The sequence below is a fragment of the Streptomyces sp. NPDC001292 genome (genome assembly GCF_042896465.1).
Taxonomy (GTDB): Bacteria; Actinomycetota; Actinomycetes; order Streptomycetales; family Streptomycetaceae; genus Streptomyces.
Genome location: NZ_JBIAXG010000019.1, coordinates 54991 through 110438 on the forward strand (window position 1 = coordinate 54991; position 55448 = coordinate 110438).

The 55448-nt window shown below is 73.0% G+C and carries 51 protein-coding genes, 2 pseudogenes and 1 riboswitch (2 of these 54 only partly in view); of the genes and pseudogenes, 36 read left to right on the forward strand and 17 right to left on the reverse strand.

Going from position 1 to position 55448, the window contains the following annotated elements; all coding sequences use genetic code 11:
- Nucleotides 1-112 carry the 3' end of a lysophospholipid acyltransferase family protein gene (locus ACFY4A_RS20960; RefSeq protein WP_390830878.1) on the forward strand. 611 nt of this gene lie to the left of the window's left edge, so 112 of the gene's 723 nt are visible here — the last part of the coding sequence; its start codon lies off the left edge, out of view; its stop codon occupies nucleotides 110-112.
- Between the two features lie 75 nt (nucleotides 113-187).
- Here the strand turns inward: ACFY4A_RS20960 and ACFY4A_RS20965 are convergent, their stop codons facing one another.
- From ACFY4A_RS20965 to ACFY4A_RS20975, 3 genes are all read right to left on the reverse strand, one after another.
- Nucleotides 188-1783 (reverse strand): alpha/beta hydrolase, encoded by a 1596-nt coding sequence (locus ACFY4A_RS20965; protein WP_390830879.1) that lies wholly within the window; start codon nucleotides 1781-1783, stop codon nucleotides 188-190.
- A 314-nt stretch (nucleotides 1784-2097) separates the two neighbouring features.
- Entirely contained in the window at nucleotides 2098-2376 is a 279-nt protein-coding gene (locus tag ACFY4A_RS20970; RefSeq protein ID WP_390830880.1) for a type II toxin-antitoxin system Phd/YefM family antitoxin, read from the reverse strand.
- A 31-nt stretch (nucleotides 2377-2407) separates the two neighbouring features.
- Nucleotides 2408-2767, reverse strand: a complete 360-nt coding sequence (locus ACFY4A_RS20975; RefSeq protein WP_390830881.1) for an ANTAR domain-containing protein — start codon at nucleotides 2765-2767, stop codon at nucleotides 2408-2410.
- A 180-nt stretch (nucleotides 2768-2947) separates the two neighbouring features.
- Here ACFY4A_RS20975 and ACFY4A_RS20980 point away from each other — a divergent pair, with 180 nt between their 5' ends.
- From ACFY4A_RS20980 to ACFY4A_RS20990, 3 genes are all read left to right on the forward strand, one after another.
- Nucleotides 2948-3583, forward strand: coding sequence for an ATP-dependent Clp protease proteolytic subunit (locus ACFY4A_RS20980; RefSeq protein WP_390830882.1), 636 nt, complete (start codon nucleotides 2948-2950; stop codon nucleotides 3581-3583).
- 7 nt (nucleotides 3584-3590) lie between these two features.
- Entirely contained in the window at nucleotides 3591-3899 is a 309-nt protein-coding gene (locus tag ACFY4A_RS20985) for a hypothetical protein (protein ID WP_390830883.1), read from the forward strand.
- 342 nt (nucleotides 3900-4241) lie between these two features.
- A riboswitch (cyclic di-AMP (ydaO/yuaA leader) is annotated at nucleotides 4242-4455 on the forward strand.
- 3 nt (nucleotides 4456-4458) lie between these two features.
- The gene (locus tag ACFY4A_RS20990) at nucleotides 4459-4932 is read left to right on the forward strand and encodes a C40 family peptidase (protein ID WP_390830884.1); all 474 of its coding nucleotides are present in this window, start codon (nucleotides 4459-4461) and stop codon (nucleotides 4930-4932) included.
- A 52-nt stretch (nucleotides 4933-4984) separates the two neighbouring features.
- On the opposite strand, the gene ACFY4A_RS20995 is transcribed toward ACFY4A_RS20990, so the two are convergent.
- Nucleotides 4985-5440, reverse strand: a complete 456-nt coding sequence (locus ACFY4A_RS20995; RefSeq protein WP_390830885.1) for an ATP-binding protein — start codon at nucleotides 5438-5440, stop codon at nucleotides 4985-4987.
- Nucleotides 5441-5667: 227 nt separating this feature from the next.
- On the opposite strand from ACFY4A_RS20995, the gene ACFY4A_RS21000 reads away from it, so the two are divergent.
- Both ACFY4A_RS21000 and ACFY4A_RS21005 read left to right on the forward strand, forming a co-directional pair.
- Nucleotides 5668-6528 carry a helix-turn-helix domain-containing protein gene (locus ACFY4A_RS21000; RefSeq protein ID WP_390830886.1) on the forward strand — a complete coding sequence of 287 codons (861 nt, stop codon included), beginning with the start codon at nucleotides 5668-5670 and terminating at the stop codon, nucleotides 6526-6528.
- A 34-nt stretch (nucleotides 6529-6562) separates the two neighbouring features.
- Nucleotides 6563-6793: a DUF397 domain-containing protein gene (locus tag ACFY4A_RS21005; RefSeq protein ID WP_390830887.1), complete on the forward strand. Its 231-nt coding sequence runs from the start codon at nucleotides 6563-6565 to the stop codon at nucleotides 6791-6793.
- A 53-nt stretch (nucleotides 6794-6846) separates the two neighbouring features.
- On the opposite strand, the gene ACFY4A_RS21010 is transcribed toward ACFY4A_RS21005, so the two are convergent.
- Entirely contained in the window at nucleotides 6847-7974 is a 1128-nt protein-coding gene (locus ACFY4A_RS21010; RefSeq protein ID WP_390830888.1) for an 8-amino-7-oxononanoate synthase, read from the reverse strand.
- A 148-nt stretch (nucleotides 7975-8122) separates the two neighbouring features.
- On the opposite strand from ACFY4A_RS21010, the gene bioB reads away from it, so the two are divergent.
- The 19 genes and pseudogenes from bioB (at nucleotide 8123) to mug (ending at nucleotide 29578) form a co-directional block, all read left to right on the forward strand.
- Nucleotides 8123-9376, forward strand: coding sequence for a biotin synthase BioB (bioB, locus tag ACFY4A_RS21015; protein ID WP_390830889.1), 1254 nt, complete (start codon nucleotides 8123-8125; stop codon nucleotides 9374-9376).
- Complete coding sequence (locus ACFY4A_RS21020; protein WP_390830890.1) at nucleotides 9369-10667, forward strand: adenosylmethionine--8-amino-7-oxononanoate transaminase; 1299 nt, start codon at nucleotides 9369-9371, stop codon at nucleotides 10665-10667. Before bioB ends, ACFY4A_RS21020 begins: the two co-directional genes overlap by 8 nt.
- 1 nt (nucleotide 10668) lies before the next feature.
- Nucleotides 10669-11406, forward strand: coding sequence for a dethiobiotin synthase (gene bioD / locus ACFY4A_RS21025; RefSeq protein ID WP_390830891.1), 738 nt, complete (start codon nucleotides 10669-10671; stop codon nucleotides 11404-11406).
- Nucleotides 11407-11577: 171 nt separating this feature from the next.
- Nucleotides 11578-12285, forward strand: coding sequence for a class I SAM-dependent methyltransferase (locus ACFY4A_RS21030; protein WP_390830892.1), 708 nt, complete (start codon nucleotides 11578-11580; stop codon nucleotides 12283-12285).
- 200 nt (nucleotides 12286-12485) lie between these two features.
- Nucleotides 12486-13328 carry an ABC transporter ATP-binding protein gene (locus ACFY4A_RS21035; RefSeq protein WP_390830893.1) on the forward strand — a complete coding sequence of 281 codons (843 nt, stop codon included), beginning with the start codon at nucleotides 12486-12488 and terminating at the stop codon, nucleotides 13326-13328.
- Nucleotides 13329-13332: 4 nt separating this feature from the next.
- The gene (locus ACFY4A_RS21040) at nucleotides 13333-15900 is read left to right on the forward strand and encodes an ABC transporter permease (RefSeq protein WP_390830894.1); all 2568 of its coding nucleotides are present in this window, start codon (nucleotides 13333-13335) and stop codon (nucleotides 15898-15900) included.
- Nucleotides 15901-15977: 77 nt separating this feature from the next.
- Nucleotides 15978-16178, forward strand: a pseudogene (locus tag ACFY4A_RS21045) (GNAT family N-acetyltransferase); the annotation flags it as partial.
- A 582-nt stretch (nucleotides 16179-16760) separates the two neighbouring features.
- Nucleotides 16761-18065, forward strand: coding sequence for a hypothetical protein (locus tag ACFY4A_RS21050; protein ID WP_390830895.1), 1305 nt, complete (start codon nucleotides 16761-16763; stop codon nucleotides 18063-18065).
- Nucleotides 18052-18669, forward strand: coding sequence for a hypothetical protein (locus ACFY4A_RS21055; protein WP_390830896.1), 618 nt, complete (start codon nucleotides 18052-18054; stop codon nucleotides 18667-18669). Before ACFY4A_RS21050 ends, ACFY4A_RS21055 begins: the two co-directional genes overlap by 14 nt.
- A complete protein-coding gene (locus ACFY4A_RS21060; protein WP_390830897.1) occupies nucleotides 18662-19318 on the forward strand; it encodes a hypothetical protein in 657 nt (218 codons plus the stop codon). Before ACFY4A_RS21055 ends, ACFY4A_RS21060 begins: the two co-directional genes overlap by 8 nt.
- A gap of 47 nt (nucleotides 19319-19365) precedes the next feature.
- Nucleotides 19366-22428 (forward strand): hypothetical protein, encoded by a 3063-nt coding sequence (locus ACFY4A_RS21065; RefSeq protein WP_390830898.1) that lies wholly within the window; start codon nucleotides 19366-19368, stop codon nucleotides 22426-22428.
- A gap of 267 nt (nucleotides 22429-22695) precedes the next feature.
- Entirely contained in the window at nucleotides 22696-23229 is a 534-nt protein-coding gene (locus ACFY4A_RS21070; protein ID WP_390830899.1) for a nucleoside-triphosphatase, read from the forward strand.
- A 159-nt stretch (nucleotides 23230-23388) separates the two neighbouring features.
- On the forward strand, nucleotides 23389-23808 hold the full coding sequence (locus tag ACFY4A_RS21075; protein WP_390830900.1) for a GNAT family N-acetyltransferase: 420 nt from the start codon (nucleotides 23389-23391) through the stop codon (nucleotides 23806-23808).
- A complete protein-coding gene (locus ACFY4A_RS21080; RefSeq protein ID WP_390830901.1) occupies nucleotides 23748-24062 on the forward strand; it encodes a GNAT family N-acetyltransferase in 315 nt (104 codons plus the stop codon). The genes ACFY4A_RS21075 and ACFY4A_RS21080 overlap by 61 nt, the downstream gene beginning before the upstream one ends.
- A 158-nt stretch (nucleotides 24063-24220) precedes the next feature.
- A complete protein-coding gene (locus ACFY4A_RS21085; RefSeq protein ID WP_390830902.1) occupies nucleotides 24221-25633 on the forward strand; it encodes a hemolysin family protein in 1413 nt (470 codons plus the stop codon).
- Nucleotides 25630-26658 carry a hemolysin family protein gene (locus tag ACFY4A_RS21090; protein ID WP_390830903.1) on the forward strand — a complete coding sequence of 343 codons (1029 nt, stop codon included), beginning with the start codon at nucleotides 25630-25632 and terminating at the stop codon, nucleotides 26656-26658. The genes ACFY4A_RS21085 and ACFY4A_RS21090 overlap by 4 nt, the downstream gene beginning before the upstream one ends.
- A gap of 60 nt (nucleotides 26659-26718) precedes the next feature.
- On the forward strand, nucleotides 26719-27531 hold the full coding sequence (locus tag ACFY4A_RS21095; protein WP_390830904.1) for an SGNH/GDSL hydrolase family protein: 813 nt from the start codon (nucleotides 26719-26721) through the stop codon (nucleotides 27529-27531).
- Nucleotides 27532-27590: 59 nt separating this feature from the next.
- On the forward strand, nucleotides 27591-29033 hold the full coding sequence (gene purB, locus ACFY4A_RS21100) for an adenylosuccinate lyase (protein ID WP_390830905.1): 1443 nt from the start codon (nucleotides 27591-27593) through the stop codon (nucleotides 29031-29033).
- On the forward strand, nucleotides 29030-29578 hold the full coding sequence (mug, locus tag ACFY4A_RS21105; RefSeq protein ID WP_390830960.1) for a G/U mismatch-specific DNA glycosylase: 549 nt from the start codon (nucleotides 29030-29032) through the stop codon (nucleotides 29576-29578). The genes purB and mug overlap by 4 nt, the downstream gene beginning before the upstream one ends.
- Nucleotides 29579-29806: 228 nt before the next feature.
- Here mug and ACFY4A_RS21110 read toward each other — a convergent pair whose 3' ends face one another.
- Nucleotides 29807-30256: a hypothetical protein gene (locus ACFY4A_RS21110; RefSeq protein WP_390830906.1), complete on the reverse strand. Its 450-nt coding sequence runs from the start codon at nucleotides 30254-30256 to the stop codon at nucleotides 29807-29809.
- Between the two features lie 167 nt (nucleotides 30257-30423).
- On the opposite strand from ACFY4A_RS21110, the gene ACFY4A_RS21115 reads away from it, so the two are divergent.
- Nucleotides 30424-31587, forward strand: coding sequence for an ROK family transcriptional regulator (locus ACFY4A_RS21115; RefSeq protein ID WP_390830907.1), 1164 nt, complete (start codon nucleotides 30424-30426; stop codon nucleotides 31585-31587).
- 49 nt (nucleotides 31588-31636) lie between these two features.
- Here the strand turns inward: ACFY4A_RS21115 and ACFY4A_RS21120 are convergent, their stop codons facing one another.
- Nucleotides 31637-32398 (reverse strand): GntR family transcriptional regulator, encoded by a 762-nt coding sequence (locus ACFY4A_RS21120; protein ID WP_390830908.1) that lies wholly within the window; start codon nucleotides 32396-32398, stop codon nucleotides 31637-31639.
- A 285-nt stretch (nucleotides 32399-32683) separates the two neighbouring features.
- A complete protein-coding gene (locus ACFY4A_RS21125; protein WP_390830909.1) occupies nucleotides 32684-33565 on the reverse strand; it encodes an RNA polymerase sigma-70 factor in 882 nt (293 codons plus the stop codon).
- Between the two features lie 310 nt (nucleotides 33566-33875).
- On the opposite strand from ACFY4A_RS21125, the gene ACFY4A_RS21130 reads away from it, so the two are divergent.
- The 5 genes and pseudogenes from ACFY4A_RS21130 (at nucleotide 33876) to ACFY4A_RS21150 (ending at nucleotide 41624) form a co-directional block, all read left to right on the forward strand.
- Nucleotides 33876-34619 carry a glucose 1-dehydrogenase gene (locus tag ACFY4A_RS21130; protein ID WP_390830910.1) on the forward strand — a complete coding sequence of 248 codons (744 nt, stop codon included), beginning with the start codon at nucleotides 33876-33878 and terminating at the stop codon, nucleotides 34617-34619.
- Nucleotides 34620-35285: 666 nt separating this feature from the next.
- Nucleotides 35286-36116: an alpha/beta fold hydrolase gene (locus tag ACFY4A_RS21135; RefSeq protein WP_390830911.1), complete on the forward strand. Its 831-nt coding sequence runs from the start codon at nucleotides 35286-35288 to the stop codon at nucleotides 36114-36116.
- 118 nt (nucleotides 36117-36234) lie between these two features.
- Nucleotides 36235-37206: pseudogene (locus tag ACFY4A_RS21140) on the forward strand (SWIM zinc finger family protein); the annotation flags it as partial.
- Nucleotides 37203-39857, forward strand: a complete 2655-nt coding sequence (locus ACFY4A_RS21145; protein WP_390830912.1) for a DUF6493 family protein — start codon at nucleotides 37203-37205, stop codon at nucleotides 39855-39857. The pseudogene ACFY4A_RS21140 and the gene ACFY4A_RS21145, both read left to right, overlap by 4 nt.
- A gap of 324 nt (nucleotides 39858-40181) precedes the next feature.
- On the forward strand, nucleotides 40182-41624 hold the full coding sequence (locus ACFY4A_RS21150; protein ID WP_390830913.1) for a GNAT family N-acetyltransferase: 1443 nt from the start codon (nucleotides 40182-40184) through the stop codon (nucleotides 41622-41624).
- A 61-nt stretch (nucleotides 41625-41685) separates the two neighbouring features.
- Here ACFY4A_RS21150 and ACFY4A_RS21155 read toward each other — a convergent pair whose 3' ends face one another.
- Nucleotides 41686-42903, reverse strand: coding sequence for a trans-sulfuration enzyme family protein (locus ACFY4A_RS21155; RefSeq protein WP_390830914.1), 1218 nt, complete (start codon nucleotides 42901-42903; stop codon nucleotides 41686-41688).
- Between the two features lie 59 nt (nucleotides 42904-42962).
- Between ACFY4A_RS21155 and ACFY4A_RS21160 the strand changes: the two genes are divergently transcribed.
- Together ACFY4A_RS21160 and ACFY4A_RS21165 are read left to right on the forward strand one after the other, a co-directional pair.
- Complete coding sequence (locus ACFY4A_RS21160) at nucleotides 42963-43469, forward strand: Lrp/AsnC family transcriptional regulator (RefSeq protein WP_141363100.1); 507 nt, start codon at nucleotides 42963-42965, stop codon at nucleotides 43467-43469.
- A gap of 64 nt (nucleotides 43470-43533) precedes the next feature.
- The gene (locus ACFY4A_RS21165; RefSeq protein WP_390830915.1) at nucleotides 43534-45225 is read left to right on the forward strand and encodes a DUF885 domain-containing protein; all 1692 of its coding nucleotides are present in this window, start codon (nucleotides 43534-43536) and stop codon (nucleotides 45223-45225) included.
- A 112-nt stretch (nucleotides 45226-45337) separates the two neighbouring features.
- On the opposite strand, the gene ACFY4A_RS21170 is transcribed toward ACFY4A_RS21165, so the two are convergent.
- The 5 genes from ACFY4A_RS21170 to ACFY4A_RS21190 form a co-directional block, all read right to left on the reverse strand.
- Complete coding sequence (locus ACFY4A_RS21170; protein WP_390830916.1) at nucleotides 45338-48331, reverse strand: AAA family ATPase; 2994 nt, start codon at nucleotides 48329-48331, stop codon at nucleotides 45338-45340.
- Complete coding sequence (locus tag ACFY4A_RS21175) at nucleotides 48328-49491, reverse strand: exonuclease SbcCD subunit D (protein WP_390830917.1); 1164 nt, start codon at nucleotides 49489-49491, stop codon at nucleotides 48328-48330. Before ACFY4A_RS21175 ends, ACFY4A_RS21170 begins: the two co-directional genes overlap by 4 nt.
- 106 nt (nucleotides 49492-49597) lie before the next feature.
- Nucleotides 49598-50224 carry a YigZ family protein gene (locus ACFY4A_RS21180; protein ID WP_390830918.1) on the reverse strand — a complete coding sequence of 209 codons (627 nt, stop codon included), beginning with the start codon at nucleotides 50222-50224 and terminating at the stop codon, nucleotides 49598-49600.
- Between the two features lie 89 nt (nucleotides 50225-50313).
- Complete coding sequence (locus ACFY4A_RS21185; protein ID WP_390830919.1) at nucleotides 50314-50862, reverse strand: SixA phosphatase family protein; 549 nt, start codon at nucleotides 50860-50862, stop codon at nucleotides 50314-50316.
- A complete protein-coding gene (locus ACFY4A_RS21190; RefSeq protein ID WP_390830920.1) occupies nucleotides 50859-51593 on the reverse strand; it encodes a hypothetical protein in 735 nt (244 codons plus the stop codon). The genes ACFY4A_RS21185 and ACFY4A_RS21190 overlap by 4 nt, the downstream gene beginning before the upstream one ends.
- A gap of 144 nt (nucleotides 51594-51737) precedes the next feature.
- Between ACFY4A_RS21190 and ACFY4A_RS21195 the strand changes: the two genes are divergently transcribed.
- On the forward strand, nucleotides 51738-52145 hold the full coding sequence (locus tag ACFY4A_RS21195) for a CoA-binding protein (protein ID WP_390830921.1): 408 nt from the start codon (nucleotides 51738-51740) through the stop codon (nucleotides 52143-52145).
- A 31-nt stretch (nucleotides 52146-52176) separates the two neighbouring features.
- Here the strand turns inward: ACFY4A_RS21195 and ACFY4A_RS21200 are convergent, their stop codons facing one another.
- On the reverse strand, nucleotides 52177-52536 hold the full coding sequence (locus tag ACFY4A_RS21200; RefSeq protein WP_390830922.1) for an ArsR/SmtB family transcription factor: 360 nt from the start codon (nucleotides 52534-52536) through the stop codon (nucleotides 52177-52179).
- A 61-nt stretch (nucleotides 52537-52597) separates the two neighbouring features.
- Between ACFY4A_RS21200 and ACFY4A_RS21205 the strand changes: the two genes are divergently transcribed.
- Nucleotides 52598-53620, forward strand: coding sequence for a cation diffusion facilitator family transporter (locus ACFY4A_RS21205; protein WP_390830923.1), 1023 nt, complete (start codon nucleotides 52598-52600; stop codon nucleotides 53618-53620).
- Between the two features lie 15 nt (nucleotides 53621-53635).
- On the opposite strand, the gene ACFY4A_RS21210 is transcribed toward ACFY4A_RS21205, so the two are convergent.
- Together ACFY4A_RS21210 and ACFY4A_RS21215 are read right to left on the reverse strand one after the other, a co-directional pair.
- A complete protein-coding gene (locus tag ACFY4A_RS21210; protein WP_390830924.1) occupies nucleotides 53636-54190 on the reverse strand; it encodes a YbaK/EbsC family protein in 555 nt (184 codons plus the stop codon).
- Nucleotides 54191-54233: 43 nt separating this feature from the next.
- Nucleotides 54234-54806 (reverse strand): helix-turn-helix domain-containing protein, encoded by a 573-nt coding sequence (locus ACFY4A_RS21215; protein WP_390830925.1) that lies wholly within the window; start codon nucleotides 54804-54806, stop codon nucleotides 54234-54236.
- Between the two features lie 93 nt (nucleotides 54807-54899).
- On the opposite strand from ACFY4A_RS21215, the gene ACFY4A_RS21220 reads away from it, so the two are divergent.
- A protein-coding gene (locus ACFY4A_RS21220) for a DMT family transporter (RefSeq protein WP_390830926.1) crosses the window boundary here: on the forward strand, nucleotides 54900-55448 show its 5' portion. Its footprint extends 309 nt past the window's final position; the window shows 549 of its 858 coding nt (coding positions 1-549); its start codon is at nucleotides 54900-54902; its stop codon lies off the right edge, out of view.

Consider the following 55448-nt stretch of genomic DNA (forward strand, 5'->3'; position numbering starts at 1 on the left):
CCTGTCGCTGTCCGAGCAGGAGTACGTCGACCAGTACGCGGCCGTGGCCAAGGCGGAGCAGGCCGAGGGGAAAGGTGACAAGCGCAGGTTCCCGCGCGCACCGCTCGGTTGACGCCGCTGGGCACGCCGTACGCGCGAGAGGGGCGGCCGGGCATCCCGGCCGCCCCTCGTCACCTGCTGCCGATCGCTAGGGCTTCGGCGTGGCGTGCGGTGCGCAGGTCACGTCCGCCGAGTCGACCTTGCCGGTGAGCAGGTAGGCGTCCACCCGGTCGTTGATGCACGGGTTGGCCAGGCCGGTGACGCCGTGGGAGCCCGCGTCCTTCTCGGTGATCAGACGGGAGTCCTTGAAGCGCTTGTGCAGCTCGACGGCGCCCGCGTACGGGGTGGCGGCGTCCCGCGTGGACTGCACGATCAGCACCGGCGGCAGGCCCTTGCCGGTCTTCACGTCGACCGGGTTCTGCTGCTTGACCGGCCACGTCGCGCACGGCAGGTTCATCCACGCGTTGGCCCACGTCATGAACGGGGCGGTCTTGTGGAGCCGCGTGTTGTCCCGGTCCCACGTCTGCCAGTTGGTGGGCCACTTGGCGTCAATGCACTCCACGGCGGTGTAGACGGCGTTGCCGTTCTCCGAGGAGATGTTGCCCGCGATGTCGGACATGTTCGGGGCGGCGGCGTCGATCAGCGCCTGGGTGTCACCGGCGACGTACTTGCTGAACACCCTCGCCACCAGCGCCCACGAGGAGTCGTAGTACGGGGCGCTCTGGAAGAAGGAGATCAGCTCGTTGGGGCCGACGACCCCTCCGATGGGGCTCTTCTTGGCGGTGGCGCGCAGCTTCAGCCACTTCTCCTGGACGGCGTCGCGGGTGGTGCCCAGGTGGTAGGTGGCGTCGTTGGCGGCGACCCAGTCCTGCCAGTCCTTCCAGCGGCCCTCGAAGGCGACGTCCTGGTTCAGGTTGGCCTGGTACCAGATGTTCTCGCGCGCCGGGTTGACGACGCTGTCGACGACCATCCGGCGGACGTGGCCCGGGAACATCGTGCCGTAGACGGCGCCGAGGTAGGTGCCGTAGGAGACGCCGAGGAAGTTGAGCTTCTGCTCGCCGAGCGCGGCGCGGATGACGTCGAGGTCGCGGACCGTGTTCGCGGTGGTCATCTGCTGGAGCATGGCCCGGCCGGTGCGCTCGTAGCAGCCCTGCGCGTACTCGCGGGCCAGCTTGCGCTGGATGCTCTTGTCGGCCTCGGAGTCGGGCACCGGGTCCATCTTGGGCCCCTGGGCGAAGTCCTGCGGGTCCGCGCAGGAGATGGGCGCCGAGTGGCCGACACCGCGCGGGTCGAAGCCGACGAAGTCGTAGGCCTTCGCGACGTTGGCCCAGACGGTCTTGTTGATGACCCGGGTCGGGAAGCGCAGACCCGAACCGCCGGGGCCGCCCGGGTTGTAGACGAGGGCGCCCTGGCGCTCCTGCTCGGTGCCGGTGTTGCCGATGCGGTCGACGGCCAGCTTGATCTGCTTGCCGTAGGGATCGGCGTAGTCGAGCGGCACCGAGACCCAGCCGCACCGGATGAGCTTGGACAGCCCCAAGTCGGCGGGGCAGTCCTGCCAGTCGATGCCGGCCTTCGCGGCACGCTCCGCGGCGATCGCCGCGCCGCGGGTCTCGCGGTCCTGGCCCTGTCCGTTGTTCGCGCCGGCTGCGGGCGTCGCCACGGCGCCGGCCATCAGGGTCGCCGTGACCAGCGCGCCGGCCGAACCGAGCGCCAGCACACGGCTCTTGGGTCTCATGTCCCTCAAGTGGGACCTCCCCGTACATCGTTGCGAATTGAGTACGGGGATCCTTGTGGCTGTGAGGTCCCTGAGAACAGGGGTCGTTGACCTTCTTTGCCAATCCGATAAGCGGCGCGAGGTGTCCCGCTGAGAGGAGTTCTGAGGGGGTTGGCAGGACCCAGGGGCGCAGGTGCTGCTCGGCACTCACTCGGCCGCCGGAGTGCGCCGCCTTGCGGCGTGATGGTGGCGCGGCGCCCCTGAGAGAGTTCAACTGCCCAGTCGGGCAGGGCGGTTCGGACCCGTCGGCGACACGGTCAGCATGCCGCCCCGGGCCTCACCCGCTAGCGGACCTCCGGCCCCCGGTGGTCCGCCGTGATGCCGAAGCGCTGCTGCTCACGAGGGGCGGACGGGATGTCGCGGACCTGCGAGACCGCGCCGGCCACCTGGTCCCCGGCAGGCTCCGCGAGCTGCTCGAGCCGTTCCAGATCGGCGGCGGAGACCAGGGCGACGAGCGGCTTTCCGTGCCGCGTGACGACCACGCGCTCACCGCCGTACACCACCCGGTTGATCAGGTCGGCGAGCTCAGCCCTGGCTTGCGTCACCGGAATCTCGTAGGCCATACCCCCACCTTACGGGGCCTTCGCGCCGCTCTCAGGGCTGCGAGCGCCCGCCGGGGAAGCGCGCGGAGTACCGCCCCAGCGCCCGCCTCAGCTGTTCCAGCTCGATGTCGGGCAGAGCACCGCCCTGGGCGAACTTCAGCACGTGTTCGGCCACCGTGCGCAGCTTGGTGTTGGACCGCTGGGAGACCTCCCGCAGGACGTGCCAGGCGTCCTCGGGCGGGATCTGCCCGAAGGCGACCACGACGCCGATCGCCTGGTCGATGACGGCGTGCGAGGTCAGGGCCCGCTGGAGCTGATCGATCTCCTGGTGCAGCCGCTCGCGCTCCAGCACCAGCTCGGTGGCGGAGAGCGGCGGGAGAGGGTGTCGCTTGGACATCGCGAAGAACACCATGGCCAGTCCCCTGGGTCGTCGAGCGCCCGTACTTCCAGCTTCACCCAGGAGGACGCCGTGCACGACCGGAAACCGCTCCCGACGCGACGGGAAAGACCTCCGCGATTTACGTACGTCCTGTACATTTTCTACAGAGGCCGCTCCGACCGGAGCGGGGCCCGCCGCATGGAGGGGTGTGCCATGACGCGACCGTCCGCCCGCTACGTCCTGCCGGAGTTCACCGAGATCACCAGCGCCGGCCGGCGGCCCCTGGATCCCTACGCGAAACTGCTCGAGGAGCGGATCGTCCTCCTCGGCACACCGGTCGACGACATCGCGGCGAACGACGTGATCGCGCAGTTCGTCCACCTGGAGCACCAGGCACCCGACCGGGACGTCTCGCTGTACATCAACTCCCCGGGCGGCTCGTTCAGCGCCATGCTGGCCGTCCACGACACGATGCGGTACGTGAGCTGCGACGTGGAGACGGTCTGCCTGGGTCAGGCCGTCGCGTCCGCAGCGGTGCTGCTGGCCGCGGGCACGCCGGGCAGGCGGTACGCTCTGCCGGGCGCCCGCGTGGTCCTGCGGCAGCCGTCGCTGCCCGAGCCGGTCGAGGGCCAGGCGTCCGACCTGGCCATCCAGGCGGAGGAGCTGGCACGGGTGCGCGCCCGCCTGGAGGAGTTGCTCGTACGGAGCACCGGGCGGTCCGCGCGGCAGGTGCGGGCGGACCTGGAGCGGGAGCGGGTGCTGGACGCGCGGGAAGCCTTGAATTATGGGCTGGTTGACCGGATCATCCCGAATCGCGGGGCCACGCGCACCGCGCCGGACGCGGGGTGAGCCGCCGATGCCGCCACCCGAGCTGCCGCCCCTGCCGGCGCTGACCCGTGCCGAGGCGGAGCTGATCGACCGTTACCTGGAGGCGGCCGACCTGCTGGGCCGCGCCAACCCGGGCCGGCCCGGGGACACCTACCGGGCCCTGAGAGCCGCTCAGGCGCTCGTCGGCAAGGCGGTGGTGCTGCGGGACACGCTGGCGCTGATGCACCAGCGGGGCGAGACCGAGCTGCACGCGGCCACCCTGGCTCGCGCGCTGCGGGTGCTGGACGGAGAGCGGCGCACGGCCCGCGTCACCCTGCCCCCGGACTGCGGAAGTTGACGTCCTCCACAACCAGGGGCACGGCGGGCGCGGAAGGCCGTCCGTCCGGACACGCGGCGCGGAATGTCCCCGAATGACCGACCGCCTTTCGGTGTAGGTTCGGCTCCCTTTTCGGGACCACCGCAGTTGCGCAACACGCCTCCCCGGATGGCGGAACCAGGTGTTCCGGTGCTGGTCCGGGGGTCGTCACGGGAAGGGGCGCCCGTTCGCTCGTGAGGGGTGTCCACCCGAACGGGCGCGTGGTGAGTAACAACACAAACACTCGGATCCGTTGGGATTTTCGGACATCCGTAGGTGAAGATCCCTGTCTGACGACAAGCCCCCGCCACAACGGCGGGGCGGTCCGGGCGGACGCCGAGTCCTGCCGCCGCCCGGATGACCGGTCGACAGGAGTGGATCGGCAGGAATGGAGGACCCAAGCACGACGGGTCGCCGGAACGGTCACGCCATGGCCGGACCGAGCATCCCTTGGGGTGAAGCCGCGGCAACGCGGCCGGGCAACTTCGCCAGCCCGAATCCGACAGGTCATCCTTCACAGGCGGCTGACGAAGGGTTGCGCATGACCGCGCTCAATCGTGTCCCGTCGCTGATGGCCCGGGCCGGCACGGCCTCGGCCCTGACTCTCGCCGCCGTGGGCGGCTCGATCGTGGTCCCGGGTGTGGCCTCCGAGGCCGCGGCCGTGACGACCGCCAGCAAGGCGCTGCGGATCGCGGCGTCCAAGAAGGGGTCGCCCTACCAGTGGGGCGCCACGGGGCCGCGGAGATTCGACTGCTCCGGGCTCACGCTGTACTCGTTCAAGAAGGCGGGCAAGAAGCTGCCCCGCACGGCCGCGCAGCAGTACAACAGGAGCCGGCACATCTCCGCGCGCAGCCGCCGAGCCGGGGACCTGGTGTTCTTCCACTCGGGCTCATACGTGTACCACGTGGGCATCTACGCCGGCGGGGGCAGGATCTGGCACGCCCCGAAGACCGGGGACGTGGTGAAGCTGCAGAAGATCTGGACGAAGAGCGTCTGGTACGGCCGGGTCAGCTGACCCGGCCGTAGTGCGGGCGGTGGCGGCGCTTCCACGTCGTCACCGTCCGTTCCTACGGTTCCTGGCCCGCGGCCGTCACAGGGCGGGCGGGAGCCGTCCACGGAAGTTCGATGCAGACCGTCTTGCCGCCCTCCCGGGTCGGCCGCACGCTCAGTCTGCCGCCGCACTCGGCGGTGAGCCACCGGATGATCACCATCCCCCGGCCGTTGTCCTGCTGGACGGCGGCCGGCAGTCGTTTCGGGAACCGGGGGTGGCTGTCGGTGACCCCGATGCGCAGTCGCTCGTCACGCACCAGGACGAGGTCCACCGTGAAGGTGGGTGACTGCCCGAAAGTGTGCTGTACGGCGTTGGTGGCGAGTTCGGAGACGATGAGCCGGACCGTCTCCGCGGTGTCCGTGGCCGGCGGCAGGCCCCACTCCGCGAGAGTGCCCGCCACATAGGCGCGGGCCGCACAGACCGAGGCGGGATCGCTCGGCAGAGTGACGGATGCTTCCAGATGGTCTGCCATGGCGACGTCGTCCCTTTCCCACGGGACCGGAGTCCGACACTGAGCGGATGATTCGAGTACGGTCCCGCACTGGTGCTTCGCCGTCAGACTGCCATCAGCACTCCGGTCTCGGTGGCGATCCACCGAGATATGCATATATCTGTCGCTCGATGCGGTGAACTCTGCGACGGCAGACCGTATGTGAAGCGGGTCGCGTGGAGCGTTCAGAGGGAGCGAGGGAGTAGCCCATGCAGCACGGTCCCGCGGTGCGCCGCCGGAAACTGGGCGCCGAACTGCGCGCGCTGCGCACCGGCGCGGGCCTCACGAGCGGTGAGGCGGCCCACCTGGTCGGCTGGCACCAGTCGAAGGTCAGCCGGATCGAAACCGGCACCAGTGGGGTGAAACCGGCCGATGTGCACTCACTCCTGGACGCGTACGCGGTCGACGACTCCCAGCTGCGCGAGCTGCTCCTGGCGCTCGCGGGACTGGACGACGGCGACGGCCGGCACCACTGGTGGCACGCCTATCGCGGTGTACTGCCGCCGACCTACCGGGACTTCATCAGCCTGGAGTCGCAGGCGAGCGGGATGCGCACCCTGGAGACCTCGGTCGTCCCCGGACTGCTGCAGACGCCCGAGTACGCCCGCGCGGTCACCCGGGCCGCCGTGGACGGCCTCGACGAGGACCGGCTGGACGCGCTGGTGGAGGTGCGGCTGGCCCGCCAGGACGTGCTGCGCTCGCGACCGCCGCTGGAGCTGGACGCGGTGCTGGACGAGGCGGTGCTGCGCCGGGAGGTGGGCGGACCCGAGGTCATGAGGCGGCAGCTGGAGCGGCTGACGGAGGCGGCCCGACTGCCCCAAGTACGGCTCCAGGTGTTGCCGTTCGCCGCCGGCGCGCACGTCGGCGTCACCGGGCCTTTCGTTATCTTCTCATTTTCGAACGCTGCTGATCTGAACGTGGTGGTTCTCGACCACTTGACGAGTAGCCTCCACCTCGAGCGGAAAGAAGACCTAGAGGCCTACAGCGAGGCCTTCGACACCCTGCGGATCCACGCCCTCTCGCCCGAGGACTCGTTGGACTTCATCGCCGGGATACGCCAGGACCACTGACGGCGCGCAACCGCATACCGCGTAAGGAGGCACCATGTCCGCTCTGCCTCGGCACGTACCTTCCAGCACCGATCTGCACGGCGTGCGCTGGCTGCGCAGCAGCTACAGCACGGGAGCCAACAACTGCGTCGAGACGGCCCGGCCCGCCACGGGACCGTGGGCCGGGCTGCTCGCCGTGCGCGACTCCAAGGCCCCGGCCGGGCCCGCGCTGCTCTTCTCCCCCGCGAGCTGGGCAGACTTCACGGCCGCGACGCACCGCATCTGACGAACGATCCGGTCATATCCGCACCCGGTGACGCTCGGCCGTGTCACGCCGACTCATGGTCGTGTTCCACCGATCACCCGTACAGCGCGTTCGATCTGCGCCCCGGAGAGGTCCGCGCGGGCGGTCAGCCTCAGCCGTGAGATGCCGTCGGGCACGGAGGGAGGACGGAAACAGCCCACGGCCAGGCCTGCCGCCCGGCAGTCGGCCGCCCACCGCACGGCCTGCTCCGGGGACGGCGCGCGCACCGAGACCACCGCGGCGTCCGGACGTACCGCTTCCAGACCCGCGGCGGTCAGGCGTGCGTGGAGTTCGGCCGCCACCGCACGCGCGCGTGCCGCCCGCTCCGGCTCGCGGCTCAGCAGTCGCAGCGCCGCCAGGGCGGCGCCCGCGGCCGCGGGGGCGAGGCCGGTGTCGAAGATGAACGTCCGGGCCGCGTTCACCAGGTGGTCGATCACGCGCGCGGGCCCGAGGACGACTCCGCCCTGGCTGCCGAGCGACTTCGACAGCGTGGCCGTGACGACCACGTCGTCGGCGCCCGCCAGTCCGGCCGCGTGCGCGGCGCCGCGGCCGCCGGTGCCCAGGACGCCCAGCCCGTGGGCGTCGTCGACGACGAGGCCTGCGCCGCGCTCCCGGCAGACCGCGGCGAACTCCGCCAGCGGGGCCGCGTCGCCGTCGACCGAGAAGACCGTGTCCGACACGAGCACGGCCGGGCCCTCGTGCGTGCCGAGCGCCTTGCGCACCGCGTCCGGGTCGGCGTGCGCGACGACCTGTGTCGTGCCCCGGGCCAGCCGGCAGCCGTCGATGAGCGAGGCGTGGTTGCCCGCGTCGGAGACGACGAGTGAGCCGCGCGGCGCCAGCGCGGTGACCGCGGCCAGGTTCGCGGCATATCCGGAGGAGAAGACCAGCGCCGCCTCGAAACCGCAGAAACCGGCCAGTTCGCGCTCCAGTTCCACGTGCAGTTCGGTGGTGCCGGTGACCAGCCGGGAGCCGGTCGAGCCGCCGCCCCAAGTGCGCGCCGCGGCCGCGGCCCCCTCGGTCACCTCCGGATGGCGGGCCAGCCCAAGGTAGTCGTTGCCCGCGAGGTCGAGCAGCGGCGAGTCGGCGGGGCGGGGCCGCAGGGTCCGTACGAGTCCGGCCCGGCGGCGTGCGTCCGCCCGCTCCTCGATCCAGCCGAACGCCATGGGTCCTCCGGGGCATTTGTAGGCAGTGGACAGACCCTAGCGGCAGGACCAGCCGCCCATGATGTGGCAATACCCACATGTCGATGGGGCCGTCGTTGTGCGGAGTCTCCTTGGCCGCGGACCGGACCGTAGGACAGGATCAGCTCTCATGGACCTGCTGAGGACGCTGGTGGACAAGGGGCTCCGGCGCGAGTCGCCGACCCGCGAGGAAGCTCTGGCCGTGCTGGCCACCTCCGACGACGAACTGCTCGATGTGGTGGCCGCGGCCGGGAAGGTGCGCCGCCACTGGTTCGGCCGGCGGGTGAAACTCAACTATCTCGTCAACCTCAAGTCGGGCCTGTGCCCCGAGGACTGCTCCTACTGCTCCCAGCGGCTCGGCTCGAAGGCCGACATCCTCAAGTACACCTGGCTCAAGCCCGACGACGCCTCCAAGGCCGCCGCGGCGGGGCTCGCGGGCGGCGCGAAGCGGGTCTGTCTGGTGGCCAGCGGGCGCGGTCCGACCGACCGTGACGTGGACCGGGTCTCCGACACCATCAAGGCGATCAAGGAGCAGAACGAGGGCGTCGAGGTGTGCGCCTGCCTCGGTCTGCTCTCCGACGGCCAGGCCGAACGGCTGCGCGAGGCGGGGGCCGACGCCTACAACCACAACCTCAACACCTCCGAGGCGACGTACGGCGACATCACCACCACCCACACCTACGCCGACCGGGTGGACACGGTGAACAAGGCGCACGCGGCCGGTCTGTCCGCCTGCTCCGGGCTCATCGCCGGGATGGGCGAGAGCGACGAGGACCTGGTCGACGTGGTCTTCTCGCTGCGCGAGCTGGACCCGGACTCCGTTCCGGTGAACTTCCTGATCCCGTTCGAGGGCACACCGCTCGCCAAGGAGTGGAACCTGACCCCGCAGCGCTGCCTGCGGATCCTGGCGATGGTCCGGTTCGTCTGCCCGGACGTGGAGGTGCGGATCGCGGGCGGCCGCGAGGTGCACCTGCGCACCATGCAGCCCCTCGCGCTGCACCTGGCCAACTCGATCTTCCTCGGCGACTACCTGACCAGCGAGGGCCAGGCCGGCAAGGCCGACCTGGAGATGATCGCGGACGCCGGGTTCGAGGTGGAGGGCGCCGACCAGGTGACGCTGCCCGAGCACCGGGGGGCGGCCGGGGGCGAGTGCGGGTCGCACGACCGCACGGGGTGCGGGTCCCACGAAGAATCGGGCTGCGATGCGCACGAGGGGCCGGGGTGCGGGTCGCACCAGGGTGACGGGATCTGCGGTTCCGCCGCGGCACCGGCGGCTGGACCGGCATCGGCATCGGTACCGGCCGCGGTCGGCAACGAGCCGCGTACGGACCTGGTCGCCGTGCGCCGCCGGGGCGCCGGAACGGACCTCGCGCCCAATGCCTGAACCGCACACCACGCCCGGCCGGAGCGTGCCGGAACTGCTGGAGCTCGACCGGCGGCACGTGTGGCACCCGTACGGACCCATGCCCGGCCGCCACGAACCGCTCGTCGTGGAGTCGGCGAGCGGGGTGCGGCTGAGGCTCGCGGACGGCTCGGGCGAACTGGTCGACGGCATGTCGTCGTGGTGGGCGGCGATCCACGGCTACAACCACCCGGTGCTCAACGGGGCCGCGCGGGAGCAGCTGGCGCGGATGAGCCACGTGATGTTCGGCGGGCTCACGCACGAGCCCGCCGTCCGGCTCACGAAGCTCCTTGTCGACATGTCACCAGAAGGTCTCGAGCATGTGTTCCTCGCCGACTCCGGTTCGGTGTCGGTCGAGGTCGCGGTCAAGATGTGCCTCCAGTACTGGCGCTCGCTCGGCCGCCCGGAGAAGCGGCGGCTGCTGACCTGGCGGGGCGGCTACCACGGGGACACCTGGCAGCCGATGTCCGTGTGCGACCCCGAGGGCGGGATGCACGAACTGTGGGCCGGTGTGCTGCCGCGTCAGGTCTTCGCGGACACGCCGCCCGCGGAGTACGAGGAGGCGTACGCCGACCATCTGCGGGAGACGGTCGAACGGCACGCCGGCGAACTGGCCGCCGTGATCGTCGAACCGGTGGTGCAGGGCGCGGGTGGGATGCGCTTCCACTCCCCCACCTATCTGCGGGTGCTGCGCGAGGTGTGCGACGCGCACGACGTGCTCCTGGTGTTCGACGAGATCGCGACCGGGTTCGGGCGCACCGGCGCCCTGTTCGCGGCGGAGCACGCCGCCGTGACACCGGACGTGATGTGCGTGGGCAAGGCGCTGACCGGCGGCTATCTGACGATGGCGGCGACGCTGTGCACCGGGCGGGTGGCCGAGGGGATCTCGCGCGGCGAGGTGCCGGTGCTCGCGCACGGCCCGACGTTCATGGGCAACCCGCTGGCGGCGGCCGTGGCCTGCGCGTCGATCGGGCTGCTGCTCGGCCAGGACTGGCGCGCGGAGGTCAAGCGGATCGAGGCGGGCCTGCGGGACGGGCTGGCTCCGGCGGCGGAGCTGCCGGGGGTGCGGGACGTACGCGTCCTGGGCGCCATCGGAGTGGTCCAGCTCGACCACGCGGTGGACATGGCGGCGGCCACCCGGGCGGCCGTGCGCGAGGGCGTGTGGCTGCGGCCGTTCCGGGACCTGGTGTACACGATGCCGCCGTACGTCACCGGTGACGCGGACGTGGCACGGATCGCGCGCGCGGTGTGCGCGGCGGCGCGGGAGGGTTGACATGCCGGTACTGGTGATCACGGGCACGGGCACCGAGGTCGGCAAGACGGTCGCGACGGCCGCCGTCGCCGCGGCGGCCGTCGCGGCCGGGCGGTCGGTGGCCGTGCTGAAGCCCGCGCAGACCGGTGTGGGGCCGGACGAGCGCGGGGACGCCGACGAGGTCGCCCGGCTGGCCGGGGCGGTGACGGCACGCGAACTCACCCGCTGTCCGGAGCCGTTGGCGCCCGCGACGGCGGCCCTGCGGGCCGGGCGGGCGCCGGTGCGTCCGCACGAGGTGGCCGAGGCCGCCGCCAAGCTGGCCACCGAGCACGATCTGGTGCTGGTGGAAGGCGCGGGCGGGCTGCTCGTCCGCTTCGACGCGGAGGGCGGCACCCTGGCGGACGCGGCGAAGCTGCTGGGTGCCCCGGTGCTGGTCGTGGCCACGGCGGGCCTGGGCACGCTGAACACGACGGAGCTGACGGCCCGTGAACTGCGCTCCCGCGACCTGGACCTCCTCGGCGTGGTGATCGGCAGCTGGCCCACCGAACCCGACCTCGCCTGCCGCTGCAACGTCACCGACCTCCCCGAAGCGGCCGGCGCCCCCCTGCTCGGCGCCCTCCCCGAAGCCGCCGGCACCCTGCCCCCGGCCACCTTCCGATCCATGGCCCCCACCTGGCTGGCCTCCCGCCTGAACGGCACATGGAACGCGGAGGAGTTCACCTCCCGGGAAGCACCCGCGCCCTTCGCGCAGGGTGCCTGACCGGGACAGAGCCCGACGCCCCCGGGCGGCGAACGTACGGGCACCCGGCCCGCGTGCCCGCACGCCGCCCGTGTACGGCCGGGACGCGGGGCGCGGTTCGGCATCGGTGGGCGTGCGGTGGGTAGGCGTGGGGGACACTCACCGTAGGCCCGTCATGGTCGGGAGGGTGCCATGGTGTTGCGGTCCGTCGGCTCCGGGAAGGCGGCGCGGGATGCCGTCCGTCATCCGGTGTTCGCCCGTTACTACGCCCGTGCCAGCGTGGCCGCGGAGACCAGCATGGGCATGGCCGGAGTGCGCCGGCGGCTGCTGGCCGGGCTGTCCGGGCGCGTGATCGAGATCGGCGCGGGCAACGGGCTGAACTTCGCCCGCTACCCGGGCTCCGTGGCGGAGGTCGTCGCGATCGAACCGGAGCGGCTGCTGCGGCAGCGGGCGCTCGAGGCCGCCCTGCGCGCCGAGGTCCCGGCCGACGTGGTGCCGGGCTGCGCGGAGGCGCTGCCGGTGAAGAGCGAGGCGTTCGACGCGGTGGTGCTCGCGCAGGTGCTGTGCAGCGTACGTGACGTGCCGCGCGCGCTCGCCGAGGCGCGGCGGGTGCTGAAGCCCGGCGGCGAGGTGCGGTTCTTCGAGCACGGCAGGGGCGGCGGCCGGGCGATGGCCCTGACCCAGCGCGCCCTGGACCGCACGGTGTGGCCGCTGCTGAGCGGCGGCTGCCATCTGGCCCGCGATCCGGTCTCCGCCCTGCGCGACGCCGGGTTCGAACTCGGCCCCTACCGGCGGATGCTGGTTCCGGAGAAGGGGCCGGTCCTGCCCTCGTCCTACTGCGCGCTGGGCACCGCCTGGCGACCGGTCTCCACCGGCCTCGGAGGTCGGCCGATCGCCTGATCAGGCGAACAGGCGAACACTCGCGCCGCTTGGCGTGCGTGCCCGTTACACAGGTACCGGGGACCCGGCCTCAGGGCGGAGACCGCTGCTCGGCCCAACGGAGGATACCTACTGCGGGCCCGATCACATTACGCTCGTCCGGGGACAAACCTGTCATGAGCCAGGACGTAACGGGTCGAAGGACCCTCAAGGAGGCCCCCGTGTCCACACCTGCTGCGCCGCCGGGCCTGGCGTCGGCCGACGGGATCGCGGCCCGCGCCCGCGGACTGACCAAGGCATACGGATCGGGCGAGACCACCGTGCTCGCGCTGGACTCGGTGGACGTCGACATCGCGCGCGGCCGCTTCACCACGGTCATGGGCCCCTCCGGCTCCGGGAAGTCCACGCTGATGCACTGCCTGGCCGGGCTCGACACCGTCTCGGCCGGTCGGGTCTGGGTCGGCGACACCGAGATCACCGGCCTGAAGGACCGCGAACTGACCCGGCTGCGCCGGGACCGGATCGGCTTCATGTTCCAGTCGTTCAACCTCATCCCCACCCTCGACGCGCTGGAGAACATCACCCTGCCGATGGACATCGCGGGCCGCAGGCCCGACGAGAAGTGGCTGGACGAGGTCATCGACACGCTGGGGCTGCGCAACCGGCTCGAGCACCGGCCGTCCCAGCTGTCCGGCGGCCAGCAGCAACGCGTTGCCTGCGCGCGCGCCCTGGCCTCCCGGCCGGAGCTGATCTTCGCCGACGAACCGACCGGCAACCTCGACTCGCGGGCCGGTCTGGAGGTGCTCGGCTTCCTGCGCGACGCCGTCGACAGCCTCGGGCAGACCGTCGTCATGGTGACCCACGACCCGAACGCCGCCGCCCACTCCGACCTGGTGCTGTACCTCGCGGACGGCCGGATCGTGGACGCGATGGAGCATCCGACCGCGGAGGCCGTGCTGGAGCGCATGCGCCTGTTCGCCGGAGGAGTCGTCCCCACCCCCGGCCTCGACGACGTGGTCCGCGACCGGCTCGACGGGGACGGCGTCGCCGTCGAGGAGGCCTGATCCGGTGCTCAAGGCGACACTGCGCAGCTTCCTGGCCCACAGGGGGCGGCTGCTGCTCTCGGCCCTGGCCGTCATCCTGTCCGTGGCCTTCGTCACGGGCAGCCTGATCTTCTCCGACACCGTCGCCCGCACCTTCGACCGGCTCTTCGCCTCCACCGCCGCCGATGTGACGGTGGCGCCGAAACAGGAACTGAAGTCCGCGCTGCCCACCGGGGTCGTGCAGACCGTGCCGGCGTCCCTCGCCCAGCGGGTGGCCGGGGTCGACGGCGTCGCGGCGACGCACGTGGACGTGGCCGTCCAGAACGCCATGGTCGTCGACAGCCGCAACGAGCCGGTCGGCCCGACCACGGGTGCCCCGACCATCGTCTCCAACTGGCAGGTCACCGACCGCAGCCCGGTCCGGCTGACTTCCGGCCACGCCCCGCACGGCGACGGCGAGGCCCTGCTGGACGCCGACACCGCCCGACACGACGACGTGCGGATCGGCGACGTACTCGCGGTCCAGGCGCAGCCCGGCTCGTTCCGCGTCCGGGTCGTCGGCATCGCCGCGTTCACCACCACCAACCCGGGCGCGGCCAGGCTCTTCCTGGACACCCCCACCGCGCAGGCCAGGCTGCTCGGCTCCACCGCCCGCGCGACGAGCATCTCGGTCGACGCGGCCAAGGGCGTCACCGACGCCGAGCTCAAGCAGCGCGTCGGCCGGGCCGTCGGCGCCGGCGGCTACGACCTGAGGACCGCCAGCGAGCAGGCCAAGTCCGCCGCCGCCCGGCTCGGCGGATTCGTCAAGATCATCAAGTACGTCATGCTCGGATTCGCCGGGATCGCGGTCCTCGTCGGCGTCTTCCTGATCGTCAACACCTTCTCGATGCTGATCGCCCAGCGCACCCGCGAGCTGGGCCTGCTGCGGGCCCTGGGCGCCGACCGGCGGCAGGTCCGGCGCTCGGTGCTGACCGAGGCGGTGCTGCTCGGCGTGGTCGGCTCCACTGTGGGGCTGGCGGCCGGGATCGGCCTCGCGGAGGGGCTGATCCGGCTGATGAGCGCCTTCGGCATGAACCTGACGACCACGGAGATGGTCATCCGGTGGAGCACGCCCCTCGCCGCGTACGCCGTCGGCATCGGCGTCACCTTCCTGGCGGCCTACCTCCCGGCCCGCCGCGCCGCGACCGTCTCGCCCATGGCGGCCCTGGCGGACGCCGAGGTGGCCGGGGTGGGGCGGCCGTTGCGGGTGCGCGCGGTGGCGGGCGCGGGGGTGGGGGCGGCCGGCGCGGCCGCGCTCGCGGGCTGCGCCGCCGCGCACCGGACCGCGACCGCCGCCTCGCTGCTGGGCGTGGGCATCGTCCTCACCCTGGTCGCCGCCGTCGCCGCGGGGCCGCTGCTGGTGCGCCCGCTGATCCGGGTGCTGGGCGGGGCCTTCCCGGCCCTGTTCGGGTCCATCGGACGGATGAGCCAGCGCAACGCGCTGCGCAACCCGCGCCGGACCGGTGCGACCGCCGCCGCCCTGATGGTGGGCCTGGCCCTGGTCGGCGGGCTGTCCGTGGCCAGTGCCTCCATGACCCGCTCCCTGGACCGCCAGATCGACAAGGTGCTGGGCGCCGACTACGTGGTGCAGAACCGCAACTTCCTGCCGTTCTCCGCGGAGGTCACGGACGCGGTGCGCGGCACCCGGGGCGCCGGCACCGTCGTACGGCAGCGGCTGGCGGCGGTCGCCCTGCGGCTGCCGGACGGCAAGCGCGTCGAGACCACCGCTTCCGGATACGACCCACGGCTCGACTCGGTCGCCCACATCAAGTACGTCCACGGCGACACGGCGGCAGCCCTCGCCGACGGGCACATCGCCATGGACGCCCGCTTCGCCGGGAAGCACGGGGCGCGGCCCGGAAGCGTGCTGCCCGTCGAGTTCCAGGGCGGACGGCAGGCCAGGCTGACCGTGGCGGCGCTCACCAAACAGGACGCGGCCGAGGGGTTCGGCATCGAGGGCGGCGTGTACTTCGGCATGGGGACCCTGGAGAAGTACGTGCCGGGCACCCCGGACGCGGCCCTGTACGTGAACGCCGCGCCCGGCACCGGCGCCGGCCAGTTGCGCTCCTACCTGGAGAAGGCCCTGACTCCGTACCCCAATGTGGAGGTGCGCGACCAGGCGGACTACAAGAAGCTGGTACACGACCAGATCGCGGTCCTGCTCTACCTCGTCTACGCGCTGCTGGGCCTCGCGATCGTCATCGCGGTCCTGGGCGTGGTCAACACCCTCGCCCTGTCGGTGGTGGAGCGCACCCGGGAGATCGGTCTGCTGCGCGCCATCGGGCTGGCCCGCCGCCAGCTGCGGCGGATGATCCGGCTGGAGGCGGTGGTGATCGCGGTCTTCGGCGCGGTGCTGGGGCTGGGGCTGGGCCTGGTGTGGGGCCTGTGCACCCAGCGGGTGCTGGCCCTGCAGGGCATGAAGGCGCTGGCCATCCCCTGGAGCACGATCGTGGCGGTGGTGGTCGGCTCGGCGCTCGTGGGCGTCGTGGCGGCCCTGCTGCCCGCGCTGCGCGCCTCCCGGATGAACGTGCTGGCGGCGATCGCGCACGAGTGACGGAACAGCGGCGGTGCGCGAGCGTCCGGATGCCGGAATTGATCCTTGCGGGCGGCGGTGCGCGGTGTGGTCGGCGCATGAGCGATCTGCACATACGCGCCGCCACCGCCGACGACCTCGACACCGTGCTGGCCTTCTGGACGACGGCCGCGGAGGGCTCGAGCATCAGCGACGACCGGGACGGCATGGCCCGCCTGCTCGCCCGCGACCCGGAGGCCCTGCTGCTGGCGGAGCAGGACGGCGGACTGGCCGGCACGGTCGTCGCGGGCTTCGGCGGGCCACCGACCGCGATGGCCTTGTCGCAGGCGGCTTCCCGACGGCGCCGTAATTTTTCCGTAGGCCGAGGACGCCCTGGGCTGCGCGGAGCCGGTAGGGCGCGTTGACCTCCAGCCGCTGGTCCATCACCACTCGCGGACGTCGCCGACCTCGGGCGTCCGGGTGCGGCACCGGATCGGCGTCCGCATCTGGAAGGCGATCCTCTCCGGCCGGTAGTCGTTCTTGGGCCGGCCTCGACGACAAGTCCGCGAGTCCCGATAAGCAGTGGCCAGAGTCCGGCTCGGTGAAATCCTCCCCCTCGTGCTGTGGGCAGGCGGCCGCGCGACGGTCGCCGCCCGACGACCGGGAACACCTTGCACCGGGCGATGTGCGCACCCCCGCGGGCCCGGCGATGCGGTCCCCGCCGCTAGGTGCACCGTGCGCGGGAGCCGACTCCAGCAGAGCTCCCTTCCGCTGTGGGCGGATCTCTCCGGCGAGGGCCCAGGCCAGCGTGGACGCCACATGCACATCCGGTCATTGGCTGGCAAGCCGCACCTGGTGCGGGGATGATGACACGGGAGGGCCCTGCATGAAGGGGGCATGGCGTGAGTCCCGTGCACGACAACACCCATGTCGACGCAAACCGGCGGCTGAGCGACGCTCAGCAGTCGGACAACCTGCGGACGTTTGTGGGGGCGGCTGCCCGGCACAGTGGGGGCACCGTCACCGACCGTACGCATCGGCAGATCACCCGGGACATCGCGGAGGGATTCGCGGCCCACAGCGCGCAGGGCGGGGCGACGAAGACCGAGGTGTGGGAGTGGATCAGGCAGCATGCCTCTCCCGCCTATTCGGTGGAGGCGTTCGAGTCCCGGTGGGAGGTCTTCGAGAACGAGCGGCTCATTCGTCCCCACCGGTCCAAGAAGCACCAGCTGCGGCACTCTTTCCATCCGCTCGGCGCGGTCTTCCTGATGATCTGCGACCGGCTGGAAAGCCGCGGCGGCATCGACGAGCTGATCGCCCTGCTGGACCGTACGCAGGAGCTTCTCGACCGCGACCATCCTGACCGTGAAGCGGTCGCCCACAACATCGTCTTCTGCCAGTGGGTGTTCCAGACATTCGCCGTGCAGCTGGAAGCGCTGGTCCTCGACGGCACACTGAAGGAGCTGATGGAGGACCAGTGGCAGTACCACCATCAGGACCTGGACCATCGGGTCCTGCGCCTGAATCACGATGTGAACCGCCACTTCCCGAAGGACGTCGACCTCGCCCACCAGGCCGTCGTCATGGTCGAGGCCGAGCAGCGGTACGCGCACTGGGCCGCACAGGCTCTGCTGCGTGTGCTGGACCGCGCCGGGACGACGCTGGCATTCGACGTCCTGTCGGCCGAGGAGTACCTGGAGGCCGCCCGGAACGCCCCGCCGGAGCAGCTGGCGGAGGCCGGCCTTGCGCTGGTGGCAGATGCGCCGCAGGTGTGGCTCGACCCCGGGGCTGTGGTGGACGCCTTGGAGGCGTTCGTGCCTCGTCACCGGGTGCGCTACCGGCCCCCGGTGCCCGAGGGGTCTGCCGACCGGGATCCGTTCGGCGCGGTGGCCGAGCGAGCGGTGCAGGAACGGGCACGGCGCGAGCGGGCCGCCGACCGCATGCTCCTGGAGCAGGACCGGGCCGAGATGACGGAGGAGTTGCGTCGATCACGCTGGCCGCGGGCCGTCCGGCTCCTGACCGACCTGATCATGCTGGATGCCGATCGCCACGCCCCGTACCGGTTGGAGATGGGCACCGAGCTGATCATCGACCGTGAGGCATGGGTGACCCACCTGCACCCGGTCACGGTGCACCGCACACACATCCCGGCGGTCCTGCCGCCGCCGGACCTGGTGGCAAGCGGACAAGGTGATGAAGAATCCTGACGCGGCGCTGATCCTCGCAGCCGCCCGGGCAGGCGGCGCACTCCCCCCTGACACGCTTCCGGCCAACCTTGTGGCGCAGGCCGACGAGGTGGCTCGTGCCGCAGGGCGTCATCTGGTGGAGTGCGACTGCCCGTGGCCCGCACCGGCCGGTGCCGTCAGCCGTCCGGGCCTGCCTGGCCGCGCGCTCGTGCTGGGCTGGTCGGACACTCCGGTTCCCGAGGAACTGGGCACCTACCCGGTCGCCCGGCTCACCCCGACCCAGACGATCACCTTCGCCCTGTGTCTGGCTCAGGCGTGGCCGGACCCACGCTTGCCCCCGTACCCGGGCCGTCCTTTCGAGCGGGCCGAGATCCTGGACACGGCCGGTGACATCGGGCTGGACGTGAACTTTGCCAAGGCCGCCCTCGACGGCGAGCTGCGGTGGCTGTTGCTGATCATCCGCGACGGTCGCCGACTGCGGCTGGGGCCGGCGGTGGCGGCGCTGCCCGGCACCTTCGCCGAGACCATGCGGCGCTTCCACGACCTGCTCCCGGGCCCGGACGTCGCCCCGCCGATGTGGGACGCCGCGGACGCCCCGCCGATCGAGGAGGACGAGTATGACTGAGGCACCGCTGTCCGACCATGACGAGGCACAGGTCCAGGCCGCTGTAGCAGCAGTGGAAACCGCTGACGGGCTCGTGCCCCGCGAGGCTTTTCCCGCGCTGCAGAGCGACGCGTTGCGGGCGGTCGTCGCCCGTCGCCTGGCCGGGCTGGGCCGCGTGTTGCTGATCCGCGAGCACCACGGGACGCAGGGCTTCACCAGCGGCTACGAGGACGGCGTGGCCGAGCGCCTGGCCGCCGAGGGCATCGGGGTCCTTCCCCCGGTGGACCGGGCGGTGCTGGTGCTGGTGCTGCTGCGTACCGTGGCGGCCCCCAGGGCCCGCGGCGTGCACGGCTCGGCGACCTGGCTCACGGACGGCCCGGGCACCAGCGTCGAGGAGTTGTACGCCAACCCGTACTTCACCTACGAACAACTCCGTCCAGCGGTACGCCGCCTGAAGGCACGACGCCTGCTGCGGGAAGGCTTCCACCGCACCCTGCTGCCCGGCCCCGCGCTGCTGCGCCTCACCGACGCGCAGTCCAACCGGCTGTGGGAGGACCTGGTACTGGTCACCCGGCCCGACTCCATGAACGCACGGGCCATCCGCCGGCGCCGCCAGGAACAGCCGCACCCCGGCCGCCGACCAGGCCCCTGGCGCGAGACAGCACCATGATCACCGTCACCCCGCCGCAAGAAGCGTCGCCCCCGGACGATGCCCCGATGAGCCTGGGGATCATCGACGACCGGCAGCTGCTGTGCGTCCAGACGTTCGACATCGCCCGGCACCCCTCCACCGCGGTCGGGCTCATCCCCGGCTGCTTCGTCGCCGTCTCCGGAAAAGGCCCCAGGGATGCGAACGAGTCCGGGAAGACAAGCTGGCTGGCCTCCGTCGCGCTGCTCCTCGGCGATCCGGAATGGCGGATGCACAGCAGCGGTCCGGCCACCGTCGCGGACCTGCTCTTCGAACCGCAGACCGCCGGGGTGGCCGCCCAGGGCTACGCGCCCGCGACCACCGGCTACATCGCCGGGCTCTTCGCTGCCCCGGACGACGTCGCCGGCACCGCCCACACCGTATGGATGAAGCTGTCCGCCACTCCGACCTACGTCGAGGTCCGGCACGCTCCCGGCATTCACCTTGCCACCGCCCAGGACGACGACGAACGCCATCATCAGGCCGCCGAGATCTACCGCGGACTGCCATCGGCGTCCTCGCTGGGAGCCACCCGGTACGCGACCGCCCTGTACGGTCCCGTCCCCCGCTGCCTCGCCTTCCTGACCTCCCGGGGAAAACGGCGCGGCGGGCCCTCCCTGCTCAAGCTCGACACCGGCCTGTTCACCCCCGCCGGCATCGGCACCGCACTGATCGGACTCACCGGCCGCGCCTCCCTGCTGGATACCGACGCCTCCCTGCGCCATGACGTGAGCGAAGCCGAGCGCGAGCTGCAGACCGGCCGGACGGAGGACGTCGACAGTCACGCGATCGAGGAGCGGGCCCTGCGCGCCGTCACCCAGCGCAGCAGCGCGCGCGAGGAACTCGCCCGCGCTCAGGATCTGTGGGCCCTGCACTACGCACGCGGGCTGCTCGACGCTTTTGAGCGCGTCGAGCAGCTGCACACCGCGCTGGACGATCAGGCCGAGACGCTCGAACGAGCCCGGGACGAGCGTTCATCGGCCGAAGCCGTTCAGCACGCGCTCGAAGACCCTGCGCGCCTGGAACACCGGCGCGACGAGGCAGAACTTGCCCAGCAGACCGCCGAGCGGCTGCTGGATCTGGCCCACGAGGACGAGTGCGGTGCACGTCACCGGCTCGCCTCGCTCAACCGGGCGCTCCAGGAAGCCGAGGATGCCGCGGCCGGGGCCCGGGGGGATCTCGATGACGCCCGCCACGAGGCACAACGGGCCCATCAGCGCACCGTCGCCTGCGAGGTCGGCCTGGCCGAGGCCGGCATGCGGCTTCAGCACGCCCGCGACGACCTCTCCCGGGCCGTAGAAGGACGCTACGGCCCCGCCGGACGGACGACCGACACATTGAGCACTGCGGGAATCAGCGCCACGGGGCTGCTCGACGGGCTGGCCCTGCCTCACGAGGAGCGCTCCGCATGGGGACCGCGCCTGGCGCTGTACGGCGACGCCGTGTGCATCAGGGCATCCGACGTCCCCGCCGCCCGCAGAGCCCTGGCCGACCAACCGGGCGCCGTCCTGATCGCCGTACCGGACGATACGAATGAACACGCCGACGACCCCGTTCGGGGCTTCCTGAATGCCCTGGCCACGCGCATGCGGCTGGAACACAGCCCGGACACGGCGGTCGACGACGCCCTCGGTCTGTACGTGGTGGGCGGGTTCACCGAACCGTTCACCGGCCGAGCCGCCTTCGTCGACCGCCTTCGCACCGGGGTGGCACGGGCGGAGCAGGACCTCACCGCTGTGCACCGGCTGTGTGACCGCGCCAGGGAGGCTGAAGCGCAGAGCGAGGAACTGCTCCGGCGCCTGGAGGCCGCCGCTTCGGCCGCTCACCTAAGGTCCCAGCGCCCCGCGCTCGAACGCGAACTCGCCACTCTCCAGCGCAAGACCGCGGCGCGCAAGCAGGCACGGGACGCTGCCGAGAGCGCCCTGCGGCAAGCGGCCGTCGCCCACGCGACCCGTGCTCTCCAGCACGCTCAAGCCCAGAGCGTGATCGACAAGGCCCGGTCGGTCGAACGGCAGGCCGCCGAACAACACGCAGCCCTCGAGAAGCAGATCGCCGCTCTCGACATCACCCACTGGCAAGAACACGGCGGCAGCCGCGAAGCCGCCCTCCGCGCCCTGCGCCGCTCCACGACCTCACCCGTGGCCGGGAACGGACAGCCCCCGCACCCCGAACGCCGCAGCGAGAGCACCCTGCGCCAACGCGCCGGCCGCCGCCTCGACCACGCCCTCGAATCAGTCGGTATCGACATCGACACCGGTGCCGGCGCGCCGACCGCCGCACTCCAGGACGCCGTCCGGCGCCGCAGCAATCTCAGCGACGACAGTGCCGGCCGCCCGTCCGCCGATGCCACCGCGTTCGCATCGCCCGCCCGCGCTCTGCAGGATTGGCTCGACCGCTTCGCCGACTCCGACGCCTCGGCCGCCCAGCGCATCGCCGCCGAGCGCGCCGAGCGCGCCGACCGGATCGCCTTCGGCGAGCAGAAAGTCGCCGACCTTCGCGAAAGCCTGCGCACCATACAAGGCAGCATCGCCCTGCGGCTCGAACAGGCCCTGGACGACATCGAAGACGCCCTCGCCACCTTGAACCGCGACGCCGGCCTGTACGGTGCCGAACTCCACCGTGCGCTCACCCCGCCGCCCTCCCTGCAGGACGTGTGGCGCTGCGAAGTGACACCGTACTGGCGGCGTACTCCCCACGGCCCCCTGCTGCCCTACGACAACGTCACCAACTCGGCGCAGGAGAAGCTGTTCTCCATCCATCTGGTCCTGGCCGCGCTCCTCGCTTCACCCCATCCGCGCGGCCGCGTGCTCATCCTCGACGAACTGGGCGATTCCCTCGGCACGCACCATCGCCAGGAGGTCCTCGCGGCCCTGGCCAAATGCACGCAGGAATACGGCATCACGGTCCTTGGCACCTGCCAGGAGTCGCTCCTGGACGACGCCGCCGAACACTGCGGCGAACTCCTCTACTTCACCTATCCCAGCCACACCGAGGCGCTCAACGCGCCCACCCGCATGTTCGGCTACGACGCCAACGGCGAGCGCGTCGAGCTGACCACGGACACCCTGCTGGCCGGTCGCGTCTGGTGGTGAGCAATGCGGCACGCGGGACCCCAAGCGCGCCTGGCGAACATCCCGGCAGCCTTGCCGAAGCAGCGGTGTGCCCCGTGCCCGGCGGAGGCATCGGTCCGCCCCAGCCCATCCGGCCGGACCTTCCGACGTGCCGTCCGGCACCGCCGACCAGGTCAGCGGTGGCGAGACGTCGTCGTCCTCCCCGCTGCGGCGTCGGGGGATCGCCGCATGGTCGCCTAACGACACGCCCCTGAGCTCCCGTAAAACGGACCCGACATGGAGCACGAGATGCCGACGAGAATCCTGCTCGAGGGACGCCCCGGCGCGGGCAAAACGACCATTGTCCGCCGATTGGCAGCGCTCCTGCGCACCCGTGGGGCTGTCGGCTTCACCACGGAGGAGATACGGCACGGCGGTACCCGGAGCGGTTTCGCGCTGGAGACGCTGGAGGGCGGTCTGCGAGCCGTGCTCGCCCATGTCGACTTCCCGGGCCCACCGCGGGTGGGCCGGTACGGCGTCGATCTGGGCGTCATGGAGCGGCTCGCGCTGCCGCCGCTCAGGTCGGCTGCAGCGGATCCTGCTCCTGGAGATCTCGTGCTCATCGACGAGCTCGGGCGTATGGAGCTGGCGTGCACCGCGTTCCAGGACACGGTCCGGTGCCTGTTCGAGTCCGACATCGACATCGTTGCCACAGTCCACGCCCACAGTGACCCGTTCACCGACGCCCTGAAGCAGCGCCCTGACATCACGCTCGTCCAAGTGACCCGTACCAATCGGGACGCTCTGCCCGAGGATCTGGCAGCCCGGCTTGAGGGGCCGTGACGACCGTCACCCGGGCACAGCCGTGGCTCCACCCGAGTTGCTCGGGCCGATCTCACCAGTCGCATCAGACTTGCGCATCGGTAAAGGACCACACCGGTCGTCGGAAAGAGGCACGGAAACCGTTCGCCGGACAGGTCGGCGCTCTGCTTGGCTCACCCCATGAGCGATCTTCACATCCGCTGCGCCACCCTCTCCGACATCGACACCGTGCTGCGGTTCTGGCGCGACGCCGCGGAGGGATCGAGCATCAGCGACGACCACGACGGAGTGGCCCGACTCATCACACGAGACCCCGAAGCCCTGCTCCTCGCAGAGCGCGACGGCCTGCTCACCGGAACCGTCATAGCCGGCTTCGACGGACGGCGATGCTCCGCCTACCGACTGGCCGTACACCCCGACCACCGTCGGCAAGGCATCGCCACCGCCCTGCTGGAAGCCGCGGAACAACGCTTCGCCACCCTGGGCGGGCGCCGCGTCGACGCCATGGTCCTGGAGGCCAACGAACAGGCACACCACACATGGGCCGCGGGTGGCTACCATCGCGAGGACCACTGGCGGCGCTGGGTCAAGCCACTGTAGACACGGGCCATGTTTGTGAGCAGCCAAGATTCGACGGCTGGCGCTGCCACCTGTACCGGCCGGCCGTGCACCCGGACCGGTGGCGCCAGGGCATCGGCTCGGCCCTGCTGGCGGCCGCCGAGGAGCGGTTCCTGCGGCTCGGCGGGCGGCGCGGCGACGCCATGGTGCTCACCCGCGACGAGACCGCGCACCACGCCTGGCGGGCGGCGGGCTACGCGCCGGAGGAGCGCTGGCGGCGCTGGGTGAAGCCCTGACGGACTGAGGGAACCCCCTTCTTTGCCCTTCTTTTACTCTTGAGGGACACCCAGTCCTCCATGAAAGGTTGTGAGCGTCCGCCCATGGGCGAGCCTCCCCGAGCGCGACACAGCGCGCCTGTCCCTGTCCTGCCCGACCATAGGACGGGGGTGACCCGATGACCGACGTGCTCCTGTTGCTGGTGGCAGTACTGCTCAGTCTCGCCTGCGGCGCCTTCGTCGCGGCCGAGTTCGCGCTGACGACCGTCGAGCGCGGTGCCCTGGAGCGGGCGGCCGAGCGCGGTGAGCGTGGCGCGGCCGGCGCGCTGAAGGCCGCACGGAACCTGACCTTCCAGCTCTCCGGGGCGCAGCTCGGCATCACCGTCACCAATCTGGTGGTCGGCATGCTCGCCGAACCGTCCATCGCCAAGCTGATCGCGGGTCCCGTCCAGGCGCTCGGCCTGTCCCGGTCCGCCGCGACCACGGTGGCACTGGTCCTCGGCACGGCCCTGTCCACGGTGTTCCTGATGGTCGTCGGCGAGCTGGTGCCCAAGAACTGGGCGATCTCCTCGCCGCTCGCGGTGGCCAGGCGGGTGGGCAACCCGCAACGCTGGTTCAGCGCCGCCTTCCGCCCTTTCATCACCCACCTCAACAACACGGCGAACCGCGTGGTGCGCCGACTCGGCGTGGAGCCCGCCGAGGAACTCGCCTCCGCGCGCGGCCCCCAGGAGCTCGCCGCCCTGGCCCGGCACTCCGCCAAGAAGGGCGCCCTGGAGCCGGACACCGCCGAGCTGTTCGTGCGGACCCTCAATCTGGCCGACCTGACCGCGGAGAACGTGATGACCCCGCGCGTCCAGGTCGTGGCCCTCGACGCCCAGGCGACCTGCGAGGACGTGGCGAACGCGACCCGGGCGACCGGGCTGTCGCGGTTCCCCGTCCACCAGGGGGGCCTCGACTCGGTCGTGGGCACCGCCCACATCAAGGACGTGCTGGCGGTGCCCGCCGAGCGCCGCACCCGCACCCGGGTCTCCGAGATCATGCGCGAGCCGCTCCTGGTCCCCGAGTCGCTGACCGTCGACCGGCTGCTGGACCGGCTCTCCGGCAAGCGCACGATGGCGGTCGTCATCGACGAGTACGGCGGAACCGCGGGCGTGGCGACGCTGGAGGACATCGTCGAGGAAGTCGTCGGCGAGGTGCGCGACGAGCACGACCCGCACGAGACGCCCGACCTGGCCCCGGCCGGGGCCGACGAGGAGGGCCGCGGCCTGTACTCGGCGGACGGTTCCGCGCGGGTGGACCAACTCGCGCGGGTCGGGCTGCGGGTGCCGGAGGGCCCGTACGAGACCCTGGCCGGCCTGATCGCCACCGAGCTCGGCCGGATCCCCGAGACCGGCGACATCCTCCAGGTCGCCGGCTGGCGGCTGGACGTGGTGGACGCGAGCGGCCGCCGGGCCGCGCGCGTGCTGCTGCACGCGCCGCTCGACGACGAGCACGGCAAGCACAGCGAGCACCGCGAGGACCGCGGGGGACCCGCACAGCGGGCCGACCGTCCGCGCGGTGACACGCACGACGAGAAGAGGGCCGGCCGGTGACCGCCGTACAGATCCTGATCGGGCTGGCGTCCCTGGTCGTCAACGCCTTCTTCGTGGGCGCCGAGTTCGCGCTGATCTCGGTGCGCCGCAGCCAGGTCGAGCCCTACGCCGAGGAGGGCGACCGGCGCGCCAGGAGCGTGCTGTGGGGCCTGGAGCACGTGTCCGCGCTGCTGGCCGCGGCGCAGCTCGGCATCACCCTGTGCACCCTGGTCCTCGGTGTGGTCGCCGAGCCGGCGATCGCGCACCTGCTGGAGCCGGTGTTCCACGCGGTGGGCGTGCCGCCGGGAGCGGGCCGCGCGGTGTCGTTCGTGATCGCACTGGCCCTGGCGACGTATCTGCACATGCTGCTCGGCGAGATGGTGCCGAAGAACGTCGCGCTCGCGGAACCGGTGCGCAGCGCGCTGCTGCTCGGACCGCCGCTGGTCGCGCTGTCCCGGGCGCTGCGTCCGGTGATCTTCACAGTGAACACGTTCGCGAACAGCCTGCTCAAGCTGCTGCGGGTGGAGGCCAAGGGCGAGGTCTCGTCGACCTTCACGGACTCGGAGCTGGCCCAGATCGTCAAGGACGCCAGCGCGGCGGGCCTCATCGACGACCGGGCGCAGGAGCGGCTGCACGACGCGCTGGAGCTGGGCAGCCGGCCCGTGCGCGACGTGGTGCTCCCGCTGGAGCGGGTCGTCCACGCGCGTCTGGGAGTCACCCCGGAGCAGTTGGAGCGGCTGTCGGCCGAGTCCGGTTTCTCGCGCTTCCCCGTGGTCGACGAGGGACGCCACATCGTGGGCTACCTGCATGTGAAGGACGCCCTGGACGCCTCGCCGCGAGGAGAGCCGTTCCGGCTGCGCGACATGCGCCCCATCGCCCGGGTCCGTGAGGGCACTCCGCTGGACGACGTGCTCACCGCGATGCGCGGCAGCCGTACGCATCTTGCGGCGGTCCTGGGGGCCGACGGCCGGCTGGCGGGCCTGGTGACCATGGAGGACGTGCTGCGGGAGCTGTTCGGACCGGCAGGGGTGACCGGGACGGCCTGACGCAGGCGGAACCAACCGCTTGGTATGGCGCTGTGCCGCCGGGATACCATCGCTCACGCCATGCAGAAGAATCCCACGTACACCAGCCTGGTCGCGATCGGCGACTCCTTCACCGAGGGCATGTCGGACCTGCTGCCCGACGGTTCGTACCGCGGCTGGGCGGACCTCCTCGCGGCGCGGATGGCCGCCCGCACGACCGGCTTCCGGTACGCCAACCTCGCCGTGCGCGGCAAGCTCATCGGGCAGATCGTCGACGAGCAGGTGGAGGCTGCGGCGGCCATGCGGGCCGACGTCGTGACGCTGGTGGGCGGCCTCAACGACGCGCTGCGGCCCAAGTGCGACATGGGCAGGGTCAAGGGGCTGCTCACGGAGGCGGTGGAGCGGCTGGCGCCGTCGTGCGAGCGGCTGGTGCTGATGCGCAGCCCCGGCCGGCAGGGCCCCGTCCTGGAGCGCTTCCGGCCCCGTATGGAGGAGTTGTTCGCCTGCGTCGACGAGCTCGCCGAACGGCACGGCGCGCTCGTCGTCGACCTGTACGGGGCGTCGTCGCTCGCGGACCCCCGGCTGTGGGACGTGGACCGGCTGCACCTGACCGCCGAGGGCCACCGCCGGGTCGCGGAGGCGGTGTGGCAGACGCTCGGCCACGAGCCCGAGGACACCGAGTGGCGTACGCCCATGCCGACGACCGCGCGTCCGGACTGGCTCACCCGCCGGGTCGCGGACGCCCGCTTCACCCGGCAGCATCTGCTGCCGTGGATAGGGCGGCGCCTGACCGGCCGTTCCTCGGGCGACGGCCGCTCCGCGAAGCGGCCCGAGCTGCTGCCCTACGAAGACTTCGCGCAGCCGCCGACGGCAGCCGACGCGGAGCTCTCGTAGCTTCCCACGAACACCCCCGCGTCGCTGGCCTGCACGAATCGCCAGTAGAATCCGTCTACGTGACTTCAGCGCCCGCCAAGCCCCGCATCCCGAACGTCCTCGCCGGACGTTACGCCTCCGCCGAGCTCGCCACGCTCTGGTCGCCCGAGCAGAAGGTGAGGCTGGAACGGCAGCTCTGGCTCGCCGTGCTGCGCGCCCAGAAGGACCTCGGCATCGAGGTGCCGGACGAGGCGATCGCCGACTACGAGCGGGTCCTCGGCCAGGTCGACCTGGCCTCGATCGCGGAGCGCGAGAAGGTCACCCGGCACGACGTGAAGGCGCGGATCGAGGAGTTCAACGACCTCGCCGGGCACGAGCACGTGCACAAGGGCATGACCTCCCGCGACCTGACGGAGAACGTCGAGCAGTTGCAGATCCGGCTCTCGCTGGAGCTGATGCGGGACCGTACGGTGGCCGTCCTGGCCCGGCTGGGCAGGCTGGCCGCGGAGTACGGCGAGCTGGTCATGGCCGGCCGCTCGCACAACGTCGCCGCGCAGGCCACCACCCTCGGCAAGCGGTTCGCGACCGCGGCGGACGAGCTGCTGGTGGCCCATGGGCGGGTCGAGGAGCTGCTGGGTCGCTACCCGCTGCGCGGCGTCAAGGGCCCGGTGGGCACGGCCCAGGACATGCTGGACCTGCTCGGGGGCGACGCGTCGAAGCTCGCGGAGCTGGAGCGGCGCGTCGCCGGGCACCTCGGCTTCTCGCGGGCGTTCACGTCGGTCGGCCAGGTCTACCCGCGCTCGCTGGACTACGAGGTCGTCACCGCGCTGGTGCAACTGGCGGCGGCGCCCTCCTCGCTGGCGAAGACGATCCGGCTGATGGCCGGGCACGAACTGGTCACCGAGGGCTTCAAGCCGGGCCAGGTCGGCTCCTCGGCGATGCCGCACAAGATGAACACCCGCTCCTGCGAGCGCGTCAACGGCCTGATGGTGATCCTGCGTGGCTACGCCTCGATGACCGGCGAGCTGGCGGGCGACCAGTGGAACGAGGGCGACGTGTCCTGCTCGGTGGTGCGCCGGGTCGCGCTGCCGGACGCGTTCTTCGCGCTGGACGGGCTGCTGGAGACGTTCCTGACGGTGCTCGACGAGTTCGGCGCCTTCCCCGCGGTGATCGCCCGCGAGCTGGACCGCTACCTGCCGTTCCTGGCCACGACCAAGGTGCTGATGGGCGCCGTGCGGGCCGGGGTCGGCCGCGAGGTCGCCCACGAGGCGATCAAGGAGAACGCCGTCGCGACCGCGCTCGCCATGCGCGAGCAGGGCGCCGAGCGCAACGACCTGCTCGACAAGCTCGCCGCCGACACCCGGCTCCCGCTCGACCGCGCGGGGCTGGACGCGCTCATGGCCGACAGGCTGTCCTTCACCGGCGCGGCGTCCGACCAGGTCGGCGCGGTCGTGGGCCGGATCGAGGAGATCGTGAAGCAGCGCCCGGAGGCCGCGGCCTACGCGCCGGGGGCGATCCTCTGACCCGGTTCACCCCGGCGGAGCTCCAGGCCGCCCGCGACCGTCCGGTCCCGGATGTCGTCGCGGACGGCCTGAGGGTGTTGTTCTGCGGTATCAACCCCGGTCTGATGACGGCTGCGACCGGCCACCACTTCGCCCGGCCGGGCAACCGGTTCTGGCCGGTGCTGCACCGGTCGGGGTTCACCCCGAGGCTGATGAAGCCCGCGGAGCAGGGCGAGTTGCCGTCGTACGGGCTGGGCATCACGAACGTCGTGGCGCGGCCGACGGCCCGGGCGCAGGAGCTGACGCCCGAGGAGTACCGCGAGGGCGGACGGCTGCTGGCGCTGAAGGTGACGCGGCTGCGGCCGAGGTGGCTGGCCGTGGTGGGTGTCACCGCGTACCGGGCGGCGTTCGGCGACCGCACGGCCCAAGTGGGGCCGCAGGAACGGACCTTCGGGGCCACGCGGGTGTGGGTGCTGCCCAACCCGAGCGGGCTGAACGCGCATTGGACGGCCGAGACGATGGCCGAGGAGTTCGCGCGGCTGAGAGTGGCCACGGAGACCGCCTGACCGCTCACGGCAGGCGCGTTGTCCGTGACGAACCGCGCACGACGGGGCCGTGTCCGTGACGGGTTCGCGCGGCTGAGGGTGGCCACGGAGACCGCCTGACCGCTCACGGCAGGCGCGTTGTCCGTGACGAACCGCGCACGACGGGGCCGTGTCCCTGACGAACCGCGCACGACGGGGCCGTGTCCCTGACGAACCGCGCACGACGGGGCCGTGTCCCTGACGAACCGCTCACGGCGGGGCCGTGTCCGTGACGATCGCGAGGAGTTGTATCTCGTCGGCCCGGTCGCGGTCGGCGACGCCGACGGCGACCCACCGGCCGGTCCCGTCCGGCCCCCACAGGCTCAGCTCGTCGGTACGGAGGCTGACCTCGGCCCAGGGCTCCGGTATCGCCTCGCCCCGCGCGCCGCGCACTCTGAGGGTGAGCATGCTCCAAGGGGACTGCCGCTGCCCCAGGCGGACGTCCAGCATCCGGGCCACGGCCTCCTTCAGGGCGTGGAAGTCCTCCGCGGCACGCGCGCGGAGGGCGGCCTCGCCCACCCGCAGGCCGTGGCTCGTCTCCAACTCGGCGACGAAGTAGCCGGGGCCGGCCGCCACGACGAGGTCCGACCGGCCGTGCTCCGCCGGGAAGTCCCGGGCGCACAGCCGGTCGATCACGGCGAGGTGCTTCGCGATGTCCATGTGCTCCAGTAAATCGGCTCCCACTGACAATTGGCGGGGCGTCAGCGAGCGTGCCCCGGCCGGCCGGTGCTCAGCCGGCGCGCGCTCGTGCCGTCCCCGGCGCTCGCCGCCCCGGCCCGTGCCGAGTACGATCCGCCCAACGCGCGCACGAGCTGGGAGGACGGACGGTGGGGCGGCTGACCGGCGGGGATCCCTCGCTGCTGCGAAGGATCAACTCCGCGGTGGTGCTGCACGCGCTGCGTGCCACGGACTGCGCGACGCTCACGGAGATCACCCGGGTGACGGGGCTGTCCCGGCCGACGGTCGAGGGCGTCGTGGAGGGCCTGATCGAGGCCGGACTCGTCGTCGAGAAGGCGGCCGAGGAGGGCGCCGCACGACGGCAGGGGCGGCCCGCACGCCGGTTCCGGTTCCGGGCCGAGGCCGGGCACCTGCTGGGCCTGGAGATCGGCGCGCACCGGGTCGCCGCGCTGCTGGCCGACCTGGACGGCCGCGTGGTGGGCTCCCAGGCCAAGGACGTGGAGGAGACCGCCGAGGCGGACGAGCGGCTGGAGCGGCTGCGCGGCGCGGTCGCCGAACTGCTGCGCAGGGCCGGTGTCCCGCGCAGTTCGCTGCGGGCCGTCGGGGTCGGCACGCCCGGGATCGTCGAGGCGGACGGCACGGTACGGCTGGGCACCGCGCTGCCCGGCTGGACCGGCCTGCGCCTGGGCGAACGGCTGAGCCGTTCGTTCAAGTGCCCGGTGCTCGTCGAGAACGACGCGAACGCGGCGGCGGTGGCCGAGCACTGGAAGGGTGCCGCCACCGAGTCCGACGACATGGTCTTCGTGCTGGCGGGGCTGAGCCCGGGCGCCGGTTCGCTGATCGGCGGGCGGCTGCACCGCGGGTTCGGCGGGGCCGCCGGTGAGATCGGCGCGCTTCACCTGCTGGGCCGGGAGGCGACCCCCGAGACGCTGCTGTCGACGACGGACCAGCCGCTGCATCCACTGGACGAGCGCGCGGTGGCCGAGGTCTTCGCACTGGCCCGCCGGGGTGACCGGCGGGCCGGCGCGGCAGTCGAACGGTTCATTCAGCGGCTCGTCCACGACGTGGCGGCGCTGGCGCTGGCCCTGGACCCGGAACTGGTCGTCGTCGGCGGCTGGGCGGCCGGGCTGGACGGCGTACTGGAGCCGTTGCGGCGTGAACTGGACCGCTACTGCCTGCGGCCGCCCAAGGTGACCCTGTCGATGCTCGGCGAGGCGGCCGTGGCGACGGGCGCGCTCCGGCTGGCGCTCGACCACGTCGAGGAGCAGCTGTTCGCGGTGGAAGGTACGGTGACGGCTCGCCGCTCCCGATGACGGCCGGCCGCCCGCGGTGACGGTCCGCCGCCGAGGGCGGGCCCGTGGGCTAGGAGGCCTGCCGGTGCGGTCCGTGATGTATCTCCACGCCGCCCGAGTCCCCGAAGGTCAGCCGGCAGGTGTCGGCGCGGTAGGTGGCGACGGAGATCGCGGCCGTGCCTCCCTGGGCGACGAAGCGGGTGGTGACGACGAGGACAGGGGCGCCGGGCAGCCGGTCGAGCTCCTTGGCGTCGTCCGCACGGGCCGAGCCCAGCTCGACCGAGCGGTCCTGGCCCTCCAGCTCGAGGCGGTGCAGCTCACGCAGCACGGCACGCGCGCGTGCGGGCCCGGACGGCGCGTCGATCGCGCTCAGGTCCGGCACCGACGCGTCCGGAACGTAGAGCAGTTCGGCGGCGACCGGCTGGCCGTGGCTCATCCGGGACCGGCGCACCACGTGCACGGGCTCCTCGTGGCCGGTCGCCAGGGCGTCGGCGATCGCGGACGGTGGGACGGCCCGGGAGCAGTCGACGCTCTGCCAGGCGTCGCCGGCCGCCTCCGGCCAGGCGTGCCGCTCGGTGTCTACGGCGACACCCACGCGTGGCGGTGCGACGGTCGTGCCGACGCCGCGGCGGCGCTGTAGCCGGCCCTCCAGCTCCAGCTGCTCCAGCGCCTGGCGCAGCGTGGCGCGGGCCACGCCGAAGCGGGCGGCGAGCTCCCGTTCGTTGGGCAGGATCTCGCCCACCGAGAACTCGGAGTCCAGTGCCTCGCTGAGCACGGTCTTGAGATGCCAGTACTTCGGCTCCGGCACCGATTCCAGCTGCGTGGTCCCCACCCTGTCCTCCGCAATCGCCGTGATCCGGCGGCGTTTTAGCGCCCTTGTTTATTAAAGGTTGTTGTACTTATCTGCGACGATAAGGCGGCCGCCACCCTTGGTCAAGACCAATCCTCGTTCCCTCGGACAGCGCACAGGAGCCTGTCGCACGGTGTTCACGAGCCGTTCGCGCGCGGCACCGGATTCCGGGCACCACGACGCGGCCCCCGTCGCCGGGACGGGGGCCGCGACACTGTGCGGGCGTCGGTGCCGGGACAGCCGTGCGGGCGCCGGGAGCCCGCAGGCTCAGGCGGTCAGGGACCGCAGCTTGTCGGGATTGCGGACGATGTAGACGGCCTGGATGCACCCGTCGGCCACGTCCAGTTGGAAGACACTGTCGGGCTTGCCCCCGGACAGGATCAGTACGGCGGGGCCGCCGTTGACCTCCAGGAAGCGGACGGACGGATCCGGGATGCCCTTGTGCGCCACGCCGACCAGGAAGCGACCCACCCTGTCGGCGCTCTCCAGGACCCGCAGCGGCGCCCTGGCCTTGCCGCCGCTGTCGCCCACCAGGCGGGCGTCGGGGGCGAGCAGCGACATCAGCCCCTCCAGGTCGCCGCCCGCCGCGGCGGCCAGGAACCGCTCGGTGAGGTCGCGCCGCTGGACGGGGTCGACCTCGTAGCGCGGCCGCCGTTCGCCGACGTGCCTGCGGGCCCGGCCGGCCAGTTGGCGCACCGCGGGCTCGCCGCGGTCGAGCAGGGCGGCGATCTCCGCGTACGGACAGCCGAAGGCCTCTCTCAGGACGAACACCGCGCGTTCGAGCGGCGAGAGCGTCTCCAGGACGACCAGCACGGCGAACGACACGGAGTCGGCGAGGACGGCCCGCTCCTCCGCGTCCGGGACGGTCTGCGCGAGATCCGTGACCAGCGGTTCCGGCAGCCAGGGGCCGACGTACAACTCGCCGCGCGCCTTGATCCGGCGGAGCCGGTCGATGGCGAGCCGGGTGGTGACCCGCACCAGGTAGCCGCGTGGCTCGCGCACCGCGCTCCGGTCGGCGTCGGACCAGCGCAACCAGGCTTCCTGGAGTACGTCCTCGGCGTCCGCCACACGCCCGAGCATGCGGTAGGCGACACCCATGAGAACGGGGCGGTGCTCTTCGAAGACTTCGGTCCCGGTATCGGTGGTCACGCCCTCATCCCAGCCGACGTCCCACGCTCGTGTCCAGGCGCCGGGCTGAGGGGCGCCGCGACCGCGGAGCCGCGTGTGGGGTAGGTTCCGATGTGACCTGTCGGCCGGGACCGTGACGCCCAGGGGCTTTGGGTGGGTGTCCAGCCGGTCTGTCGGTGGGTTCGTCCAGCCGATCTGTCGTTTTCCCCTGGCCACGTCGTGGATTGGTCCGCCCGAGCGGAGCGCGGACCGTGGAGTGGTTCGCTCTTTCGACGCCGCTCGGTGGGTATGGGTGTTCCCAACAGACGGGACATCAAGGCGGGGAGAGATCATGGCGGTGCTCACGGGCAAGACGGCTGTCGTTACCGGAGGCTCGCGGGGGATCGGCCGGGCTATCGTGCTGCGGCTCGCGCGGGACGGGGCGACTGTGGTCTTCAACTACGCGCAAAACCGGGATGCTGCGGATGAGGTCGTGCGGCAGGCTGAGCAGGCGGGCGGGAAGGTCATCGCGGTCCAGCTGGATCTGGCGGAGCCTCACGCGGCCGAGGAGTTGTTGGCTACTGCCGAACATCAGCTCGGTGGCCTGGACATTCTGGTCAACAACGCGGCCACGCATACCGAAGTCGTGCCCATCGCGCAGACGGAGGAGGCTGTGTTCGACAGAGTGATGGCCGTGAACGCAAAGTCAGTTTTCCTCACGGTGCGTTATGCGGCGCGGCACATGCGCGACGGCGGGCGGATCGTGAACATCTCCACCCTCAACACCGCTTTCCCCGCCCCCGGCAACGCCCCCTACGCAGCCAGCAAGGGCGCCCTCGAACAGCTGACCTTGGTAGCTTCACGTGAGCTGGGCGCACGGGGCATCACGGTCAATGCCGTATCGCCCGGTGCCACGGACACCGATCTTCTGAGAGCGGCCAACGAGCCGGAGAAGTTGGCGATGGCCATCGGAATGACCTCGCTCGGGCGCCTCGGCCGGCCCGAGGACGTGGCGGACGTCGTCGCCTTCCTCGCGGGGCCGGACGGGCGGTGGTTGACGGGCCAGAACATTCGTGCCAACGGAGGTGTCCTCTGACCGATTGGGGCGCTGTGGTCACTGGTTGCGGGCGGCGCTTCGCCGTCGCCCGCAACCCTCATGGCGGGGTGGGGTCAGCTGGCCGTGGCTTATTCCGCCCGTGCGCGGCGGCAGGAGTCGGAGTGGCGTGCTGTTCGGCGCGGGCTCGGGTGCTGGAGAGGCGGTAGGAGTCAGTCCCGGCCTCGACCGATTTCTTGCCCTGCCGCTGCGGCCGGAAGCGATGTGAGCTGCGTCGAGCGTTGCTCGAGTTCGTGCTCCGCGGCTCGGCGCCCTTCCGGGGTGAGCGCGTGATAAGTGCGGCGGCGGCCTCGGCCGCGTGTGGCTGGCGCCCGGTTGCGCCAGGAGACGTCGTCCGGTCAGCCGGTCCTCGACCCGGCGCAGCACTGCTGAGCGGGTCGGCGTGGCCCGCTGGGAGCGCGCGACAAGCGAAAGCGTGGTTCTCGAACCGAGGTGCCGTTGGTCGTTCGCGTACGGCCGACCCTGGACGAGGGCCCCGTGAACGACAAGTTGATGACAAATCACTTGGACAACGACATCGCTGATCGGAATCCACATGTGGATCTCGGGGCCGGCGCGATCCCTCGGGATCGGGGGCTACCTGTCGGTAGCAATTGCTGACAGACTGTCTACCGTCATTCGTCGGCGAGTCCCCACGAGGAGCCGCCCATGTCCGCCACCGTCTCCTTCGAGGTGCCCTCCGCGCACGGCCCGCGGACCGTGACCCTCTCCTACGCGCGTGTGGGCGGCGGCGAGCCGCTTCTCCTGCTGCACGGCATCGGGCACCACCGCCAGGCCTGGGACCCTGTGGTCCACCTGCTCGCGGCCGAACGCGAGGTGATCACCGTGGACCTGCCGGGCTTCGGGGCCTCCCCCGCGCTGCCCCAAGGGCTCCGGCACGACCTGCCCACGATGAACGTGGTGCTGGGTGCCCTGTGCGAGGCACTGGAGATGGAACGGCCCCATGTGGCGGGCAACTCCCTGGGCGGCCTGCTGGCCCTGGAACTGGGCCGCGAGAAGCTCGTACGGTCCGTCACCGCCCTGGCCCCGGCGGGGTTCTGGACACAGGCCGAGCGGCGTTACGCCTTCGGCGTGCTGCGGACGATGCGCACGCTCGCCCAGCGGATGCCGCTGCCGCTGGTCGAGCGGCTTTCACGGACGGCGGCCGGCCGCGCCGTCCTGACCAGCACCATCTACGCCCGTCCCGCCCGCCGTTCGCCCGAGGCCGTGGTGGCCGAGACGCTCGCCCTGGCACGGGCGGACGGATTCGAGGAGACCCTCCGGGCGGGCGTCGGCGTCCGGTTCACCGACGTCCTGCCGGGCATCCCCGTCACCGTGGCCTGGGGCACCAAGGACCGGCTGCTGGTGCGCCGCCAGGGGGTGCGCGCCAAGCAGATCATCCCCCGAGCCCGCCTCGTGCGCCTGCCCGGCTGCGGGCACGTCCCGATGAACGACGATCCGGCACTGGTCGCGCGCGTCATCCTGGACGGCAGCCGCTGAGCGCCGCCGGTGTCCGGCCGGGCCCAACGCCCCGACCCCAGGGCGACCCTCGAGGACGGGAACGACGACCGCCACCACCACGGGGGCGCAGCACGACCGGCAGCTGCGCCGGTACCGGCGCGCCCCTCCGGAGGAGCTGGCCGTGACGACCCTGGACGGACCCGTGGTGGAGAAGAAGGTGCCGCTGCCGGACCGGTGGCTGCGCGGGTTCGCGGAGGCCCAGGTCATAGCCGCCGGCTTCGATCTGCGGGCCGAGTTGCCGGCGGCCGAGGCCGTACGGTTCCTGCGGTCGCTGCCGCGGAGCGGGCCGCGGGGTGCCGCGGGCGGTCCGCGGTGGGTGGTTCCGGCAGGTCGTGCCCTGCGGCCGACCACCCGGCCCGTGCCGGGCGCGGTCTGCCTGCCCGGGCCTGAGCGGCTTGCCGCGCTCCAGCGGGTGCTGAGGCATGCGGCCGCCCTGCGCGTGTACGGCCCGGCGGTCACGGGCGCCGCCGCCACGGCCAGCGCCTGGGAGGCGGTCCTGCCGGGCATGCGGCTCACGCTGACGCTGTCGCCCGACGCCTCGCGCGGGTTCTCCGGCGAGGGCGGTGTGCTGGACGCGCTCGCCGGCGACGAGGCCGCAGAGGACGCGGAGCTGATCGCGGTGCTGCTGGCCTGGGAGCCGCGCGTCGACGTCGCAGACCTCGCCGCCTCCTCCGGGCTCACCCCGGAGCGGGTCCGCGCGGCGCTGGTCCGGCTCGGCACCTCGGGCCGGGTCGGATACGACACCGCGGAGGCGGCGTACTTCCACCGGGAGCTGCCCTACGACGCGGATCGCGCCGAGCGGCACAACCCGCGCCTGCGGGCCGCCCGTGCGCTCGTCGCGGCGGGAGCGGTCGCCCTCGACGGCACCCTGGCGACAGTGACGGCCGAGGACGGCCACGCGCACCGGGTGCGCGAGGAGAAGGGCGTGCTCAGTTGCAGTTGCCGGTGGTGGGCGAAGTACCGGGGTGGGCGCGGGCCGTGCAGGCACGCGCTGGCGGTGCGGATGGCGCGGCGGGGCGCCGCCGTGGTGGAGCAGGACGTGGCACGAGTCGACGGGGGTGCGCGATGACATCGCTGACGGAGGCGGTGCGGGCCGGGCGGACGGCCGAGGTGATCGGTCTGCTGGACGCCATGACCAACGACGAACGCCGGGCGTACTTCCCGGAGTTGAAGGCGCTGCGCAAGGAACTCAGAGCGGCGCGCTGGAACGAGGCGTCCCGCCGTGCGTATCCGGCGCTGTACGTGGCCGGGGTCGCGTGCCAGACCGGCGCGGCCGGCGTGGCGAGCTGGATCGCGGCCGCCGACATGCGCTGGCCGGGGGTCTCCCCCGCGGTGCTGCTCCGCGTCCTCGCCGACCGGGAGACCGGCTGGCTCGCCGATCTGGCGAACCGGCTCGCCCAGCGGCCCGCCACCGCGCGGGTGCCCTACGAGCTGATGTCCGCCCTGGTGCGCCTGGCTGGCTGCCCGGTGCCGACGACCGACGCCTATGTGCGGGGCTGGGTGCAGCAGGTCGGCGGCGACTGGAGGCGCGGCAACACCCTGCTGGAGCGGCTGCGCACGGACCCGCACCTCGTACCGCTCGTGACCGCGCTCTTCGAGGTGAACGACATCGGCGGCCTGCTGGAATGGGCGGCCGACGAAGGCGCCGCCGGCTGGCACGGCGCCCTCGCACGGCTCACCGCGGAGGGCCCGCTCGACCGGAGGGCCACGGTCGACGCCTGCGTGGCCCGCCTGCTGCGGGGCGGCACGAACGCCGACCACCGGGCGTTCCTGCGTGTTCTGACGTCCCTGGCGCTCACGCGTGAGGAACAGCGGGAGCGGGTGGCCGACTGGGTGGCGCTGGCCTCGGACGCCGTGTCTCCGGTGGCTTCGCACGCCCAGTCGGTGCTGGGCGCGCTGGCCGTGGACGGTCAACTGACGCATCGCCATCTGACCCAGGTGTCCGGTGCGGTGCTGTTCCGGCCGGAGCGCAAGCTGGTGCGGGCGCAGCTCGTGCTGCTGGGCAAGGTGCTCGCCCGGGACGCCGCGGCGGCGGACGAGTTGCTGCCCGCCGTCGCGCAGACCTTCGGGCACGAGGACGCCGGTGTGCAGGAGCGGGCGCTCAAGCTCACCCAGCGGCACGTGAAGAAGGTCCGCTCCGCCGAGGTGCGCGCCGAACTCGCCCTGGCGGCGGAGCAGTTGATTCCCTCCTTGCGGGCCCAGGCGGTCGGGTCGCTGGGCGCGGCACCGGCGGAGGCGGCCCCGGCGTACGAGGAGGTGTTCCCGCCGGTTCCCGAGCCGGCGCGTCTCGCACCCGCGGCGGCCTCGGTCGTCGAGCTCGCCGAGGAGGTGGGGGCCGCACTGGCGTCCGACACCGACGTGACCGGTTTTGAACGCGCCCTGGACGGGCTGGTGCGCCACGCCCACCGTGACCGGGATGCCCTCCTCCAGGCGCTGGAACCGGTGATCTCCCGCCAATGGTGGGACGGCGCCGACCGGTTCCACGGCCTACGGCTCGAGCATCAATTCGGCGACGCCCGAGGCGGCTTCGACGCGTCCGCGGGGCTGGACCTGGTGCTCATCACGCTGCGGGGAAAGCTGAGCACCGCCACGCTGCACGCCGCGATCCGGCCCGGGGCGCCGGACCGGACCTGCGTGCACGGCGCGCTCTCCCGGGCCTTCGACGCCCGCCTGTGGGAGGTGGCGTACCGGATCCGCACGGATCCGCTGCCGTTCCTGCTCTCGACGCCCACCTGGAGCACGGGCCTGCTGGAGCCGGACGAGCTGGTGGAGCGACTCGACGCGTACCGGCGTATGGGGGCGCGCGCGTCGGCGGCCGACTTCACGCAGGCGCTGCTGCGGGTGCGGCGCGGGGACCGTCCGGCGGCAGCGGCCGCCGCGGAGCGGGCGGCGGCCCTGGGCACGGCGGAAGGAAGGCGACTCGCCCGCCGGCTGACCGCCGGCGCTCCCGTGCTGCCGGCGATCCGGCGCCGCACCTCGGGTTCGCAGATACTGGCGGAGTCCGGTGAACTTCCCGAGCTGTATGAGGACTTCCCGGACGCCTTCCGCGCACTGGGCAGGCCGAGCGCCTTCGCGAAAAGCCGGTACTGCACCCACTGGAGCGGCTCCCCGCGGCCCCACTGGCTGGCCGTACTGCCCGAACTGCGCGAACTGGTGGCCGTGCGGATCCTGCCGGACCTGTCCGCCGTGGCCGTGGACGACAGCCGGGGCGCGGCCTCCGTCCTTCCGCTGCTCGCCGAGTCCGGTGGTGAGGCGGGCGAGGCGACGCACCTGTGCGTGGCCTACGGACTGGGGGCCCGGCACCAGGAGGACCGGCTGGCCGCCGTGGACGCGCTGCTCGTCCTGGCCGCGCGCGGACAGCTGGACGTCTCCCGCCTCGGCACCGACCTCGGGCAGCTGGTGCGGCAGGGTGCGGTGAAGCCGCTGCGGCTGGCGGAGTCACTGCGCACGGCCGCGGCCACGGGGGCATACGCCACCGTGTGGGGTCTGCTCGGCCACGCACTGCCACCGCTGCTCTGCGACCTCGCCGCCGACGAACCGGCCGGTGCGGTCCGGGGGCTCGGTGATCTGCTGGCCGTGGCGGCCGAGTGTGCCGAGCGGTCGGGTGCGCGGGGCGACCTGCAGCACCTGGCGCAGGCGGCGGACCGGCGCGGCTCGTCACGCCTGGTCGCGGAGGCCCGCCGGCTGCGCGGCACGCTGGCCCCGGAGGTGGCCGCCTAATGGGAGGTGCGGTGCCGGGGAATGCTCGGTTCCGTAGCCGCCAGAAGGTGAGCACTTTGGCCGCCGGAAGTACTGACTTCTCGGGTCAGGCCGTGCCCCCGCTGGTGGCCGGGAGGCCAGACCGCTGATGGGGTGGCGTGCCCGCCCGCGGGGCGTGAGCACTGGATCGACCCGGCGCCCGCCCGGCACCCCTCTGGAAACAACCGCACAGAACAACCGCGGGAAAGAACCACGAGAAACGACTACGAAAGGTGCGAATATCGCTTTACTCATCGGTCACAGCGCGTTCGCGATCACGCAACACCGTTCCGCCACAGTGGTCGTATGACTCGAGAAGTGTCGAACACGCCGTGGGCGAAGCGCGGTCGCCGGGCGCATCACTGGCGGCGGGACCTGGTCGAACTTGCCGCGCTCTTCACGGCCGTCGCCGTGGCCGACGGGGTGGCGAACCTGATCGGTCACAGCCCCGACGGCCCGGCCCTGCTGGTGATCTCGGCGTTCGCCCTGGTGGCCACGGCGGTCTTCCACACCTGGTGGGCACGGCGCCACGGCCACGCACCGCCCGCGGACGATACCGGCGCCCGGCCGCTCGCCGCCCGGCAGGCCGGGCCGACCGCCGCCGGCCCCGCGGCGGACGAAGCGGCGCCGGGCGACAGCGCGCTGTGGCGGATGCGGACGACCGTGCGGGACGCGCCCGGTTCGCTGGCCGCGCTCTGCGCGGCGCTGGCCGCCCAGCAGGTGGACATCCTGAGCCTGCAGACGCATCCGCTGGCCGAGGGCACGGTGGACGAGTTCCTGCTGCGCGCTCCCGGCGGGCTCGAGGCGTCCGGCATCACCCGGGCGGTCGCACTGGCCGGCGGCGCCGACACGTGGATCGAACGGGCCGACGCGCACGACCTGGTGGACGCGCCGACACGGGTCCTGGGCCTGGCCGCGCGCACGGCGCTCGACGCGGCGGAACTCCCGCTGGCGCTCCGGCAGTTGCTGGGACGATGCACCATCCGTTCACTGCCGGACCGGGCGGCAGCGGCCGGGGACTCGACGGAAGTGCCGACCGAAGGGATGCTCGAGGACACGGTGATGCGGCTGCGGGCACCGGAGAGCGGGACGATCACTGTGGAGCGGCCGTACCTGCCCTTCACGCCCACCGAGTTCGCGCGGGCACGCGCCCTGGTGGAGCTGGACACCCGGCTCGGACCGCGCATTCCGCGCGGCCAGGACGTGCTGACCCTGCCCGAGGGCGACGCGATCACCGTGCGCAGGGCCGACGCCGCCGACCTCGCGGCGGCCAGGGCGATGCACGCGCGCTGCTCGGCACGCACCCTCGGCCTGCGCTACCACGGGCAGGCCGGCGACGCCGACCGCTACCTCGACCACCTGCTGAGCCCGCGGTTCGGCCGTACGCTGGCCGCACGGACCGCCTCCGGGCGGATCGTCGGCCTCGGCCATCTGCTGTGGGACGGCGACGAGACGGAGGTCGCGCTGCTCGTCGAGGACGCCTGGCAGCGCCGCGGCATCGGCGGCGAACTGCTGGGCCGGCTGGTGGCGATGGCCGTCGAGGCGGGCTGCGCGAGCGTGTACGCCGTGACGCAGGCGTCCAACACCGGCATGGTCGCCGCCATGCGGGGCCTCGGCCTGCCGCTCGACTTCCAGATCGAGGAGGGCACCCTGGTCATCACGGCCCGGCTGGACGCGACGCCGGTGGCCTCCCGGCTGCCGTACGACGCCGAGCAGGCGCGGTACGAGGGGTCCCACCCGCGGGACTGAGCAGCGGCCCCGGAGGGTGCGCGGCCCGGCACAGTCCGGCCGCGCGCCCTCCGGGCTCCGCTCAGCTCATCGCCTGGTGCAGCCCCTTCACTCGCGGCTGTCCCGGCCGCGCCCCCAGCGCGCGGTCCAGGTCGGCCCACAGGTCCTCGACGTCCTCCAGGCCCACCGACATCCGCAGCAGCCGGTCGCCGACCCCGGCGCCCCGCCGGTCGTCCGCGTCGACGATGCGGTGGCTGATGGACGCCGGGTGCTGGATCAGCGTGTCGACGCTGCCCAGGCTCACGGCAGGCGTGATCAGGCCGACGCCGCCGATGACGGCGTGCGGGTCGCCGTGCACCTCGAAGGCGACCATCGCACCGCCGATGGACGGGTAGTGCACCCGGGCGACGCGCGGGTCGTCCGCGAGGCGGGCGGCCAGTTCCGCCGCGGTGGCGGAGGCGGCCCGAACCCGGACCGGAAGCGTGGACAGCCCGCGCAGCAGCAGATAGCCGGCGAGCGGGTGCAGCACCCCGCCGGTGGCGAACCGCACCTGCCGCAGCCGTCCGGCGAGTTCCTCGTCGCAGGCCACCACACCGGCCATCACGTCACCGTGGCCGCCCAGGTACTTGGTGGCGCTGTGCAGCACCAGGCGCGCGCCCTGCTCCGCCGGGCGCTGCAGCACGGGGGTGGCGAAGGTGTTGTCGACGAGGAGCGGGACGGAGCCGCAGGCGTGGGCGACGGCCCGCAGGTCCACCTCGGTCAGCGTCGGGTTGGCCGGGGACTCGACGATCACCAGACCGGTGTCCGGGCGCAGCGCGTCGGTGATCCCGGCCGGGTCGGTCCAGGTCACCTCGGTGCCGAGCAGCCCGGCGGTGAGCAGGTGGTCGCTGCAGCCGTAGAGCGGGCGCACCGCGACGACGTGCCGCAGGCCCATGGCGGACCGGACGAGGAGCACCGCGCTCAGTGCGGCCATGCCGCTGGCGAACGCCACCGCGGCCTCGGTGCCCTCCAGCCGGGCCAGAGCGGTCTCGAAGCGGGCGACGGTGGGGTTGCCGAGCCGTCCGTAGACCGGGGTGCCGTCGAGTCCGGCGCCGTCGGTGGCGAAGGCGTCGATGCGAGCGGCCTCGGCACGGCTGTCGTAGGAGGGGTAGGTGGTGGACAGATCGATCGGCGGGGCGTGCAGTCCCTGCCGGGCGAGGTCGTCACGGCCGGCGTGCACCGCCTCGGTGGCCAGTGCTCTGGGTGCGGGGCGCACGTCGTCGTACGCGGGCGTGCTCGCGGAGTCCAAGGGCGTGTCCATGACCGAAGGGTGAACAGCGGCCGGGATCACCGGGCCGAGGGCCGTGCTACGTTCGCCACATGGCCGAATCCGTCGTACTGGATCCGGTGGATCTGCATCTGCTGAGGCTGTTGCAGAACGACGCCCGGACCACCTACCGCGACCTCGCCGCGCAGGTCGGGGTCGCGCCGTCGACCTGCCTGGACCGGGTGACCCGGCTGCGCCGCTCGGGGCTCATTCTCGGCCACCGGCTGCGGCTCGACCCCGCCAAGCTGGGCAGGGGTCTTCAGGCGCTGCTGTCGGTGCAGGTCAGGCCGCACCGGCGGGAGCTGGTGGGGCCGTTCGTGGAGCGGATCCGGGCGCTGCCGGAGTCGCTGACCGTGTTCCATCTGACCGGTCCGGACGACTACCTGGTCCATGTCGCGGTCGCGGACATGGCCGATCTCCAGCGCCTGGTCCTGGACGAGTTCACGGCCCGGCGGGAAGTGGCCCGGGTCGAGACCCGGCTGATCTTCCAGCAGTGGGACTGCGGCCCCCTGCTGCCGCCCGGCGCGCAGCCGGGCACGCCCTCGGCGAAATCGGACTGAACACGGCCCGCTGCCAGGGAAAGCGGGCTGACGCGAGCCGCCCCTCCATACGAGGATGGTCGGCATGTCACAGACCAAGAGCCCGCTGCCCCGTCAGGTCGCCGACGCCTACGTCGACGAACTCATCGCCCTCGACCCGATCACCGGTACCTATCTCGGAGTGAAGGAGAGTTCGAGCAGGCTGCCCGACACCTCGCCCGCCGGACAGCAGGCGCTCGCGGACCTCGCGCGGACCACCCTCGCCCGGCTGGAGGAGGCCGAGCGGCGGCCCGGCGCGGACAGTGACATCGAGCGCCGGTGCGCCCGCCTGCTGCGTGAGCGCCTGACCGCGGAACTCGCGGTGCACGAGGCCGACGAAGGCCTGCGCACGGTGAGCAACATCCACAGCCCGGTGCACTCGGTGCGCGAGGTGTTCACGATCACCCCCAGCGCCACCGACGAGGACTGGGCCGCGATCGCCGAGCGTCTGCGGGCCGTGCCGGCCGCGCTGCGCGGCTACCGCGAGTCCCTCGCCCTCGGTCTGGACCGAGGGCTGTACGGCGGCCCGCAGCCGGCGGCGATCTTCATCGAACAGCTCACCGAGTGGTCGGACACCGACGGCAAGGGCCGCGGCTGGTTCGAGGACTTCGCCTCCGAGGGCCCCGAGTCCCTGCGCGCGGAGCTGGACAAGGCCGCCCGCGCGGCGACCGCGGCCGTCGTCGAACTGCGGGACTGGATGCGCGACGTGTACGCGCCGACGATCGGCGACGCCCCGGACACGGTCGGCCGCGAGCGCTACGCCCGCTTCTCGCGCTACTTCAACGGCACGGACCTGGACCTCGACGAGGCGTACGCGTACGGCTGGTCGGAGTTCCACCGCCTGCTCGGCGAGATGAAGCAGGAGGCCGAGAAGGTCCTTCCCGGCGCCGAGAGCCCGTGGGTGGCCCTCGCGCACCTCGACGAGCACGGCACGCACATCGAGGGCGTCGACGAGGTCCGCCAGTGGTTGCAGGACCTGATGGACGAGGCGATCGAGGCGCTCGACGGCACCCACTTCGAACTTGCCGAGCGGGTGCGGAAGGTGGAGTCGTGCATCGCGCCGCCCGGAGGCGCCGCGGCCCCCTACTACACGCCGCCGTCCGCCGACTTCTCCCGGCCGGGGCGGACCTGGCTGCCGACCATGGGGCAGACCCGCTTCCCGGTCTACGACCTGGTCTCGACCTGGTACCACGAGGGCGTCCCCGGCCACCATCTGCAGCTCGCCCAGTGGGTGCACGTGGCCGACGACCTCTCGCGCTACCAGGCCACCGTCGGCGGGGTCAGCGCCAACGCCGAGGGCTGGGCGCTGTACGCGGAGCGTCTGATGGACGAACTCGGCTTCCTCACCGACCCGGAGCGGCGGCTCGGCTATCTGGACGCGCAGATGATGCGCGCGGTCCGCGTCATCATCGACATCGGCATGCACCTGGAGCTGGAGATTCCGGCGGACTCGCCGTTCCACCCGGGTGAGCGCTGGACGCCGGAGCTGGCACGGGAGTTCTTCGGCGCGCACAGCAGCCGTCCGAGGGACTTCGTGGCGAGCGAGCTGATCCGCTATCTGTCGATGCCCGGCCAGGCGATCGGCTACAAGCTGGGCGAGCGGGCCTGGCTGCTGGGCCGGGAGAAGGCCAGGCAGCGCCACGGTGCCGCGTTCGACGCGAAGGCCTGGCACATGGCGGCCCTGTCGCAGGGTTCGCTGGGCCTGGACGACCTGGTGGACGAGCTCTCGCAGCTGTGAGCCACCGGGGGCGGCCGGTCTCCGGCCGCCCCCGCCGATCCGGTGTCTCCCCCCCCGCCGGTCGCGCGTGCGAGCGCCGCCCCGGCGGCCCCGAACCGCCGCTCCGGCCCGCTCAGCCCGCCCCGCGCAGCCGTACGGCAGACCCCGATCTGCCCTTGACGACCTCGAGTTGGGCGTGGACGCGCCGCCGCAGGTCGGCGACGTGGCTGACGATCCCCACGCTGCGGTCGCGTTCGCGCAGGGAGTCGAGCACGTCGAGGACCTCGTCCAGGGTCTGGTCGTCGAGGCTGCCGAAGCCCTCGTCGATGAAGAGCGTGTCCAGGCGCACCCCTCCGGCCTCGTCCGTGACGACGTCCGCGAGACCGAGGGCGAGGGCGAGCGAGGCGAAGAACGTCTCGCCGCCCGACAGGGTCGCCGTGTCCCGTTCGCGGCCGGTCCAGGCGTCGACGACGTGCAGTCCGAGACCGCTGCGGCCGCGCCCGGCCCGGTCGTCGGAGTGGACGAGGGTGTAGCGGCCGGACGACATGCGTCGCAGGCGCACGGTCGCGGCGGCGGCCACCTGTTCCAGGCGGGCCGCGAGGACGTAGGACTCCAGGCGCATCCTGCGCTCGTTGTCGGCCGAGGTGCCCGCGGCGAGGGCGGCGAGGCGGGCCACACGGTCGTACTCCTCGCGCAGCGGCGCCAGCCGGCGTATGCCGGTCGCCGCGTGCGCGGAGAGCCGGTCGAGCTCGGCGCAGCGGCGGTCGGCGGCGTCCCGCGCGGAGGCGGCCTCCCGCAGCCGCCGGTCCGCGGCTGCCTCGGCGGCCTCCGCGGCGGTGAGGTCGGCGGACGGCTGCCGGGCCGCGTCCGCGGTGTCGGCCTCGGCGAGGACCGCGCGCACGGCGGCCTCCTCCGTGTGCCAGGCGTCCAGGCGCCGTTGCAGCTCGCGGTGGGCGGCGTCGTCGAGGAGGGCGGCGGACGCGGCCTCGGGAGTGTCGAAGCCCGCCCGGAAAGCGGCCTCGGCGAGCCGTCCGTCGGCGTCCTTGAGCCGCTCGGCGCTGTCCTCGGCGGCGCGTGCGGCGTCGGCGGCCTCGGTGAGCAGCGCCGCCCGCCGCTCCAGTTGGGCGGCGCGTGCGGCGACGGTCTCGGCGGCTCCCCTGGCTTGGGCCAACTCGGCCTCCAGGGCGGCCTTCTCGCGGTCCAGGCTCTCCCGCAGGGCCAGCCGGGACGTCGCCCGGAGTTCGGCCTGCCGGCGGTCGGTCAGCCGCCGCTCGCGCTCCTGCTCGGCGCGGAGCAGCTCCTGCTGATCCGCGTGCAGGGCGGAGGCGTCCCGGCGGGCCCGGGCCAGCTCGGCCTCCAGTTCCCCGGCCTCCTCGGCGAGTCGCGCCGTGGTGGTGTCGCCCGCCTCGGCGGTGGCGGCGGCCAGTTCCTCGCGTACGGCGCCGAGGCGGCGCTCGTCCCGCGCGCGCTGTTCCTCGGCGGCCTGGTGATCGCCGAGCGCGCGCTCCTCCGCCTCGCGGTCGACGTGCCCGGCGACCTTGCGCGCGGGTGCGGGGTGTTCGGTGGCGCCGCAGACGGCGCAGGGCTCTCCGTCGGTGAGACTCACGGCCAGTTCGGCAGCGATGCCGTTCAGGCGCTGCTCCTTCAGGTCCAGCCAGTGCTCCTTGGCGCGTGCGGCGGCTTCGGCGGAGGCGAGAGCCCGCCGCCGCGCCTCTTCGGTGCGCGCGGCCAGTCCGTCGCGCACCCGCGCGGCGGCGAGCCGCTGTCGCGCGGGTTCCAGCCGCAGGGCGAGCCGCTCGGCCCGGGCGGCGGCCTCCTGGGCGGCGTCGATGCGTGTCTGCAGCGCCGACCGGGCCGTCTCCCATCCGGCGAGCCAGGCCTCGGCCTCCTGCAGCACGTCGTCGTCGGCGCGCTCCTGCCGGTCCGCCGCGGCGCGCTCGGCGACGACGTCGGCCAGGCGCCGCTCGGCGCGGCGGGCCGACTCCAGTCCGCCCAGCTCCTCGGCGGCGCGGCGCGCGGCCGCGGCCAGTCCGGCGGCGCCGGCGTCGGCGAACTCCGCCGGGAGCACCGCACGCGCGCGTCCCTCGGCGGCGGCCGCACGGCGGTGCTCGGCGTCGGCGGCCTCGCGCAGCTCCAGCGCCGGTGCCACCGTCTCGGCCTTGCGCCCCCGCTCCATCCGGGCCTGCGCCTCCCGGTGGGCGCCGGCCCGCTCTGCCAGGCGCTCGGCGCGCTCCCGCGCCTCGGCGTACCGCCGTTGCAACCGGGCCACTTCGCGTACCCGGTGCAGTGCCGCCGCGGCGGCGGCGTGGGCGGACTCGGCGGCCGTGAGCCGGCAGCGGGCGACGGTCAGTTGCTCGCGCCCGGTGGAGCGGGCGACGGCGGCCGCGGTCAGGACGGCCTGTGCCAGACCGGGCTCGCCCGGCGCGAGTTCCGGCAGCTCCATGGCGTCGCCCGCCGCCTGCTGCATGCGGTGCGCGTCGGCCAGCAGCGCGGCGTCGCCCTCGCGCACCCTGGCCTCGGTGGCGCGCCTGCGCTCGGCCAGACGCTTCTCCACCTCGGCGAAACGGTACGTGTCGAACAGCCGGCCGAGCAGCTTGCCCCGGGCCTCGGCGTCGGCGCGCAGAAACCGTGCGAAGTCGCCCTGCGGCAGCAGCACGACCTGGCAGAACTGCTCGCGGCTCATCCCGAGCAATTGTGTGATCTCCTCGCCTGTCTCCTGGTGGGAGCGGCTGAGGTCCTTCCAGGCACCGGTCGTCGCGTCGTACTCGCGCAGCAGGCTCTGGGCCTTGTCGAGCGTCGTGCCCGTGCCGCGCTTCTTGGGGCGCTCCCAGGGCGGCAGGCGGGTGACCTCCAGCCGGCGTCCGGCGACGGTGAAATCAAGGGTGACCTGGGTGCGGGTGCCCGCGGCGGCGTGGTCGCTGCGCAGGGTCGTGCCCTGCCCGCTCTGCCGGGCGCCGGGGACCGCGCCGTACAGCGCGTAGCACACGGCGTCCAGCACGGAGGTCTTGCCGGCGCCGGTGGGTCCGTGCAGCAGGAACAGCCCGGCGGCCGACAGCGCGTCGAAGTCGACCGTCTGCGAGCCGCCGAAGGGGCCGAAGGCGGTGATGTCGAGCCGGTGCAGCCTCACCGCGCCACCTCCCGTACCGCCTCGTCCGCGCGCACCGCGTCGAACGTCTCGCGCAGCACGGTCCGTTCGTGCTCGTCGGGTGCGGTGCCGCGCACGTGGGCCACGAAGTCCTCCGCGATCTGCTGGTCGCTGCGGCCGGCCAGCCGGCGGGCGTAGGACACGCCCGGTTCGCCGGGGGCGCGTTCGGGCTCGAAGACGAGACTGAGGGTGTGCGGGAAGCGCTCGGTGAGGCGGGCCATGGGTTCGGCGGGTCGGACCGGGTCGGTGAGCGTCGCCTCGACCCACGCCTCACGGTGGCGGGCGAGGTCCGGATCGGCGAGCAGGTCCTCCAGCGTGCCCCGGAGCCGGGCCAGCGCGCGCGGGACCGGGCAGTCGATCCGCTCGGCGCCGGCGAAGCCGTCGGCGTCCAGGTCGACGAGCCACATGCTCTTGCGGTGGGCGGCCTCGGAGAAGGAGTACGGCAGCGGGGAGCCGGAGTAGCGCACACGCTCGGTGATGGCCTGGCAGCCGTGCAGATGACCGAGCGCGGCGTAGTCCACGCCGGCGAAGACGCCCGCGGGGACGGCGGCGACCCCGCCGACTGTGATGTCCCGTTCGCTGTCGCTGGGCTCACCGCCGGTGACGAAGGCGTGCGCGAGGACGACGGAACGGGTGCCGCGCGCGCGGGTGGCGAGGTCGGCGCGGACCCGGTCCATGGCGGCGGCGAGCACCGCCTCGTGGCCGGCGCTGTCGACCCCGAACTCGTCCTTGACCAGGGCCGGTTCGAGGTAGGGCAGCCCGTAGAAGGCCACCTCGCCGTGCGCGTCCGCGAGGACCACCGGGGTCCCGCACGCCGACGGCTCGGTGCGCAGGTGGATGCCCGCGCGGTCGATCAGCCCCGCGCCGACGCCGAGACGGCGGGCCGAGTCGTGGTTCCCGGAGATCATCACCGTGGGCACGCCGAGGTCGGCGAGCCGGTGCAGGGCGTCGTCGAAGAGCTCGACCGCGGCCAGCGGGGGCACCGCGCGGTCGTACACGTCTCCCGACACGACCACCGCGTCGACATCGCGCTCACGCACGGTCGTGACGAGGTGGCCGATGAACTCGGCCTGGGCGTCGAGCATGTTCACGCGGTGGAACGCCCGGCCCAGATGCCAGTCGGAAGTGTGCAGCAGCCTCATGATCCCCGAAGACTAACGGCCGGGTCTGACATCACGGGCGGTTAATCCCGTATCGGCCGTCATGCAGGGCGCCGGGCAGGCCGATCGGCGCGATACGCCCGATGTGTCACGCATCTCCGTAGGCCTCGCCGCCCAGTTCGAACCCGGCGGTCCCGGCCGTGACGTCCGCGAGCCACCCCCGGAAGGCATCCACGTCGGCGTCCGGCAGGCCGATCTCGATGGTGACGGCCTCGCCGTAGCGCACGTCCCGCACCTCGCGCCCGGTGGCCCTGAGGTCGTTCTGCACCTTGCCGGCCCGCTGGTGGTCCACGGTCACGGTGGCGAGGCGGAACCTGCGGCGGGTGCGGGTCCCGAGCGTGTCCAGGGCCTCGCCGACGGCTCCGCCGTAGGCCCGGATGAGCCCGCCCGCGCCGAGCTTGACGCCGCCGTAGTAACGGGTGACGACGGCGACGACGTACCGCATGTCGCGGCGCAGCAGCATCTGGAGCATGGGGACGCCCGCGGTACCGCCCGGCTCGCCGTCGTCGCTCGCCTTCTGGATCCCGGCGTCGGCGCCGATGACGTACGCCCAGCAGTTGTGCGTGGCGTCGGCGTGCTCCTTGCGGACGGCGGCGACGAAGTCCTGGGCCTCGCGCTCGGTGGCCGCGGGGGCGAGAGCGCACAGGAAGCGCGAGCGGTTGACCTCGGTCTCGTGCACGCCCGCGCGTGCGACTGTGCGGTACTCGTCCTGCATCGGTCCAGCCTATGCGTCGTCCACGCGGGTGCCGCACGAGGGTTCGCTCCGGCTGCCGGAGGAAGGCCGGCCGCTGGGCACGCGCGCCCTTACCGCCGCTTCTTCTTGCCCCTCGGCACGATCAGGTCGGTCAGGAGGGCCGCGCCCGGGGAGAGGGACGGCCAGCCGGGGCCGTACCAGGACAGGACGGCGACGGCGGAGGTCGGGAACTTCGTCCGGAGCCGGTCCAGCGTGTCGTCCAGACCGTCCCCGGCGAGGTCCAGGACCAGTTCCTCCAGGCCCGGGTTGTGGCCGAGCAGCAGCAGCGTCCCGACGTCGGGCGGCGCCTCGCGCACGGCGGCGAGCAGGCCGGGGGCCTCGGCGGCGTACAGCCGGCGGTCGTGGCGCACCGGCGGCGGGGTGCCCCACTGGGCGGAGGCCAGTTCCCAGGTCTGCCGGGCGCGCAGCGCGGTGGAGCACAGCGCGAGGTCCGGAAGGCAGTCGGCCTCGGCGAGCGCGCGGCCCGCTGCGGGCGCGTCCCGGCGGCCGCGGGGCGCGAGCGGGCGGTCGTGGTCGGCGACACCCTCGGGCCAGGCGGACTTGGCGTGCCGCAGGACCACCAGGCGGCGCAGCGGGCCGGCTCCCGCGCGGGCGATCACGGCGTCCGCCCCAGGTCGCGTGTGAGGTCGAGGCCGAGCAGCCGGTCCGCGTAGGCGTACGTCTCGAAGCGCGCGCCGTCCGCCAGGTCCGGATCGGTCCCGACCCACTCCAGGACCCGCAGGACCGCGGGCACGTCCAGGTCGTCCTCCCAGGCGCCGCGCAGCCGTCCGCGCACCTCCTCGGGGACCGGCCGGGAGGGCCGCCGCGCCCACTCGGCGACCGCCGCGCGCCAGCGCGCCAGCGTCCGGCGGGCGTCGCCCAGCGCGGCCTCGTCCAGCCGCACGGGCCGGGTATGACGGCGGGTGAGCAGCGCCAGGCGCCAGGCGGCGGGGTCCTCGTCGCGCGCGGTGACGGCGGGTACGGTCGCGTCGACGGGCGCGACGGCGATGCGGACGCCCCCGGTCGCGGTATCGGCGCCCTCGACGGCCACATGGACGGCCTGCGCCTCGCCCGGGCCGGCGCCGAGGCCGCGGCCGTCCTCGAAGGGCCGGATGCCGAGGGCGGCGGCCGTCGCCCGCAGCTCATCCGCCTGTTCCCGGCCGCCGGACAGCAGCGACCACACGGGCGTGCCGCTCAGTTCGAGGGCGCGCACGAGGATGTCGGCGACCAGCAGCACGCGCAGGCCCGAGGCGTCGCGGCCCGACGCGTGCGCCTCGACACGGGTCAGCCCGCGGCGGGCGGGGGCGGCGTCCACGGGCTCGCCGGTTCGGGCGTCGATGATGCGCAGCACGGCCCGAGCGTAGGCCTCCGGGCGGCCACGCGCAGGCCGGCGGCGCGCTCCGGACAAGGCGGCGGGTCTCACGCCGTCCGGGAATCGCCGGGCGGCGCCCGTCGTTGCCCGGACGGCAACCCTTCCCGAGACGAGGAGACCCAGGTGTACGGCGACGCTGCGACCATCCGGAAGATCCTGACCGAACACGGTGACACCTGGGCGGTCGTGGGCCTGTCGTCGAACCGCGGCCGGGCCGCGTACGGCGTCGCCGAGGTGCTGCGGCGCTTCGGCAAGCGCGTCGTGCCGGTCCACCCGAAGGCGGAGACGGTGGACGGCGAGCAGGGGTACCCCTCCCTCGCGGACATCCCGTTCGACGTGGACGTGGTCGACGTGTTCGTCAACAGCGATCTCGCCGGCCAGGTCGCCGACGAGGCGGTCGCCAAGGGCGCGAAGGCCGTCTGGTTCCAGCTCGGGGTGGTCGACGAGGCCGCCTTCGAGCGCACCCGTGCGGCGGGCCTCGACATGGTCATGGACCGCTGCCCGGCCATCGAGATCCCCCGTCTGGGCTGACCTTTCCCGCCTCTACCCGGAAACCGGCCCCTCAGTCGTGGAGGGGCCGGTCGCCGAGCCGGTGGTCGGCCACGTTCAGCGCCTCGCCGACCAGCCGGCGCAGATGGCCGTCGCGCAGGGAGTAGACGACCCGGCGGCCCACCTTGCGCGTGTTCACCAGCCCGGCCAGCCGCAGCCGGGCCAGGTGCTGGCTGACCGCCGGACGGGCCGCCCCGCACGCCTCGGTGAGCGTGGTGACATCGGCCTCGCCGGACGTCAGCGTGTGCAGCAGGGCGAGCCGGGTGCGGTCGCCGAGCAGGGCGAGGAGTTCGGCGGCGAGCGCCAACTGCTCCTCGCCCGGAGTGCGCGGGTGCGCATCGTGCGCAGATGACAGGTGCATGCGTGCGCTCATACGCACATAATGGCGTCGTGGGCGCCGCGCGTCCACCTCCGCGCACCGGAAGGAGAACGACGTGAGCGACCGGCATCACCACGGACCCGAGCAGGGGCGCTCCCCGCGCCACCGCCTCGCGCACCTCCTCGCCCCCCACTCCCACGGCTCCGCCGACCGGCTGGACCGCGCGCTGGAGTCCTCCGCCCGCGGCATGCGGGCGCTGTGGGTCTCGCTGGCCGTGCTCGGCGCCACGGCGCTCGCGCAGGCGGTGGTGGTGGTCGCGTCCGGTTCGGTCGCGCTGCTCGGCGACACGGTGCACAACACGGCGGACGCCCTGACGGCCGTACCACTGGGAATCGCCTTCGTGCTGGGCCGCCGCGCGGCGACCCGGCGCTTCACCTACGGCTACGGACGCGCCGAGGACCTGGCGGGCCTGGTGATCGTGGTGACGATCACCGCGTCCGCCGCCTTCTCCGCCTGGACGGCCTTCCAGCGGCTTCTCGATCCGCGCCCCGTCGAGCACCTGCCCGCGGTCGCCCTGGCGGCCCTGGTCGGGTTCGCGGGCAACGAGTGGGTGGCCCGCCACCGGATCCGAGTGGGCCGCGCCATCGGCTCGGCCGCGCTGGTCGCCGACGGGCTGCACGCGCGCACGGACGGTTTCACTTCGCTGGCCGTCCTGCTGGGCGCCGCCGGCTCGGCCCTGGGACTGCGGGCCGCCGACCCGCTCGTGGGGCTGGCGATCACGGCGGCCATCGCGCTGGTGCTGCGCGACGCGGCCCGCGAGGTGTTCCGGCGGATGATGGACGCCGTCGACCCGGCCCTGGTGGACCGCGCCGAACGGGCGCTGCGCGAGGTGCCGGGCGTGCGGGCGGTCGGCGAACTCCGGCTGCGCTGGATCGGCCACCGGCTGCGCGCGGAGGTCGCGGTGGTCGTGGACGGCGAGACGACGGTGCGCCAGGCCCACGCCACCGCCGTCGAGGCCGAGCACGCCCTGCTCCACGCCGTACCCGGCCTCACCGCGGCCCTGGTCCACGCCGACCCGGCCCCGGCCCCCGGTGAGGCCGACCCCCACCTGCGCCTCGCGCACCACGCCCCGCTCTGAGCGCCGCGCACGGGATCAGACGCCGAGCCCGTCCAGCACCACCGCGCCCGGCAGTTGCGCGAACGCCTTGCCCGGCACCAGGAGCTTGCCGCGGCGGCGGCCGCTGCCGACCAGGACGTAGGGCAGGTCGACGACGCGGGAGTCGATCAGGAGGGGCCAGCCGTCGGGCAGTCCGATGGGGGTGATGCCGCCGTACTCCATGCCGGTCTCCCCGGTCGCCACCTCCATGGACGCGAAGGAGGCCTTGCGTGCGTCGAGTTGGCGGCGTACGACGCCGTTGACGTCGACGCGGGTGGTGGACAGGACCAGGCAGGCGGCCAGCCGGGTCTCGCCGCCGCGCCGGCCCGCCACGACCACGCAGTTCGCGGAGGTCTCGAGCAGGTCCTGGCCGTAGTGCTCGACGAAGACGGCGGTGTCGGCCCACTGCGGGTCGGTCTCGACGTAGACGATCTGGTCGGCCGGGACACCGCCGTGCCAGTGGCGTACGGCGTCGGCGACCGGGCGGGTCAGCTCGTCGAGACAGTCGGGGGCGGGGGTGGCCTGGTCGAAATTGCCGATGGGTGCGCGCATGACCGCACGCTAACAGCCGCGCCGGGCCGTGCGGCGGGGCATCTCAGTGCACGGGCGGGACCGACACGGCCATCACCATGTGCATCGGCTCGGCGCCGTCGTTGGCGTACGTGTGCGGGGTGTTGGCCTCGAAGGATGCGCTCGCACCGGCCGGCACGCGGTACTCCACGGCGTCGACGGTGAGCGTCAGCTCCCCCGCGGTGACGTGCACCAGTTCCACGGTGCCGGCGGGGTGCGGATCGGAGGGGCTGCCCTCGCCGGGCATCAGGCGCCACTCCCACATCTCCAGCGGCCCGGGCGCCTCGGCACCCGCCAGGAGCCGGTTGTAGCTGCCGGCGTCGGTGTGCCACAGGCGGACGGCCTGGTCGGCCGGGACGACGCGGACCCTGGGGCCCTGCTCGTAGTCGAGCAGGGTGGTGATGCTGACGCCGAGCGCGTCACCGATCTTGACGACCGTGCCGAGGCTGGGGTTGGTGCGGGCCTGCTCGATCTGGATGAGCATGCCGCGGCTGACTCCCGCGCGCGCGGCGAGCGCGTCCAGGGTGAAGCCCCGCTCGGTACGCCAGCGTTTGACGTTGCGCGCCAGGGACTGGGTCAGCAGTTCGAGGTCCGACACATTCCGTCCAATATTTTGGATGACAGAGTTTACTACGCTGAACTACGGTGGGTTGCACCCGATCGTTCACCGAACTGTACTGCGAGGCACGTCGTGACAGCATTCTTCGCCCTGGCCACCAGCCTCCTGTGGGGTCTGGCCGACTTCGGCGGCGGGCTGCTCACCCGGCGCATGCCCGCGCTGACGGTCGTCGTGGTCTCCCAGTCCGTCGCGGCGGCGGTGCTCGGCGTGATCGTCGTCGCCACCGGCGGCTGGAGCGAGGCCGGACCGCGGTTGTGGTTCGCGTTCGCCGCGGGCCTGGTCGGTCCGGTCGCGATGCTCTCCTTCTACAAGGCGCTCGCCCTCGGCCCGATGGGCGTGATCTCGCCGCTGGCCTCGCTCGGCGTGGCCGTGCCGATCTCCGTCGGCCTCGTACTGGGCGAGCGGCCGGCACTGCTCCAGGTCGCGGGCATCGCGGTCGCCGTCACCGGTGTCGTGCTCGCGGGCGGGCCGCGACTCGGGGGCGCCGCCGTGCAGCGGCGGGCGATCGGGCTGACCCTGGTCGCGGCCCTCGGCTTCGGCGCGGTGTTCGCGCTGATCGCCGAGGCCTCCACCACCGTCACCGGCCTGTTCCTCGCGCTCTTCGTGCAGCGCGTGACCAAC

Excerpts from the sequence above, each read along its gene's own strand:
- ACFY4A_RS20970 (WP_390830880.1), bottom strand. The coding sequence starts at position 2,376 with ATGGCCTACGAGATTCCGGTGACGCAAGCCAGGGCTGAGCTCGCCGAC.
- ACFY4A_RS20975 (WP_390830881.1), bottom strand. The coding sequence starts at position 2,767 with ATGGTGTTCTTCGCGATGTCCAAGCGACACCCTCTCCCGCCGCTCTCC.
- ACFY4A_RS20980 (WP_390830882.1), top strand. The coding sequence starts at position 2,948 with ATGACGCGACCGTCCGCCCGCTACGTCCTGCCGGAGTTCACCGAGATC.
- ACFY4A_RS20985 (WP_390830883.1), top strand. The coding sequence starts at position 3,591 with ATGCCGCCACCCGAGCTGCCGCCCCTGCCGGCGCTGACCCGTGCCGAG.
- ACFY4A_RS20990 (WP_390830884.1), top strand. The coding sequence starts at position 4,459 with ATGACCGCGCTCAATCGTGTCCCGTCGCTGATGGCCCGGGCCGGCACG.
- ACFY4A_RS20995 (WP_390830885.1), bottom strand. The coding sequence starts at position 5,440 with ATGGCAGACCATCTGGAAGCATCCGTCACTCTGCCGAGCGATCCCGCC.
- ACFY4A_RS21000 (WP_390830886.1), top strand. The coding sequence starts at position 5,668 with ATGCAGCACGGTCCCGCGGTGCGCCGCCGGAAACTGGGCGCCGAACTG.
- ACFY4A_RS21005 (WP_390830887.1), top strand. The coding sequence starts at position 6,563 with ATGTCCGCTCTGCCTCGGCACGTACCTTCCAGCACCGATCTGCACGGC.
- ACFY4A_RS21010 (WP_390830888.1), bottom strand. The coding sequence starts at position 7,974 with ATGGCGTTCGGCTGGATCGAGGAGCGGGCGGACGCACGCCGCCGGGCC.
- bioB (WP_390830889.1), top strand. The coding sequence starts at position 8,123 with ATGGACCTGCTGAGGACGCTGGTGGACAAGGGGCTCCGGCGCGAGTCG.
- ACFY4A_RS21020 (WP_390830890.1), top strand. The coding sequence starts at position 9,369 with ATGCCTGAACCGCACACCACGCCCGGCCGGAGCGTGCCGGAACTGCTG.
- bioD (WP_390830891.1), top strand. The coding sequence starts at position 10,669 with ATGCCGGTACTGGTGATCACGGGCACGGGCACCGAGGTCGGCAAGACG.
- ACFY4A_RS21030 (WP_390830892.1), top strand. The coding sequence starts at position 11,578 with ATGGTGTTGCGGTCCGTCGGCTCCGGGAAGGCGGCGCGGGATGCCGTC.
- ACFY4A_RS21055 (WP_390830896.1), top strand. The coding sequence starts at position 18,052 with ATGAAGAATCCTGACGCGGCGCTGATCCTCGCAGCCGCCCGGGCAGGC.
- ACFY4A_RS21060 (WP_390830897.1), top strand. The coding sequence starts at position 18,662 with ATGACTGAGGCACCGCTGTCCGACCATGACGAGGCACAGGTCCAGGCC.
- ACFY4A_RS21065 (WP_390830898.1), top strand. The coding sequence starts at position 19,366 with ATGAGCCTGGGGATCATCGACGACCGGCAGCTGCTGTGCGTCCAGACG.
- ACFY4A_RS21070 (WP_390830899.1), top strand. The coding sequence starts at position 22,696 with ATGCCGACGAGAATCCTGCTCGAGGGACGCCCCGGCGCGGGCAAAACG.
- ACFY4A_RS21075 (WP_390830900.1), top strand. The coding sequence starts at position 23,389 with ATGAGCGATCTTCACATCCGCTGCGCCACCCTCTCCGACATCGACACC.
- ACFY4A_RS21080 (WP_390830901.1), top strand. The coding sequence starts at position 23,748 with ATGGGCCGCGGGTGGCTACCATCGCGAGGACCACTGGCGGCGCTGGGT.
- ACFY4A_RS21085 (WP_390830902.1), top strand. The coding sequence starts at position 24,221 with ATGACCGACGTGCTCCTGTTGCTGGTGGCAGTACTGCTCAGTCTCGCC.
- ACFY4A_RS21095 (WP_390830904.1), top strand. The coding sequence starts at position 26,719 with ATGCAGAAGAATCCCACGTACACCAGCCTGGTCGCGATCGGCGACTCC.
- ACFY4A_RS21110 (WP_390830906.1), bottom strand. The coding sequence starts at position 30,256 with ATGGACATCGCGAAGCACCTCGCCGTGATCGACCGGCTGTGCGCCCGG.
- ACFY4A_RS21130 (WP_390830910.1), top strand. The coding sequence starts at position 33,876 with ATGGCGGTGCTCACGGGCAAGACGGCTGTCGTTACCGGAGGCTCGCGG.
- ACFY4A_RS21135 (WP_390830911.1), top strand. The coding sequence starts at position 35,286 with ATGTCCGCCACCGTCTCCTTCGAGGTGCCCTCCGCGCACGGCCCGCGG.
- ACFY4A_RS21145 (WP_390830912.1), top strand. The coding sequence starts at position 37,203 with ATGACATCGCTGACGGAGGCGGTGCGGGCCGGGCGGACGGCCGAGGTG.
- ACFY4A_RS21150 (WP_390830913.1), top strand. The coding sequence starts at position 40,182 with ATGACTCGAGAAGTGTCGAACACGCCGTGGGCGAAGCGCGGTCGCCGG.
- ACFY4A_RS21155 (WP_390830914.1), bottom strand. The coding sequence starts at position 42,903 with ATGGACACGCCCTTGGACTCCGCGAGCACGCCCGCGTACGACGACGTG.
- ACFY4A_RS21160 (WP_141363100.1), top strand. The coding sequence starts at position 42,963 with ATGGCCGAATCCGTCGTACTGGATCCGGTGGATCTGCATCTGCTGAGG.
- ACFY4A_RS21165 (WP_390830915.1), top strand. The coding sequence starts at position 43,534 with ATGTCACAGACCAAGAGCCCGCTGCCCCGTCAGGTCGCCGACGCCTAC.
- ACFY4A_RS21175 (WP_390830917.1), bottom strand. The coding sequence starts at position 49,491 with ATGAGGCTGCTGCACACTTCCGACTGGCATCTGGGCCGGGCGTTCCAC.
- ACFY4A_RS21180 (WP_390830918.1), bottom strand. The coding sequence starts at position 50,224 with ATGCAGGACGAGTACCGCACAGTCGCACGCGCGGGCGTGCACGAGACC.
- ACFY4A_RS21200 (WP_390830922.1), bottom strand. The coding sequence starts at position 52,536 with ATGAGCGCACGCATGCACCTGTCATCTGCGCACGATGCGCACCCGCGC.
- ACFY4A_RS21210 (WP_390830924.1), bottom strand. The coding sequence starts at position 54,190 with ATGCGCGCACCCATCGGCAATTTCGACCAGGCCACCCCCGCCCCCGAC.